General features: G+C 67.5%; 60 protein-coding genes and 1 tRNA gene (1 of these 61 only partly in view). 33 read left to right on the forward strand and 28 right to left on the reverse strand.

The window, feature by feature from the left end; genetic code table 11:
* The first annotated feature begins 302 nt into the window (after positions 1-302).
* Complete coding sequence (locus ASE75_RS03750; RefSeq protein WP_055929449.1) at positions 303-566, forward strand: hypothetical protein; 264 nt, start codon at positions 303-305, stop codon at positions 564-566.
* Between the two features lie 67 nt (positions 567-633).
* Here the strand turns inward: ASE75_RS03750 and ASE75_RS03755 are convergent.
* Both ASE75_RS03755 and folK read right to left on the reverse strand, forming a co-directional pair.
* Positions 634-709: transfer RNA gene (locus tag ASE75_RS03755), tRNA-Lys, on the reverse strand.
* Positions 710-731: 22 nt separating this feature from the next.
* The gene (gene folK / locus ASE75_RS03760; RefSeq protein WP_055929452.1) at positions 732-1,238 is read right to left on the reverse strand and encodes a 2-amino-4-hydroxy-6-hydroxymethyldihydropteridine diphosphokinase; all 507 of its coding nucleotides are present in this window, start codon (positions 1,236-1,238) and stop codon (positions 732-734) included.
* Positions 1,239-1,260: 22 nt separating this feature from the next.
* Here folK and ASE75_RS03765 point away from each other — a divergent pair, with 22 nt between their 5' ends.
* Positions 1,261-1,929: a uracil-DNA glycosylase gene (locus ASE75_RS03765; RefSeq protein WP_055928844.1), complete on the forward strand. Its 669-nt coding sequence runs from the start codon at positions 1,261-1,263 to the stop codon at positions 1,927-1,929.
* 110 nt (positions 1,930-2,039) lie between these two features.
* Here ASE75_RS03765 and aguB read toward each other — a convergent pair whose 3' ends face one another.
* The 4 genes from aguB to ASE75_RS03785 form a co-directional block, all read right to left on the reverse strand.
* A complete protein-coding gene (aguB, locus tag ASE75_RS03770) occupies positions 2,040-2,888 on the reverse strand; it encodes an N-carbamoylputrescine amidase (protein WP_055928847.1) in 849 nt (282 codons plus the stop codon).
* Positions 2,889-2,898: 10 nt separating this feature from the next.
* Positions 2,899-3,249: a DUF3147 family protein gene (locus ASE75_RS03775; RefSeq protein ID WP_055928850.1), complete on the reverse strand. Its 351-nt coding sequence runs from the start codon at positions 3,247-3,249 to the stop codon at positions 2,899-2,901.
* Positions 3,250-3,255: 6 nt separating this feature from the next.
* Positions 3,256-4,227 (reverse strand): agmatine deiminase family protein, encoded by a 972-nt coding sequence (locus ASE75_RS03780; RefSeq protein WP_055928853.1) that lies wholly within the window; start codon positions 4,225-4,227, stop codon positions 3,256-3,258.
* A 160-nt stretch (positions 4,228-4,387) separates the two neighbouring features.
* Positions 4,388-6,031, reverse strand: a complete 1,644-nt coding sequence (locus ASE75_RS03785) for a M28 family peptidase (protein WP_055928856.1) — start codon at positions 6,029-6,031, stop codon at positions 4,388-4,390.
* 113 nt (positions 6,032-6,144) lie between these two features.
* Here ASE75_RS03785 and ASE75_RS03790 point away from each other — a divergent pair, with 113 nt between their 5' ends.
* On the forward strand, positions 6,145-8,136 hold the full coding sequence (locus ASE75_RS03790; protein WP_082463773.1) for a S9 family peptidase: 1,992 nt from the start codon (positions 6,145-6,147) through the stop codon (positions 8,134-8,136).
* 164 nt (positions 8,137-8,300) lie between these two features.
* On the opposite strand, the gene rpsD is transcribed toward ASE75_RS03790, so the two are convergent.
* Complete coding sequence (rpsD, locus tag ASE75_RS03795; RefSeq protein ID WP_055928859.1) at positions 8,301-8,915, reverse strand: 30S ribosomal protein S4; 615 nt, start codon at positions 8,913-8,915, stop codon at positions 8,301-8,303.
* Between the two features lie 393 nt (positions 8,916-9,308).
* Between rpsD and ASE75_RS03800 the strand changes: the two genes are divergently transcribed.
* On the forward strand, positions 9,309-10,520 hold the full coding sequence (locus tag ASE75_RS03800) for a hypothetical protein (protein WP_162233706.1): 1,212 nt from the start codon (positions 9,309-9,311) through the stop codon (positions 10,518-10,520).
* On the opposite strand, the gene ASE75_RS03805 is transcribed toward ASE75_RS03800, so the two are convergent.
* Complete coding sequence (locus tag ASE75_RS03805; RefSeq protein WP_055928866.1) at positions 10,489-11,625, reverse strand: ROK family transcriptional regulator; 1,137 nt, start codon at positions 11,623-11,625, stop codon at positions 10,489-10,491. The genes ASE75_RS03800 and ASE75_RS03805 overlap by 32 nt on opposite strands.
* Positions 11,626-11,710: 85 nt before the next feature.
* Between ASE75_RS03805 and ASE75_RS03810 the strand changes: the two genes are divergently transcribed.
* Complete coding sequence (locus tag ASE75_RS03810; protein WP_055928869.1) at positions 11,711-14,254, forward strand: TonB-dependent receptor; 2,544 nt, start codon at positions 11,711-11,713, stop codon at positions 14,252-14,254.
* Between the two features lie 26 nt (positions 14,255-14,280).
* The gene (locus tag ASE75_RS03815) at positions 14,281-15,186 is read left to right on the forward strand and encodes a glycerophosphodiester phosphodiesterase family protein (protein WP_055928872.1); all 906 of its coding nucleotides are present in this window, start codon (positions 14,281-14,283) and stop codon (positions 15,184-15,186) included.
* A gap of 199 nt (positions 15,187-15,385) precedes the next feature.
* On the opposite strand, the gene ASE75_RS03820 is transcribed toward ASE75_RS03815, so the two are convergent.
* On the reverse strand, positions 15,386-15,661 hold the full coding sequence (locus tag ASE75_RS03820; protein WP_156340095.1) for a hypothetical protein: 276 nt from the start codon (positions 15,659-15,661) through the stop codon (positions 15,386-15,388).
* 125 nt (positions 15,662-15,786) lie between these two features.
* Here ASE75_RS03820 and ASE75_RS03825 point away from each other — a divergent pair, with 125 nt between their 5' ends.
* The gene (locus ASE75_RS03825; protein WP_055928878.1) at positions 15,787-16,092 is read left to right on the forward strand and encodes a chorismate mutase; all 306 of its coding nucleotides are present in this window, start codon (positions 15,787-15,789) and stop codon (positions 16,090-16,092) included.
* Here ASE75_RS03825 and ASE75_RS03830 read toward each other — a convergent pair.
* From ASE75_RS03830 to rpiB, 5 genes are all read right to left on the reverse strand, one after another.
* Positions 16,089-17,156 carry a TrmH family RNA methyltransferase gene (locus ASE75_RS03830; protein WP_082463774.1) on the reverse strand — a complete coding sequence of 356 codons (1,068 nt, stop codon included), beginning with the start codon at positions 17,154-17,156 and terminating at the stop codon, positions 16,089-16,091. The two genes, ASE75_RS03825 and ASE75_RS03830, sit on opposite strands and share 4 nt — an antisense overlap.
* A 225-nt stretch (positions 17,157-17,381) precedes the next feature.
* Complete coding sequence (gene nrdR, locus ASE75_RS03835) at positions 17,382-17,843, reverse strand: transcriptional regulator NrdR (RefSeq protein WP_055928880.1); 462 nt, start codon at positions 17,841-17,843, stop codon at positions 17,382-17,384.
* Positions 17,844-18,023 (reverse strand): hypothetical protein, encoded by a 180-nt coding sequence (locus ASE75_RS03840; RefSeq protein WP_055928886.1) that lies wholly within the window; start codon positions 18,021-18,023, stop codon positions 17,844-17,846.
* A gap of 4 nt (positions 18,024-18,027) precedes the next feature.
* The gene (gene glyA, locus ASE75_RS03845) at positions 18,028-19,338 is read right to left on the reverse strand and encodes a serine hydroxymethyltransferase (protein WP_055928889.1); all 1,311 of its coding nucleotides are present in this window, start codon (positions 19,336-19,338) and stop codon (positions 18,028-18,030) included.
* A gap of 14 nt (positions 19,339-19,352) precedes the next feature.
* Positions 19,353-19,778 carry a ribose 5-phosphate isomerase B gene (rpiB, locus tag ASE75_RS03850; protein WP_055928892.1) on the reverse strand — a complete coding sequence of 142 codons (426 nt, stop codon included), beginning with the start codon at positions 19,776-19,778 and terminating at the stop codon, positions 19,353-19,355.
* 163 nt (positions 19,779-19,941) lie between these two features.
* Between rpiB and ASE75_RS03855 the strand changes: the two genes are divergently transcribed.
* From ASE75_RS03855 to ASE75_RS03875, 5 genes are all read left to right on the forward strand, one after another.
* Complete coding sequence (locus ASE75_RS03855) at positions 19,942-20,418, forward strand: hypothetical protein (RefSeq protein WP_055928895.1); 477 nt, start codon at positions 19,942-19,944, stop codon at positions 20,416-20,418.
* Positions 20,419-20,440: 22 nt separating this feature from the next.
* A complete protein-coding gene (locus ASE75_RS03860) occupies positions 20,441-21,028 on the forward strand; it encodes a sigma-70 family RNA polymerase sigma factor (protein ID WP_055928898.1) in 588 nt (195 codons plus the stop codon).
* A complete protein-coding gene (locus tag ASE75_RS03865) occupies positions 21,018-21,764 on the forward strand; it encodes an anti-sigma factor (RefSeq protein WP_235512502.1) in 747 nt (248 codons plus the stop codon). Before ASE75_RS03860 ends, ASE75_RS03865 begins: the two co-directional genes overlap by 11 nt.
* 74 nt (positions 21,765-21,838) lie before the next feature.
* On the forward strand, positions 21,839-22,393 hold the full coding sequence (locus tag ASE75_RS03870; protein WP_055928904.1) for a fasciclin domain-containing protein: 555 nt from the start codon (positions 21,839-21,841) through the stop codon (positions 22,391-22,393).
* A gap of 249 nt (positions 22,394-22,642) precedes the next feature.
* The gene (locus ASE75_RS03875) at positions 22,643-23,113 is read left to right on the forward strand and encodes a DUF3429 domain-containing protein (RefSeq protein WP_055928907.1); all 471 of its coding nucleotides are present in this window, start codon (positions 22,643-22,645) and stop codon (positions 23,111-23,113) included.
* A gap of 34 nt (positions 23,114-23,147) precedes the next feature.
* Here the strand turns inward: ASE75_RS03875 and hemA are convergent, their stop codons facing one another.
* Entirely contained in the window at positions 23,148-24,392 is a 1,245-nt protein-coding gene (gene hemA, locus ASE75_RS03880) for a 5-aminolevulinate synthase (RefSeq protein WP_055928910.1), read from the reverse strand.
* A gap of 280 nt (positions 24,393-24,672) precedes the next feature.
* On the opposite strand from hemA, the gene ASE75_RS15725 reads away from it, so the two are divergent.
* Complete coding sequence (locus ASE75_RS15725; RefSeq protein ID WP_200922300.1) at positions 24,673-24,843, forward strand: hypothetical protein; 171 nt, start codon at positions 24,673-24,675, stop codon at positions 24,841-24,843.
* On the opposite strand, the gene murI is transcribed toward ASE75_RS15725, so the two are convergent.
* Positions 24,840-25,649, reverse strand: coding sequence for a glutamate racemase (gene murI, locus ASE75_RS03885; protein WP_055928913.1), 810 nt, complete (start codon positions 25,647-25,649; stop codon positions 24,840-24,842). The two genes, ASE75_RS15725 and murI, sit on opposite strands and share 4 nt — an antisense overlap.
* Positions 25,650-25,788: 139 nt before the next feature.
* Here murI and plsY point away from each other — a divergent pair, with 139 nt between their 5' ends.
* From plsY to topA, 3 genes are all read left to right on the forward strand, one after another.
* Positions 25,789-26,400, forward strand: a complete 612-nt coding sequence (gene plsY, locus ASE75_RS03890; protein WP_055928916.1) for a glycerol-3-phosphate 1-O-acyltransferase PlsY — start codon at positions 25,789-25,791, stop codon at positions 26,398-26,400.
* Positions 26,397-27,494 (forward strand): DNA-processing protein DprA, encoded by a 1,098-nt coding sequence (gene dprA, locus ASE75_RS03895; protein ID WP_055928919.1) that lies wholly within the window; start codon positions 26,397-26,399, stop codon positions 27,492-27,494. Before plsY ends, dprA begins: the two co-directional genes overlap by 4 nt.
* A gap of 87 nt (positions 27,495-27,581) precedes the next feature.
* Positions 27,582-30,197: a type I DNA topoisomerase gene (gene topA / locus ASE75_RS03900; protein WP_055928922.1), complete on the forward strand. Its 2,616-nt coding sequence runs from the start codon at positions 27,582-27,584 to the stop codon at positions 30,195-30,197.
* A gap of 132 nt (positions 30,198-30,329) precedes the next feature.
* Here the strand turns inward: topA and ASE75_RS03905 are convergent, their stop codons facing one another.
* Together ASE75_RS03905 and panC are read right to left on the reverse strand one after the other, a co-directional pair.
* Positions 30,330-30,626, reverse strand: a complete 297-nt coding sequence (locus ASE75_RS03905; protein WP_055928925.1) for an SEL1-like repeat protein — start codon at positions 30,624-30,626, stop codon at positions 30,330-30,332.
* Positions 30,627-30,701: 75 nt separating this feature from the next.
* Entirely contained in the window at positions 30,702-31,550 is an 849-nt protein-coding gene (gene panC, locus ASE75_RS03910; RefSeq protein ID WP_055928928.1) for a pantoate--beta-alanine ligase, read from the reverse strand.
* Positions 31,551-31,628: 78 nt separating this feature from the next.
* On the opposite strand from panC, the gene ASE75_RS03915 reads away from it, so the two are divergent.
* The 8 genes from ASE75_RS03915 to ASE75_RS03950 all read left to right on the forward strand — a co-directional run bounded on the left by ASE75_RS03915 (position 31,629) and on the right by ASE75_RS03950 (position 38,584).
* Positions 31,629-32,435, forward strand: a complete 807-nt coding sequence (locus ASE75_RS03915) for a division plane positioning ATPase MipZ (RefSeq protein ID WP_055928931.1) — start codon at positions 31,629-31,631, stop codon at positions 32,433-32,435.
* 13 nt (positions 32,436-32,448) lie between these two features.
* Positions 32,449-32,721 carry a J domain-containing protein gene (locus ASE75_RS03920; protein ID WP_055928934.1) on the forward strand — a complete coding sequence of 91 codons (273 nt, stop codon included), beginning with the start codon at positions 32,449-32,451 and terminating at the stop codon, positions 32,719-32,721.
* 46 nt (positions 32,722-32,767) lie between these two features.
* Entirely contained in the window at positions 32,768-34,153 is a 1,386-nt protein-coding gene (pgmG, locus tag ASE75_RS03925; protein WP_055928937.1) for a phosphoglucomutase/phosphomannomutase PgmG, read from the forward strand.
* Between the two features lie 28 nt (positions 34,154-34,181).
* Positions 34,182-34,688, forward strand: a complete 507-nt coding sequence (locus ASE75_RS03930) for a PH domain-containing protein (protein ID WP_082463775.1) — start codon at positions 34,182-34,184, stop codon at positions 34,686-34,688.
* Between the two features lie 100 nt (positions 34,689-34,788).
* Positions 34,789-35,550 (forward strand): exonuclease domain-containing protein, encoded by a 762-nt coding sequence (locus tag ASE75_RS03935; protein WP_055928940.1) that lies wholly within the window; start codon positions 34,789-34,791, stop codon positions 35,548-35,550.
* Positions 35,551-35,601: 51 nt separating this feature from the next.
* Positions 35,602-37,110, forward strand: coding sequence for a sensor histidine kinase (locus tag ASE75_RS03940; RefSeq protein ID WP_055928942.1), 1,509 nt, complete (start codon positions 35,602-35,604; stop codon positions 37,108-37,110).
* Complete coding sequence (locus ASE75_RS03945; RefSeq protein ID WP_055928947.1) at positions 37,107-37,556, forward strand: response regulator; 450 nt, start codon at positions 37,107-37,109, stop codon at positions 37,554-37,556. The genes ASE75_RS03940 and ASE75_RS03945 overlap by 4 nt, the downstream gene beginning before the upstream one ends.
* Positions 37,553-38,584, forward strand: a complete 1,032-nt coding sequence (locus tag ASE75_RS03950; protein WP_055928950.1) for a sensor histidine kinase — start codon at positions 37,553-37,555, stop codon at positions 38,582-38,584. Before ASE75_RS03945 ends, ASE75_RS03950 begins: the two co-directional genes overlap by 4 nt.
* Positions 38,585-38,663: 79 nt before the next feature.
* On the opposite strand, the gene ASE75_RS03955 is transcribed toward ASE75_RS03950, so the two are convergent.
* The 3 genes from ASE75_RS03955 to ASE75_RS03965 form a co-directional block, all read right to left on the reverse strand.
* Positions 38,664-39,395, reverse strand: a complete 732-nt coding sequence (locus ASE75_RS03955) for a class I SAM-dependent methyltransferase (RefSeq protein WP_055929463.1) — start codon at positions 39,393-39,395, stop codon at positions 38,664-38,666.
* An 89-nt stretch (positions 39,396-39,484) separates the two neighbouring features.
* On the reverse strand, positions 39,485-39,949 hold the full coding sequence (locus tag ASE75_RS03960) for a group I truncated hemoglobin (RefSeq protein ID WP_055928953.1): 465 nt from the start codon (positions 39,947-39,949) through the stop codon (positions 39,485-39,487).
* Positions 39,950-39,978: 29 nt separating this feature from the next.
* A complete protein-coding gene (locus ASE75_RS03965) occupies positions 39,979-40,887 on the reverse strand; it encodes a DUF3034 family protein (RefSeq protein ID WP_082463810.1) in 909 nt (302 codons plus the stop codon).
* Positions 40,888-40,964: 77 nt separating this feature from the next.
* Here ASE75_RS03965 and ASE75_RS03970 point away from each other — a divergent pair, with 77 nt between their 5' ends.
* Positions 40,965-41,588: a methylamine utilization protein gene (locus ASE75_RS03970; protein ID WP_235512503.1), complete on the forward strand. Its 624-nt coding sequence runs from the start codon at positions 40,965-40,967 to the stop codon at positions 41,586-41,588.
* Positions 41,585-43,945: a putative bifunctional diguanylate cyclase/phosphodiesterase gene (locus ASE75_RS03975; protein WP_082463776.1), complete on the forward strand. Its 2,361-nt coding sequence runs from the start codon at positions 41,585-41,587 to the stop codon at positions 43,943-43,945. The genes ASE75_RS03970 and ASE75_RS03975 overlap by 4 nt, the downstream gene beginning before the upstream one ends.
* Positions 43,946-43,965: 20 nt before the next feature.
* Here the strand turns inward: ASE75_RS03975 and ASE75_RS03980 are convergent, their stop codons facing one another.
* Positions 43,966-44,586: a glutathione S-transferase family protein gene (locus ASE75_RS03980; protein ID WP_055928959.1), complete on the reverse strand. Its 621-nt coding sequence runs from the start codon at positions 44,584-44,586 to the stop codon at positions 43,966-43,968.
* Positions 44,587-44,671: 85 nt separating this feature from the next.
* Here ASE75_RS03980 and ASE75_RS03985 point away from each other — a divergent pair, with 85 nt between their 5' ends.
* The 7 genes from ASE75_RS03985 to ASE75_RS04015 all read left to right on the forward strand — a co-directional run bounded on the left by ASE75_RS03985 (position 44,672) and on the right by ASE75_RS04015 (position 51,469).
* Positions 44,672-46,081 carry a dihydrolipoyl dehydrogenase gene (locus tag ASE75_RS03985; RefSeq protein WP_055928961.1) on the forward strand — a complete coding sequence of 470 codons (1,410 nt, stop codon included), beginning with the start codon at positions 44,672-44,674 and terminating at the stop codon, positions 46,079-46,081.
* 3 nt (positions 46,082-46,084) lie between these two features.
* Entirely contained in the window at positions 46,085-46,483 is a 399-nt protein-coding gene (locus ASE75_RS03990) for an HIRAN domain-containing protein (protein ID WP_156340097.1), read from the forward strand.
* 98 nt (positions 46,484-46,581) lie between these two features.
* Complete coding sequence (locus ASE75_RS03995; RefSeq protein WP_055928965.1) at positions 46,582-48,621, forward strand: carbon starvation CstA family protein; 2,040 nt, start codon at positions 46,582-46,584, stop codon at positions 48,619-48,621.
* A complete protein-coding gene (locus tag ASE75_RS04000; protein ID WP_055928967.1) occupies positions 48,618-48,800 on the forward strand; it encodes a YbdD/YjiX family protein in 183 nt (60 codons plus the stop codon). The genes ASE75_RS03995 and ASE75_RS04000 overlap by 4 nt, the downstream gene beginning before the upstream one ends.
* A gap of 13 nt (positions 48,801-48,813) precedes the next feature.
* A complete protein-coding gene (locus tag ASE75_RS04005) occupies positions 48,814-49,863 on the forward strand; it encodes a LacI family DNA-binding transcriptional regulator (RefSeq protein WP_055929475.1) in 1,050 nt (349 codons plus the stop codon).
* A 456-nt stretch (positions 49,864-50,319) separates the two neighbouring features.
* On the forward strand, positions 50,320-50,577 hold the full coding sequence (locus tag ASE75_RS04010) for a hypothetical protein (protein WP_055928971.1): 258 nt from the start codon (positions 50,320-50,322) through the stop codon (positions 50,575-50,577).
* Positions 50,570-51,469, forward strand: coding sequence for an ROK family protein (locus tag ASE75_RS04015; protein ID WP_082463777.1), 900 nt, complete (start codon positions 50,570-50,572; stop codon positions 51,467-51,469). Before ASE75_RS04010 ends, ASE75_RS04015 begins: the two co-directional genes overlap by 8 nt.
* Before the next feature lie 292 nt (positions 51,470-51,761).
* Here the strand turns inward: ASE75_RS04015 and ASE75_RS04020 are convergent, their stop codons facing one another.
* The 6 genes in view from ASE75_RS04020 to ispG are tightly spaced (at most 54 nt apart) and all read right to left on the reverse strand, a layout consistent with a single transcriptional unit that may run on beyond the window.
* Positions 51,762-52,385 carry a retropepsin-like aspartic protease family protein gene (locus tag ASE75_RS04020; RefSeq protein ID WP_055928978.1) on the reverse strand — a complete coding sequence of 208 codons (624 nt, stop codon included), beginning with the start codon at positions 52,383-52,385 and terminating at the stop codon, positions 51,762-51,764.
* Positions 52,386-52,439: 54 nt separating this feature from the next.
* Positions 52,440-52,922 (reverse strand): GNAT family N-acetyltransferase, encoded by a 483-nt coding sequence (locus tag ASE75_RS04025; protein WP_055928980.1) that lies wholly within the window; start codon positions 52,920-52,922, stop codon positions 52,440-52,442.
* A complete protein-coding gene (locus tag ASE75_RS04030; protein WP_055928983.1) occupies positions 52,919-53,815 on the reverse strand; it encodes a DMT family transporter in 897 nt (298 codons plus the stop codon). Before ASE75_RS04030 ends, ASE75_RS04025 begins: the two co-directional genes overlap by 4 nt.
* Entirely contained in the window at positions 53,812-54,192 is a 381-nt protein-coding gene (locus ASE75_RS04035; protein WP_055928986.1) for a type II toxin-antitoxin system VapC family toxin, read from the reverse strand. Before ASE75_RS04035 ends, ASE75_RS04030 begins: the two co-directional genes overlap by 4 nt.
* Complete coding sequence (locus tag ASE75_RS04040) at positions 54,189-54,473, reverse strand: AbrB/MazE/SpoVT family DNA-binding domain-containing protein (protein ID WP_055928989.1); 285 nt, start codon at positions 54,471-54,473, stop codon at positions 54,189-54,191. The genes ASE75_RS04035 and ASE75_RS04040 overlap by 4 nt, the downstream gene beginning before the upstream one ends.
* Positions 54,474-54,509: 36 nt before the next feature.
* A protein-coding gene (gene ispG / locus ASE75_RS04045) for a flavodoxin-dependent (E)-4-hydroxy-3-methylbut-2-enyl-diphosphate synthase (protein ID WP_055928991.1) crosses the window boundary here: on the reverse strand, positions 54,510-55,595 show its 3' portion. 39 nt of this gene lie beyond the right edge of the window; only the last 1,086 of its 1,125 coding nucleotides appear in the window; its start codon lies off the right edge, out of view; the stop codon is at positions 54,510-54,512.

Below are 55,595 nucleotides of genomic sequence, written 5' to 3' on the forward strand. Positions count from 1 at the left end.
GCATCTCAATTTCGATAACCACCCGACCAACCATCCGGTCAACCGCTGCGGTGAAACCCCTCTACGTCCAACCACCCCACACGTCAAACCCATTTTTCAGTTTTGTGGCAGCATGTCACCAAACCGTAGGATTTTCGCCATTTTCACCCGGTGAAAAAGTGCAGCGTCGGGACGCCTCACCCGCTGCGCCGACAGAGAATCAGGGCGATCAAACGCGAATCACATTGCTCGATCGCTTCGGAACGGGTGAAGGCCGCGCAATCTCGCTGGTACCCGACACGATGATGGCGCTATCGAACGCCATGCCGAAAGCACGGAAGCGTTACCTGACCGCCACGATGGCCGACGGGTATGTAAAGACGATCGGGCCGACCGCGGCACCATTCACCCACTATTGGCGCATCGTCGCGCAACGCGACGACGGCAAAGCCGAGGTGTTCTGGGGCCATGTCACCGCACTGAAGGACGCGATGCGCCTGAAAGCTGCCACGGCCGACGCCGCCAGGCAACGTGGCTGGCGCACGTTCGATTTCGAGATTGTCGCGTTAACCGAAACAGCCGCCTAGCCGACGTCGCCACCGGGCTTTCGCCCTTTCATGGCAAACCATTCTGCGGTCTTGCACAGATTTCCGGTGGTGGGTCCGCCGGGGCTCGAACCCGGGACCTCTCGATTAAAAGTCGCTTGCTCTACCAACTGAGCTACGGACCCCCGCCATCGGTGACACGCGCACCTAGGGATGCGGACGGCGTCGGTCAACCATATGCGCAAGGTGCATCACGCTGAGCCCGGTCAGCGGATCACGCCAGCGCGGGGCCACCGCCGCCAGCGGGCGCAGCACGAAGTCACGCGTGCGGAACAGCCGGTGCGGTACCGTCAGCCGCGAATCACTCCACATACCGCCGGACCACAGCACGATGTCGAGGTCGATCGGCCGCGCGCTCCACCGTTGCCCGCGCCGGCGACCAAAGGCGCGCTCGATCGCCTTCAGCCGGTCGAGCAGCGCGGGCGGCGCCTCCGCGCTCTCGATTAGCGCGACCGCATTTGCAAACCGGCGTGCCGACGGACCGACCGGCGCGGTCGTCAGGACCGGCGAACAGGCGATCACTCCCCCCAGGGTGGCGACCGCCGCCTGCAGCGTGGCGGCCGGCGATCCGTGGCGCGTACGGCGGTTCGATCCGAGGGCGATCGCATAGAGTGCGACAGGGATTGTGACAGGCGCGAAGGTTGTGGTCGGCATCATGTCAGCCTAACCGATTGTCATGAACTTCGCACCAAGCCCGCTGCCCGACAGCGAACCGCCGCACGACTGCCCCCGCTGCCCGCGCCTCGTTGCCTTCCGCGAGGAACTGCGCGCCGAGTTTCCGACCTGGTGGAACGCGCCGGTCAACGCGTTCGGGGATCCGCAGGCGTGGCTCGGGATCATCGGCCTTGCCCCCGGCAAACACGGCGCGAACCGCACGGGCCGTCCCTTCACCGGCGATTTCGCCGGCATCCTGCTGTTCGAGACGCTGGCCAAGTTCGGCCTGTCGACCGGCACCTTCAACGCCAAGCCCGACGACGGGCTGGCGCTGAACGGCGTGTGCATCATCAATGCGGTGAAATGCCTGCCACCGCAGAACAAGCCGACGCCGGAGGAAATCCGCACCTGCCGTCCGTTCCTCGAAGGTCAGGTCGCCGACCTGCCGAAAGCCCGGATCTTTGTCGCGCTGGGCCAGATCGCGCACCAGTCGGCGGTCAAGACGCTCGGTGGTCGCCTGCCCAAGGCCAAGTTCGGTCACCTCGCCGAACACACGATGCCCGATGGCCGTATCCTGATCGATAGCTATCACTGCTCGCGCTACAACACGAACACCGGGCGGCTGACCGCGCAGATGTTCGAGGATGTGTTCGCGCGGGCACTGGAATTGCGGGCATCGCTGCCCGCGTAAAGGTTGCGAAGGTTACACCGGCAAGGGGGGCACGGTTTTCCTATTTCCATTGTTTATCAATGATTTGCGTTTTTCGACAAGCCCCCGATCGGTTTCGCGTAGCAACCTCGTCAGATATCCTGCACCAGCCGCCCGTACAGATCGGGCCGGCGATCGCGGAAGAAGCCGAAGGCGGCGCGGTGGCGCTTGACGATGTCGAGGTCGAGCGTGGCGACGATCACGCCTTCGTCGTCACGCCCCAGTTCGGCAACGATGTCACCGCGCTCGTCGGCGATGAACGACGTGCCATAGAAGGTCTGGCCGTGTTCGACGCCGATCCGGTTGGCCGCGACGATCGGCACGACGTTCGACACCGCATGGCCGACCATCGCCCGCCGCCACAGCCGCGCGGTATCAAGCGACGTGTCGTGCGGCTCGCTGCCAATCGCGGTCGGATAGAACAGGATCTGCGCGCCCATCAGCATCATCGCGCGTGCGGTTTCCGGATACCACTGGTCCCAGCAGACACCGACACCCAGCTTGCCCGCCGGATGCGGCCACACCTTGAACCCGGTGTTGCCGGGGCGGAAATAGAATTTCTCCTCATAGCCCGGCCCGTCGGGAATGTGGCTCTTGCGATAGACGCCCTGCACCTCGCCGTCCGGGCCGATCATCGCCAGGCTGTTGTAGTGATGCGGGCCGTCCGCCTCGAAGAAGCTGGTCGGGATCGTCACCTTCAGCGCCTCGGCCAGCGCCTGCATCGCCAGCACCGCCTTATGCTCGCCGACCGGGGCGGCATTGGCGAACAGCGCCTCGTCCTCGACCCGGCAGAAATATTCGCCCTCGAACAGTTCGGGCGGCAGGATGACCTGCGCGCCGCGCGACGCCGCCTCGCGCACCAGCCGCGAGACGTTCTGGATATTCGCGTCGATATCGGGGCCAAACGCGAGCTGCAGCGCGGCAACGGTGATCTTGGTCATGACGTGGATCCTAGAGCGTGACGCCGAACCGCGCGGCGACGGTGGCGGTCACGAGATAGAGGGCGAACGTTAGGGCGCAACCCGCGATCAGCGCGATCCAGAAATGAACGCCGTGACGCAGCAGCGCGGGGATCAGCAGGAACATCGGCAAAGACGGCAGGACGTACCAGAAGGTCGCCTCGGCATGCGTCGCCAGCAAGGCACGGTCCTGCGTATCGCGCCACAGCCAGATCATGCCCAGCACGGACAGCAAAGGCAGCGACGCGATCACCGCGCCCGCCGCCGGGCTGCGTCGGGCGATCATTGCAATCGCCGCGACGATCAGCCCGGACAGGACAGCGCGAATAGCGAACGCGCCCAATTCCGTTCAGCCGGGGATCTGCTGGCTGATGCAGTGGAAACTGCCGCCGCCGGTCAGGATATGGTCGGCGCGCTGGCCCACCGCCACCCGGTCCGGGAACAGGGCCTGCACCGCCGCCACCGCCGCATCGTCATTGTCCGCGCCGTACAGCGGCACGATGACGGCGGCATTGCCGATGTAGAAGTTCATGTAGCTGGCCGGCACGATATCGTCGTCGCGCAGGACACGGCCGGGCGACGGGATGTGCACGACCTCCAGCCCGCCGGCGCGCGCAGCCTCGGTCGCGTGGACATAGACCTGCCAGTTGGGATCGTTTTCCGCCGGTTCCGGGATACAGACACGGCCCGGGCCCACGAAGCGCGCCAGATTGTCGACATGCCCGTCGGTATGGTCGTTCAGCAGCCCGTCGGTCAGCCAGACGATCCGGTCGATACCCAGGTCGTCGCGCAACCGCTGCTCGATATCGCCTTGCGTCAGATGCGGGTTGCGGTTGGCGTTCAGCAGGCACTGCCGCGTCGTCACCAGCGTGCCGGTGCCGTCACCGTCGATCGCCCCGCCCTCCAGCACCCAGTCGCAGGGGGTCGCGGCGATTCCGCGCGCCGCCGCCAGTCGCAGGCCGATGTCGTCGTCGCCGGGCAGGTCGTACTTGCCGCCCCATCCGTTGAACTGGAATGCGCGTGCGGTGCCGTCGGCCATGATGATCGGCGCGGTATCGCGCAGCCAGATGTCGCCGAACGGCTGCACGACGATCTCGGCGAAATCGCCCGCGAGTGCGGTCGCGGCCACGCCCGCCTCGCCATCGGCGGCGACCAGCAGGACACGCTCGCCCCGCCCCGCCGCATGAACCGCGCGCGCGAAGGCGACGACCTCGGCCCGCGCCGGCTCCAGATCCTCGACCCAGAGTTCGGGGTGGCTGGGAAAGCCGATCCATACGGCATCGTGATGCGCCCATTCGGCGGGGGGTAGGGTCTTCGTCATGGCCAGGGGCTTTAGCGGCATGGGCGGCTGGCTGGAAGGGGGCCATGGTGTGCCGCTTGCCTGATCTCCCTTTATCGCCGCGCTGCCCTCCGTTCGTCTCGGGTAGGAGGCGAGCCTCTCGACGACGCTCGAGAGAGGCTGGAGAGGGTGGGAAAGCCCTCTACTTCACCCCCGCCCGGCTCCGGTCGCGCACGCCGCGAAACTCGGCGGTCGGATACCAGTTGGGCCACGTCGTCCCGTTCGCCAGCGTCCGGCCCAGCCAGTAATACAGGTCCAGATCCTGCACCGCGCCCGACCAGTCCCAGGTCGCGTCATATTCGTCCTGCGGCTTGTGGTAGCGGTTGGCGATGTAGTCGAGCGTCGCGGCATGACCCGCCGCCCGGCCGCCCTTGACCAGATCCTCACCACTGCCGCCGGCCAGCATCGGCACACCCAGCCTGGCGAAGCTGAAATGGTCGGACCGGTAATAGCTGCCGCGTTCCGGATTGGCCTCCGGGCTGATCGTCCGGCCCTGCGCCGCGGCAAGCCCCTTGGCCATATCCTCGATCTGCGACTTGCCCGCCCCGGTCAGCACGAAATCGCGCGTGGCGCCGCGCACGTTCAGCACGTCCATGTTCACCCCGCCGACGGTGCGCGCCAGCGGGTAAACCGGATGTTCGGCATAATAGCGTGAGCCAAGCAGCCCCGATTCCTCCGCCGTCACCGCCAGAAACGCGATCGACCGCTTCGCCGGCCCGGCCTTCGCCTGCGCCTGGGCCAGCGCCACCAGTCCGGCGATCCCGCTCGCATTGTCCAGCGCGCCGTTGCAGATATCGTCGCCCTTTACCGCGTCGCACCGGCCCAGATGATCCCAGTGCGAGGTGTAGAGGACATAGTCGCTCGGCGCGCCTCCTTGCGCGGCGGGCGTTCCGGGCAGCACGCCGATGACGTTCTTCGACGCCTGACGCCGGATGGCGTTGGTGAAGCCGGTCGAAAACTTCACGTCCAGCGGCACCGCCTTGAAACCCTTGCGCGACGCTGCCGCCGACAGCGCGGCGAAATCCTTGCCCGCGCTCGCGAACAGCGTCTCGGCGCTCGCCTTCTGCATCCAGCCGATGACCTGGCTCTGGTCCAGATGATCGCCCTTCTCGTCCAGCTCCAGCTGCGGTCCGGTCCACGACGATTGCACGACCGACCAGCCATAGGCGGCCGGTTCGGTATCGTGGACGATGATCGCCGCGGCCGCCCCCTGCCGCGCTGCTTCCTCGTATTTGTACGGCCAGCGCCCGTACCACGTCATCGCCCGCCCCTCGAACGGTCCTGCGCGCGTCATCGTCTGCCAGTCGGCATCGTTGACCAGGATGACGACGGTCTTGCCCCTCACGTCGATGCCGGCATAGTCGTTCCAGCCCTTCTCAGGCGCGTTGATCCCGTATCCCACGAACACGACCGGGCTGTCCGTCACCTCAATGCGCGGCACGACGCGGTAGGTACCGGCCACCATGTCGGCCCGGTACGCCATCGTCACCGGCGTCGTGCCGCCGGTAAAGGTGAACGGACGGACATCCTGCGCGGTGATCTCGACCATCGGTACGTCCTGATACCAGCTGCCGTTGTTGCCGGGCTTCAGCCCCGCCTTCGCGAACTGATCGGCGATATAGGCAATGGTATTGTCCTCCGCCGGCGTCGTCGGCGCGCGCCCCTCATAGGCGTCGGACGAGAGCACCTGCGTCACCGTCTTCAGCGTCTCGACAGAAATCGGCGCGGTCTGCGCGGTGACGCTGCACGCCGACAGCAGAGCGATGGTGAACAGGATGTGGCGCAATGCGGGTCCCCTTGATCGTTGCGACACGTCTCGCATTCCCGCCACAGCGGCGCAAGCACGCCCTGGTTGCGTCCCTTTGATGGCGCGCTACACCAATAGGAAAGGGGAAAGATATGCGGTTCACAACGTTGGGTGTGCTGGCCGGGGCCATCGCCATGAGTGCGACCACGCCCGTTTTCGCTGCGCCCGAAACAGCGGAGCAGGCAGCCCACGCATTCGGCAAGCGGGAGGACGTGCTGAGCGCCAGCATAGCGCCCGACGGAAAGCGGATCGCCTTGATCCAGGCCCGCAGCCCGCGCGGCGCGGCACTGACGATCATTTCGCTGGACGGCGGCGCGCCGAAGACGATTCTCGCCAGCGAGGGCACCCTCGACCGTCTGGCCGGCTGCGACTGGTCGACGGCGGTACGGCTGGTCTGCACGGTCGAACTCCGCGCGGACGATTCGAGCCGCGCAATCGGATATTCCCGCGTGATCGCGCTCAATGCCGATGGCGGTGGCGTCACTCAACTCAGCTCGCGCACCAGTTCCAGCGCGCTCGCCATCGCACAGAACGGCGGCGAGATCATCGACTGGCTGCCCGACGCCGACGATGGATCTGTGCTGATGACCCGCGCCGTCGTTCCCGAATATTCCACCGGGACCATGCTGGCACAGCGCCGCGAAGGACTGGCGGTCGAGCGCGTGAATACCACGACCCTGAAGCGGTCCATCGTGGAGCCTCCGCGTGGCGGTGCGGTCGAATATATCACTGACGGGCGCGGCGTGGTCCGGATCGTTGGCGTACGGTCGCGCACCGAGAGCGGGTACGACAAGAACCGGATCGTCTATTCCTATCGCAAGCCGGACAGCCGCGACTGGCTGCCGCTTGCCACACTGACCATCGGCGCGGGCCTGAGCGAGGGATTCAATCCGCAGGCGGTCGATGCCGCGCAGAATGTGGTCTACGGTTTCGATGAACAGGATAGTCGTCGTGCACTGTTCAGGATCGCACTCGACGGCAGCCTGAAACGCGACCTTGTTTATGCCAACCCGCAAGTCGATGTCGATGGACTCATCCGGATCGGGCGCCAGCACCGCGTCGTGGGCGCAAGTTTCGTGACCGATCGCCGCCAGTCGGTGTTCTTCGATCCCGATCTGCAAAAGCTAGGCGCGTCTCTGGCCAGGACATTGCGGGGGACACCGCTTGTCACGTTCGTCGATGCAACCGCGGATGAATCCAAACTCGTGCTGTTCGCCGGGTCCGACACCGATCCGGGCAAATATTACCTGTTCGACAAGACGGCCCGCAAACTGGGTGAAATCGCGCCGGTCCGGTCGCTGCTGGCGGTCACCCCGCTGGCCGAGGTGCAGGCGGTCCGTTTCCCGGCAAGCGACGGTACGAGCATTCCCGGTTATCTGACGCTGCCGCCCGGCAGCTCCGGCAAGGGACTACCGGCGATCGTCATGCCGCACGGTGGGCCGGGGGCCCGCGACGAATGGGGCTTCGACTGGCTGGCGCAATATTTCGCCAACCGGGGCTACGCGGTCCTTCAACCCAATTTCCGTGGCTCGACCGGCTATGGCAACGCGTGGTTCCAGAAAAACGGATTCCAGTCGTGGCGCATCGCGGTCGGCGACGTGAACGCAGGCGGCCAGTGGCTGGTGTCCCAGGGTATTGCCGCGCCGTCGAAGCTGGCCATCGTCGGCTGGTCCTATGGCGGGTACGCGGCCCTGCAATCGGCGGTCCTAGACCCGACCCTTTTCAAGGCCATCATCGCCATCGCCCCGGTAACCGACCTCGAAACACTCCGTGGTGAAGCGCGCGATTATGCCAGCTACCCGATGGTCGACGCCTTCATCGGACGAGGGCCGCATGTCCGCGCCGGATCCCCCGCCCAGAACGCGGCGGCGATCACCGCACCGGTCCTGATGTTTCACGGCGATCGTGACCAGAATGTCGGGGTAGGCGAATCGCGGTTGATGGCGGATCGTCTGCGCGAGGCGGGCAAATCAGTGGAATATATCGAATATCGCCAGCTCGACCATCAACTGGCCGACGACACCGTCCGCGCGCAGATGCTGGCAAAGTCGGACGCGTTCCTGCGCAAGACCTTGGGGCTGTGACGAGGGCATGACATGAAAAAAGGGCGATCCCGGATGGGACCGCCCTTTTTTTTCATTCTGGCCGGGGGAGCGTCGCGGCGAAGCAGCGCCGTCGGTCGGGGCTTTCGGTCCCGCCGGCCGGTCGCAAAATGCTCGCGGCCACTGGGCCGCGAGCAATCTACGACTTAGCGCGAGTAGAACTCGACGACCAGGTTCGGTTCCATCTTCACCGGATAGGGAACTTCATCCAGCGTGGGCACGCGGGTGAAGGTAACCTTGTCGGTGCCGTCGGCGACGACATAGTCGGGGATCTCGCGCTCGGCCAGGCTCTGCGCCTCCATGACCAGCGCCATTTCCTTGGCCTTCGAGCCAAGCGAGATTTCCTGGCCGACGAAGCAGCGACGCGATGCGATGTTGCACTTCACGCCGTTGACGCGGACATGGCCGTGGCTGACGAGCTGGCGCGCGGCAAAGATCGTCGGCGCGAACTTGGCGCGGTAGACGATCATGTCCAGACGCTGCTCCAGCAGGCCGATCAGGTTCTGGCTGGTATCGCCCTTCATGCGCGCGGCTTCGTGGTAGCAGGCGCGGAACTGCTTCTCGGTCACGTCGCCATAATAGCCACGCAGCTTCTGCTTGGCGCGCAGCTGGATGCCGAAATCGCTGACCTTGCCCTTGCGGCGCTGGCCATGCTGGCCGGGGCCGTATTCACGCTTGTTGACCGGGCTCTTGGGACGACCCCAGATATTCTCGCCCAGACGACGATCAAGCTTGTACTTCGCGCTATGCCGCTTCGACATACAGTGTCCTTTGGTAAATGCTCATGACGAGCCGACGCCTTGCGGCACCGGCCATCCCGGTCATCGCTCTGCTGGTTTTCCGAATGACGAAAAGGCAGGGCCGCCGCTTCACCGGGGTGCGGGGCCATTCACGAAGGCGCGCGGTTAGCCGGTGGCCGCGCGCGAGTCAAGGCAGCGGACCGTGCCGGTTGCGCTCGACTCCCCCTGTTCGCCGAAGCCCGTGCCATTGGGTTGACCGCGCCCACGGTCGATCCACACCCATTCCGCAGGCGGGACGGATATCCGGTAGCCGACATGTTGGTGTGCGAACGAGACGTGCCGTCGTTCAGGATCAGGCATCTTCTTCGCGTCACATGCGGTCTATACGAGGCAGCGATGCACCACGCCGCACTCATGACCGGGCGACCGCGGACCCTGTCCGTCACGGGCTACGCGACGGCGCATTTCGGGAAGAGCCTGTGGTGGAACGGGTCGGAACTGCTGCTCGCCTTCTACCTGACCGAATATCTCGAATTACACGGGGTGGTGGCCGGCTGCGCGATTGCCTGCGGACTGATGGTCGGCGCGGTGATGGATGTCGTGGTGGCCAACCGCCGGCATTGGTTTGCCAGCGCGCGACGGGCCGGACGGATGCAGATCATCGGCGCGTTCGGTTCGTTGATGGCGCTCATGGTCCTGTTGGCCGCCGCCAGCATGATCGGAACACTGCGTCTGGCAACGGTGATCGTCGCGAACATCCTCTATCGTTTCGCCTATGTGTTCTACGATCTTCCCCAGAATTGCATGCTGGGCCTCATCGACTGGTCCCGCGACGAACAACGCAAGGCCGCGTCGGCGCGGACAGCGGCCGGTGCAGGCGCGCTGGTGACCATATCGCTGGCGGCAAGCGTGCCCACATACAGCGGGATACGGGCGATCGTCCTCGTCGCGGCCGGAACCTGTGTGGCGCTGGCCTCGGCAGCATGGCTGTGGCGCGCGACGCGCGGACTGCCTGAAAGCCGATATGCTGTGCCATCATCGGCGCAGGCGTCGATCGGACGTCCGCTGGCGATCATGGCGATCGTTTGCCTGACGGTGCCGGCGTTCTCGAAACTCGCGCCCTATATGGCGACTTATGCGCCTGGCGCCTCGCCCATGCCGCTCCTGCTCATATTGGGGATAGGCACGGCGATATCCCAACCGATCTGGCTGGCGATGATACGCCGTTCCGGCGAAACGATGGCGATGTGCGTCGCCGGAGGGTTGCTGATAATCGGTGCCCTGGCGGCCACTGGTGGTGCGATCGGGTCGGCCGCCGCCTGTATCGGCATGGCCAGCGGTGGATTGGGAACGTCGATCTGGGCGATGTTCGCGGCAGCGGTGGCGACCGGCAGCCCCCTGAACGCCGCGCCGGCCTTTGCCCGGCTGACCGCAACGGCGAAGGTCGCGCTTGCCGTCGCGGCGATCGGTCTTGGCGAGCTGTTGAGCGTCACCGAGTATCGCGACGACGGAAGCCGGCTGATCCCGGCCATGGCCCTGCTGACGCTTTCCGGCGGGATTGCGGTCATCGCGGTATCGTACGCCAGTCGTGTTTTCAGGCGAGGAACGCGCGCTGGATCGGCATGATCGCCGCGCCCAGCGCGACGGCATCGCCAGCGACCTGTGAGCGCATCACGACCGGGACCGGCGGGGCGGCACCGTGCCGGTTGGGCGCGCGCGGCAGCGTGATCCGTGCCACCAGCGCATCGGCGACGGCGGCGGGCAGGCGTCCGCCGATGACCACGGCCTGCGGGTCGATCGCATAGCCCAGGATCGCCGACAGCGTGGCGAACGCCGGCACCGCCTCGTCCAGCCAGCGCGCCACGCCCGGTGTCGTCAGGGCGATCTCCGGCAGCATGGCTTCCAGATCGGCGAACCCGGCACCGCCGTCGCGGACCAGCGCCAGCAGCCGATCCAGGTTGGGATAGCCGAGTGCGCCGACCGTCCAGATGCCGCCGAACTCGCCGGCATTGCCGCGTGCGCCGCGGAACAGCCGGCCGTCGCTGACGATTCCGCCGCCGAAACCGTTGGTAAGGTGGAGATAGGCGAAGTCGCGCACCGTCCGGCCGACCCCGAACAGGCTTTCGCCGACGGCCCCCGCCGCGCCGTCATTCTCGACGATCGTCGGCAGGCCCAGTGCATCCTGAAGGAACGGCGCGATCTCGATCATCGTCCAGTCCTCCAGCGCGGGCGGACCGACCATCTTGCCGCCATCGCCGGTGAAGAACGCGGAGATACCCACGCCCAGCCCGAGGATACGGTGCGGATCGACGCCTGATTCGGTGACCAGTTCGTCGCGGAAGTCACAAAGGGTTGCCGCGACCCTGTCGCGCGTCGCGTTCGGCATCGCCGCCCGCCGTTCGCCCAGCACACCGCCCGCGCAGTCGAGGAGCGTCAGCGACACGACATCGTTCAGTATCGCCGCGCCCAGCGACGACGCAAACGACGGATCGATCCGCGCGGTCGCACTCGGATGGCCGGGCCGGTCGACCCTGCGCGCCTCCAGCGTGACCAGCCCGGCCCCGACATAGCCTTGCAGCAGCCGCGCCACGGTCGGTTGCGCCAGACCCAGCCGACGGGTCAACGCCGCCTGGCTGATTCCGCCCTCGCGAAAGATCGTGTCGAGAAGCTGCCGCCCGCCGGCGCTGACCGGCACGGCAAGGGGATCGATGCGGGCAGGTGTTCCACTCATGTCCTACCCCTAATCGGGCTTTACGTCATAAACTAGTCATGTAACATGCATACTATACAAAAAGCATTCTAAGGGGAGCACTTCAATGACGTCCGGTATCCGCCTGTCCACGGCAATTCTCTTGTTGGGGAGCGCCAGCTCCGCCTACGCGCAGCAAGCCAGCGTACCGGTTCCCGTCACGCCTGCCCCGGCCGTCACCGATTCCACCGTCACCGATTCCACCGCCAGCGAGACTGTCGACGAGATCATCATCACCGGCACGCCGACGGGCCGCACCCGGCTCGACGCGCCGTTCGCGGTCAGCAGCTTTTCGGAGGCGACGATTGCCCGTGCCGCGCCGATCAGCACCGCCGATCTGCTGAAGACCGTTCCCGGTTTTTCCGCCGAGCCGTCGGGCGGGCAGGGTGGCGGCCAGAACCTGTATGTGCGCGGGCTTCCCGCCGGCGGCTGGTTCTACGTCCAGTTGCAGGAGGACGGCCTCACGCTGTTCGACGAGCCGCAGGAGAGCTTTTTCAATATCGACACGCTGTATTCGCTCGACCTGATGACCAGCCGGGTCGAGGTCGTGCGCGGCGGTACGTCGCCGATCTTTGCCAACAACGCGCCGGGCGGTACCGTCAACGCCATCACCCGGCGCGGCACGACGACGCCCGAAGGCCAGATCAAGGTGACCGGCGGCAATCACGCCTTCGCACGCATCGACGGCTATGCGGCCGGGCCGGTGAGCGACAAGGTGCTGTACAGCCTGGGCGGCTTCTATCGCCGCGACGACGGATATCGCGAGCCGGGGTTCACGGCGGACAAGGGCGGGCAGATCCGCGGCAGCCTGTCGTTCCTGCTCGATGACGTGCGGATCGACATCGACGGCAAATATCTGAACGACCGGACCGCCTTCTACAATCCGATCCCGCTCGCCAATCCCGCCAGTCCGTCTACCTCGCTGGCCGGGCTGATCGATCCGCTTGATGGCACCTTGTTGTCGCCTGCGTTCCGCAAGACGACGCAACGCACCTTCTTCGGCAGCCAGGCGATCAACAAGTCGGAGGATCTCGCCGATGGTATCCACACCAGGGTATTTGAAACCGGTGCGTTCGTGACGTGGGACGCCGGCCCCGGCCTGACCGTCACTAACAAGACGCGCTACACCGACGCCCGGGTCGGCTACAACGCCCTGTTTTCCGGTGCCGCGCCGGCGGTCGCGACCAGCTATCTGACGACGCAGCTGGCGCGTGCGAAAGCGGGCTTCGGCGCGAACGTGGCAAGCGTCGGCTTCACCAATGCGGCGACCGGCGCGGCATATGACCCATCGGCAACCGGCGGCCTGGTGCTTGAAAGCGGGTTGTGGACGACACGCACCCACCTGAAGACGATCGCCAATGATTTCCGCGTCAGCAAGGTCTTCGATGACAGCGACGGTCTGCTCGGCGGTACGCTTGGCCAGCACAGCCTGTCGTTCGGCGTCTACTTCAATCACTTCGATTTCGACCAGGACCGGCTGCAGAACACGATCCTGACCAACGTGAAGAACCAGCCCGATCTTCTGAACGTGGTTGCCTACACTGCAGCGGGTCAGGTTGTCGGATCGGTGACCGAGAATGGCTTCGTCCGGTACGGCAACGGCGTTACCCGCGGTCATGCCGAGGGGTTCTACCTGTCGCCGTACATCGCGGATTCGGTGAAGTTCGGGAAGTTCGGCGTGGATGCCGGGCTGCGTTACACCTATTATGACGCGAAGGGCGGCGTGTACGCCAACACGACGCGCAACCTGGGCAACGCGGCGACCCTGGCCGACGACAATGTCGGCGGCCTGACGGGCGCGTTCGCCGCCCGGCGCGACCGCCGTCGCGCACTGCAATGGACGGTCGGCGCGGAGTACAAGATCGACCCGCGGGTCCAGTTGTTCGCGCGCTACACGGCGTCTGAGCGGCTGCCGCGGCTCCAGAACGTCTACCAGACGCAGAACCTGCCGGTCACCTCGATCGCACAGGGCGAAGGCGGTATTCGGACCGCGTTCCGCACCCTGAGTTTCGGCGTGGTCGGTTTCTGGAGCAAGTTCGACGACCTGTCGACCAATGCGATCGTGCTCGATGCGGGCAGCAACGTGCAGGTGCTGTCGCTGATCGGAAAGACCGAAACCTATGGCATCGAGGCGGACATGAACTGGCGTCCGGTGTCTTTCTTCAGCCTTGCCGGCACCGCAACCGTGCAACAGCCCGAAACGAAAAGCCTCGTCAACGTCGCCACGGGCATCGCGTATGATGGGCTGGAGGGCAAACAGCTGTCGCGGATTCCGAAATACATCTTCACCGCAACGCCGACCGTCTATTTCGACGTCGCGCAGCGGCCGATCGAACTGTCGGCGCAGGTCTATCACCTCGGCCGGCGCTTTGTGGATTATACCAACGTCACCGCGCTGCCGGCGTTCACCACGCTCGACCTGAACCTGATGGCACAGATCACCGACCGCATCGGCTTTCAGGCGCATGTCAGCAACCTGACCAACACGGTCGGCCTGACCGAGGGCAATGCGCGCGTCGACACGCTGGGCGGACAGGGCACCAGCGAGGCGATCTATGCGCGGCCACTCTTCGGGCGGATTTACACCGCGTCACTGAGCTACAAGTGGTGAAGGCGGGCTGGTCCCTTGTAGCGGCAATGCTGGCCGCTGCCGTCGTTTTCGTCGCCAGCGCGCCGGCGCAGGCGCGAGACACCCCGCTCGGGCGTTTGCTGCATGACGATACGCAGACCGTACTGGTCGCGTCGCACCGCGCCTGCTGGAAGAAGGCGTCTGAAAATGCGCTCGACGGGATCCGCGCCTGTATCGCCGACGGGATCGACATCGTTGAGATCGACGTCCGCACCACCCGTGACGGCGTGCTGGTGCTGATGCACGACGAAACCGTTGATCGGACAACGAACGGTCATGGCGCGGTGGCCGACCTGACATCGACACAGGTCGCGCGGCTCCGGCTGCGCGACCGCGGCGGCGGGGCGGGCAGCGCGCTCACCCGGCGACGGGTGCCGACCTTCGCACAGGCGCTGGCCGAGATCCGCGGACGCGCGCTGATCAACATCGACGTCAAGGCGGCCGGACTGGATCGGATCATCACCGCCGTCGTCGCCGCCCGTGCCAACCGCGATGTCGTGCTCAATGTGCCGATCGACGTCGATCCGGCAGTCATCGTACGCGCCAGGACGCTTGGCATTGCGGTGCAGCCGGTCTATCTGGAACGCGGGTCCCGGGTTCCATCAGCGGTCGCGCTCCGTCGCGCGGCCGCGCTGCGCCCGACGGCGATCCAGCTGATCTTCGACACGCCCACCGTCATCGACACCGCCCGCGCAGAAACCGGCACGACCCATGCGCGTCTGTTCGTCAACACGATGGCGCGCGACATCGCGACGGGCACGCCGATGAACCTGTCCGGTCCCTATCTGGACACGCGCGCGATCACCGATCCGGACGCCGTCTGGGGGGTGCTGGTCGACAAGGGGGTCACGGTCATCCAGACCGATGAACCCTGGCGGCTGAAAGCATGGCTGAAGGCCAAGGGATTGCGGTAAGCCTGCCGGCACGCCGCCTTCCCGTGTCGTCGCCACACCGCCGTCCAACATATCGCCCGGCTTCGTCCGGTCGACGTGGCGACGACAGACCGATCGCCGCCTCGCCGGGATGCGGGGTCATTCACGCAGGCGCACGGTCAGCCGGTGGCCCCGCGCGAGTCTAAGCAGCGGACCGTGCCGGTTGCTCCCGAATGCGCCGCTATTCGCTAAAGCCGGTGCCGTCGGGACGCCGCACGGTGTTGGCGAACTGTTCGACCTCCTTGGCATTGCGCTGGCCGCTCTCACGGTCGATCTGCGTCCACTCCGCGCGCGTGTGGCAACGGCGGTGCGACAGGATCGAGCCTGTTTCCGTATTGGCCCGACAGATCTTCTTTTCCGCCGGCGGTTTGACCTGCGGTGTCCCCTGCGCGGATACGGCCGTCGTGGTCGCCATCGCGATCAGCGTCATGGTCGAGAGTGTCTTAAGGGTCGTCATGTTACATTCGCCCTTCATATCCGTATCTGGATCAAGGGGATAACGCACCTCGGCCCGGATGCAAGCCCGCCGTGAATCCGCACGCCCCGTGGACAAGCCCGGCCGGATGGCTATCACGCGGTCCCATGACCACGACCATTCTTGCCGGCCCCGCGTGCACGACCATGGCGCAGGTGCGCGCCGGTGTCGACGCGCTCGATCGCGATCTCGTCGCGCTGCTCGCCCGGCGCTTCGCCTATATGGACGCCGCCGCCCGGATCAAACCGATGCGCGGCGCGGTGCGCGACGAGGCGCGCAAGACACAGGTGATCGACCAGGCCGTCGCCGAAGCCACGCGGCTGGGGATCCCCGCCGACGCGGTCGCCGCCATGTGGGAAACGCTGGTCGAGGCGTCGATCACCTATGAGCTGGCCGCGTTCGACCAGCGTTAATCCGTCTTCACGACCTCGGGCACGATCCGCGGCTTCTTGCCCGACAGCGACGACAGCACACCGCGCAGCGTCCGCACCTCCTGCGCCGACCAGCCCGGCTTGGTCAGCAACGTGCGCAGCGTCCGCTTGCTGGTGGTGATCTTGTCCGGAGGAAAATAGAATCCCGTCCCCTCCAGCATGGCATCCAGCTGCCCGATCATGCCGTCCAGCTCCTCCTGCGAGGCGGGCGGCGGCAGGTCGACCTGCGGCGGCTGGGCCAGCCCCTGCCCCTTCGACCATTCATAGGCGACCAGAATGACCGCCTGCGCCAGGTTCAGGCTGCCGAACTCGGCATTGATCGGCACGGTGATGATCGTGCGCGCCAGCGCCACGTCATCGGTTTCCAGCCCTGACCGCTCCGGCCCGAACAGGATCGCGCTGCGGCCCGGGCCGGCATGGATCGCCGCCGCCGCCAGTTCGGGCGTCGCCACCGGTTTGGTCACGCCGCGCTTGCGCACGGTCGTCGCGTAGACGTGCGCGCAATCGGCGGTCGCGGCGGCGACGCTGTCATACACGGTCGCGCGTTCCAGCACGATATCCGCGCCACTTGCGGCCGGACCGGCGGAGGGGTTGGGCCAGCCATCGCGCGGCGTGACGAGGCGCATCTCGACCAGCCCGAAATTCAGCATCGCGCGGGCGGCCTTGCCGATATTCTCACCCAGTTGCGGGCGCACGAGGATGATGACGGGGGGTGGCGTGGGAGGAACGACCGTGGCGACGTTTTCCACGGATTTTGATGGCGTGTCGAACATCTTGCCAGACGGGCGACGTACCGCTTCCCGGTCTGACGCGACCAGCGCCTCCTTTTCTGCACGGGTCCAGCCCTTGATCTGCCTTTCGGCTTCCAGCGCTTCGAGCCGGGTCGGAAAATCCTGTGACCAGACAAGCGATACCGGGCGTCGGTCTTGGGTATAACCGGCAATCTCACCGCCTTGGTGCTGGCCTACACGGCGCTCGAGATCATCGGTATGATCCAGATAGTAGCTGCCGTCGGCACACCGGAGCATATAAGCGTAGAAACTCAAACTTTCGGCCCTTCGATATGACAAGGCGATGCAACGCCTTTGTCGGCACCGCTTACCTTCATCCGTTCGTGCTGAGTAGAGACTGAGTAGCGCCCCCCGGGCGCGTAGCGAAGGCTCGTATCGAAGCAGCGTTGTCGTGTTCCAACCTGTCCTTCGATACGCCGCTTCGACTTCGCTCAGCGGCTACTCAGGACGAACGGGGTGGTTATACCAAAAAATGGCCGCTCACCCCTTCGCCACTTCCTCCACGGTCCCGGCAAACGCCTCGAAATCGCGGGCCTCGCTGAAGTCCCGGTACACGCTGGCGAAGCGGATGTAGGCAACCGAATCGAGCACTTTCAGCCCGTCCATGACCATCTCGCCGATCCGCTTGGACGACACTTCGCTCTCGCCGGTCGTCTCAAGCTGACGCTGGATACCGCTGACCAGTTTTTCCAGTCGGATCGCCTCGACCGGGCGTTTGCGCGCGGCGATCGAGATGGAGCGGAGCAGCTTGTCGCGATCGAACGGTTCGCGCCGGCTCTCGCTCTTCAGCACGAACAGGTCGCGCAACTGGATTCGCTCGAACGTCGTGAAACGGGCGGCACAGCCCTCGCACTGCCGCCTGCGCCGGATCGCCACCCCGTCTTCCGTGGGGCGGCTGTCCTTCACCTGACTGTCTTCATGTCCGCAGAATGGGCAGCGCATTCAGACCTTCTTCTTGCCCTTGTAATAGGCATAGCCGGCCCCGGCGAGTGCGCCGAAGATCGGGCCGATCACGGGGACGGGAATTGCGACGACGGCGCCCAGCGCGCTCCACTTGGCCATGCTCTTGCCAAGATCCGGGGTGCTCTTGACGTCGTTCTGGATGTCTTCGATCTTCGACATGGGTTTATCCTTGATAGATCGGGAACCGCGCGCACAAGGCGCGCACGCGGGTCCGAACGTCCGCTTCGACCTGCGGATCCCCATGCTCGCCCTTTTTTGCTAGGCCATCGAGCACGTCGGCGACCATGTGGCCGATTTCGCGGAACTCGGCCGGACCGAAGCCACGCGTGGTGCCCGCGGGCGAGCCGACGCGGATGCCGCTGGTCTTGACCGGCGGCAGCGGATCGTTGGGAATGCCGTTCTTGTTGCAGGTGATGCCGGCGCGCTCCAGCGCCTCGTCCGCGTCACGACCCGAAATGCCGAGCGGGCGCAGGTCGACCAGCGCCAGATGCGTGTCGGTGCCGCCCGCGATCAGGTCCGCGCCGCGCTCCTTCAGCGTCGCGGCCAGCACCTTCGCGTTTTCGACGACGGCGGCGATGTAGCTCTTGAAATCGGGTTGCAGCGCCTCACCGAACGCGACCGCCTTGGCGGCGATGACGTGCATCAGCGGCCCGCCCTGAAGCCCGGGGAACACCGCCGAGTTGAACTTCTTGGCCAGCGCCTCGTCATTGGTCATAATCATCCCGCCACGGGGCCCGCGCAGCGTCTTGTGCGTGGTGGTCGTCACGACATGCGCGTGGCCGAACGGGGTCGGGTGCAGGCCGGCGGCGACGATGCCGGCGAAATGGGCCATGTCGACCATGAAATATGCGCCCACCTTGTCGGCGATCGCGCGGAACTTCGCGAAGTCGATCTGGCGTGGATAGGCGGAGCCGCCAGCGATGATGAGCTTGGGGCTGTGCTCGATGGCAAGGCGCTCGACCTGCTCATAGTCGATCAGATGTGTTTCGGCATCGACCCCGTACTGAACCGCGTTGAACCACTTGCCCGACATGGCCGCGCGCGCGCCGTGCGTCAGGTGACCACCGGCGTCGAGGCTCATGCCAAGGATCGTCTCGCCCGGCTTGACCAGCGCCAGCATCACCGCGCCGTTCGCCTGTGCGCCCGAATGCGGCTGTACGTTGGCAAAGCCGCAGCCGAAGATCTGCTTCGCGCGATCGATCGCCAGCTGCTCGACGGTGTCCGACGGCGCGCAGCCCTGATAATAGCGCTTGCCCGGATAGCCTTCGGCATATTTGTTGGTGAAGACCGACCCCTGCGCCTCCAGCACCGCCTGCGACACGATGTTCTCGCTCGCGATCAGTTCGATCTGGGTCTGTTCGCGCTCCAGTTCGGCGGCGACGCCGGCGAAGACCGCGGCATCGGCGTCGGCAAGGCCGCGCGTGAAGAAACCGTCGGGCTGGACGTCATGCAGGTCGCGGGGTTGGGTGCTCATGGCAGGATCCTTAACTAGGCAAGCTTGTCGACGCGGGCCTGATGGCGGCCGCCGTCGAAATCGGTGGAAAGGAAAGCGACAAGGCAGGCCTTGGCCATGTCGTCGCCGATCAGGCGCGCACCCATCGCGATCGCATTGGCGTCGTTGTGCTGGCGCGCCAGCGTCGCTGACAGCGGCTCCGACACCAGCGCACAGCGCAAGGCCGGGTTGCGGTTGACCGCGATCGCGATGCCGATGCCGGAGCCACACAACGCGACACCGCGCGTCGCATCGCCGGCGGCGACCGTGTCGGCCAGCTTGCGACCGTAATCGGGATAGTCGACGCGGGCGTCGTCATGCGGCCCCAGGTCGAGCACGTCGTGCCCCTCGTCGCGCAGCCACTGGACGAGACTGGCCTTCAGCCCATAGGCTGCGTGATCGGACGCGATGGCGATACGCATTTAGGCGCTCCTGCAACTGCGGTTCGGCCGGCTGTGCGCGCCCTTACGCCGACAGGCGCGCAATTGCCACACCTGTTCGTAAAGGACAGGCGCGACGGGGTGCGGGAACGCACGGGCCGTGCTGGCGGTTTGCATACCGGCTGACGACGAAAGGCTCTGCATAATGACGATGTCCCCGCTGCCCCTGCTGGCGATCGCGATCCTTGGCCTGGTCGCCTGCAAACCGGCCGACATTCCTGCCAATGACACGCCGGTGCCCGAGGGCGCGGTCGTGACCACCGCCAACGGCGCGGCACTGGACGGGGCCGAAGCGGTCCCGGCGGACGAGGGTGGCGACGACGACACCGACACGGCTGCTGCTATGCCGGACCTGACCGGACGATGGGTCGGGGTGGAGGGTATGGTGCTGGACGTCGCGAGCGGCGACCGGCCCGGTACGTATACGCTGACGATGCAGTACGACCTCGATCACAAGGGCACGTTCGCCGGCACCGCCAGCGGCGGCGGAATCGCCTTCACCCGCGATGGCCAGTCGCTGATGCTGCGCCCGACCGACGGGGCGGCGACCGGCCTGAAATATCTCGCCGGCAAGACGGACTGCCTGACCGTGAAACCCGGCGAAGGCTATTGCCGCGCCTGAAAGCCCCGCTAGAACGTGCGACGTGACCCGCACCATCGCTTCCCCATCCGCCAATGCCGATGCCGCCCGCGCACGGCTGGCCGAAGCCCTGTTGCGAACCGGCGAGGAGGATCGCGCGGCGTTCAAGGACGTCTATGCGCTGACCTCCGCGAAGCTATTTGGCATCTGTCTGCGTATCTGCGGGGAACGCCAGGCCGCGGAGGATGTGCTGCACGACGTCTACATCACGATCTGGAAGCGCGCGGGAGCGTGGGAACCGGGACGGGCCAGCCCGATCACATGGCTGGCGACGATCGCGCGCAACCGGGCGATCGACTGGCGGCGCGCGCAGGGTACGCGCCGCGCGGTCGGGCTGGACGAGGCCCCCGACATCGCCGATTCGACACCCGACGCGCTGACCGTGCTGGAAAGCGGGCAGGACGCCGACCGGCTGCACGCCTGCCTGGCGGAGCTTGAAGAACGGCAGATGACGTCGATCCGCACCGCGTTTTTCGACGGGGTGACCTATGCCGACATGGCGGAACGCGCCGGCGTGCCGCTGGGGACGATGAAAAGCTGGGTGCGGCGTGGTCTTGCCCGGTTGAAGGATTGCCTCGGCCGTGACGCCTGACCTGCCCCCCACCCCCGGGTCGCCCGAATCAACCGATCCCGACATGCAGGCCGCCGAACTGGCGCTTGGCCTGCTGGAAGGGTCGGAGAAGGCCGCCGCGCTACGCCGCGTGCTGGCCGATCCCGACTTCGCGCGCGACGTCGACCTGTGGCGCAGCTATTTCGCGCAGTTCAACGATCAGTGGCCGACCGTCGAGGCACCGGCGACGCTGGAGCCGCGCGTGATGGCGTCGATCGCGGCACCCGCCGCGAGCGCTGTCGCGACGAAGCCCGTGCGGCGCAGTTTCGGCTGGTCGGTCGCCGCGGTCACCAGCGCGATCGCCGCGTCGCTGGCGATGGTTCTTGTCCTGCGTCCGAATCCTGTTCCCGTCCGCGTGCCGGTCGTCGTCGCGCAGGCGCCGGCCGCAAAGCCGCTGCTGCTGGCCTCGCTGGCCGGTACGGCGACGCCCGCCATTCCCGCCGCGTTCGACAGCGCAACGGGCACGTTGCGGATCGCCGCCGTCCCCGAAACCGCCGCCGACCGCGTCGCGCAGCTCTGGATCATCGGTGGCGACGGCGTTCCCCATTCGCTGGGTCTGATGGATACCGCGCCGGCGACGATGACCTTGGCACCGGCGGATCGTGCCCGTCTTGCCCCCGGCGGCACCTTGGCCATTTCGGTCGAGCCGCTTGGCGGGTCGCCGACCGCGCTGCCGACCGGCCCGGTCGTGGCAACCGGCGTCCTCGCACGGGTCTGATGCATCCGGCGGGCACCCTTGTCCGTCTCTACGCCCGAAGCACCCTCCCCCGGGGTGTGACAGGAGACGTCCCCATGTCCAAGACCCTGCGTATCGCGTCGATCGCCGCCGCCCTCGTCATCAGCGGCAGCGCCGTCGTCAGCGCCCAGAGCAACCCGCGTGTCGGCGGCGCGGCCATGTATCCGACCAAGACCATCGTCGAGAACGCATCCAAGTCGAAGGATCACACCACGCTGGTCGCCGCCGTGAAGGCCGCCGGTCTGGTCGAGACGCTGTCGGGTCCGGGTCCGTTCACCGTCTTCGCGCCCACCAACGCCGCCTTCGCCAAGCTGCCCGCCGGCACGGTCGACACGCTGGTGAAGCCGGAGAACAAGGCGACGCTGACGTCGATCCTCACCTATCATGTCGTACCCGGCAAGATCACCGCGGCGCAGATCGCGGCCAAGGCCAAGGCGAATGGCGGCACCGCGACCTACACGACCGTCCAGGGCGGCACGCTGTCGTTCCACAAGGCCGGTTCGGGCTGGGCGATAATGGATGCCAAGGGCGGTATGGGCAAGATCACGATCCCCAACGTCAACCAGTCGAACGGCGTGATCCACGTCATCGACACGGTGATGATGCCCTGATGCCCCGGGACGGGACCGGCCATCGCCACGTTCCGCCCCGACCATCGCGAAGCATCGACAAAATGCGCTGCAACCCCGACCGGTTGTGGCGCATTGTCTTGATCCGTCAGCCGAAGCCGGTCCGCGTTCGCCGGGCTTTTACAGCCGGCATCGGTCGATCGTCCCTTGTCCCGGCAAATACCGGTCAGGCATGAGAACACGGCTATCCGGCCTTGAGGCCGGGCGGGCGCCGCTCTATCCGGGTCGTCGATGACACGCGCCCCTTCCTCCCCGCCAGCAGGCGGCATCCCGCCGATCGCCCGTCTGCTCGGCCTTTCGGGCCTCTTGCCGCAAGGGGCGGTGATCCTGCTGCTGCTGACCGGCGATGCGCAGGGACGGTTCTCCGCGCTGGCGCTCGGCTATGCCTATGCCGCCGTCATTCTGAGCTTTCTCGGCGGGCTGTGGTGGGGGCTGGCGGCACGCGCGGACCATCCGCCGCGCTGGATCTGGATCGCCGCGGTCACCCCGTCGCTGATCGCACTGGCGAGTGCCTGGCCCTGGGCTGTCGGCCTCGCCTGGCCGGGACCGTCGCTGGTGATGTTGGGCGTCGCCCTGATCGGCGCGCTTGCGGTCGACCGGGCGCTGGTGGCCGGCGGCTATGCCCCCGCCGGGTGGATGGGCCTGCGCGTGCCGCTATCGCTCGGGCTTGGCGGGCTGACCTTGCTGGCGGCGGCGCTGTAGAGGGTGTTCACCCCCTCCGCGCGTCGGGAGGCTCCTACGCCGCCTTGCGGAGTTCCAGCCGGCCCCAGATCTCGCACAGCGCCTCGGTCAGTTCGACCATCATCGCCGGACTGTGCGCCGGGCCGGGCGTGAAGCGCAGGCGCTCGGTGCCGCGCGGCACGGTAGGGTAGTTGATCGGCTGAACGTAGATCCCGTATTCCGCGAGCAGGATGTCGCTGATCTTCTTGGCCTTGACCGGATCGCCGACCATCAGCGGCACGATGTGCGTGTCGCCCAGCATGACGGGCAGGCCGGCATCGGCCATCATCGCCTTCAACCGGGCGGCGGCGGCCTGCTGCCCCTCGCGCTCGACGCTCGATGCCTTCAGGTGGCGAACGCTGGCCAGTACCCCGGCGACCAGCACCGGCGACAGGCTGGTGGTGAAGATGAAGCCCGGCGCATAGCTGCGGATGACGTCGATGATCGTCTGGTCCGCGGCGATATAGCCACCCATCACGCCGAACGCCTTGCCCAGCGTCCCCTCGATCACGGTCAGCCGGTCGGCCAGCCCGTCAAGTTCCGAAATGCCGCCGCCGCGCGGGCCGTACATGCCGACCGCATGGACCTCGTCCAGATAGGTCAGCGCGTTGTACCGGTCGGCCAGGTCGCAGATGCCGGCGATCGGCGCGACGTCGCCCTCCATCGAATACACGCTTTCGAACGCGATCAGCTTGGGCACCGACGGATCCTCGGCGGCCAGCAGTTCCTCCAGATGGGCGAGATCGTTGTGGCGGAACACACGCTTCTCACAGCCGGAACCGCGAATCCCCGCGATCATCGACGCATGGTTCAGTTCGTCGGAAAAGATCACGCAGCCCGGCAACACCTTGGCCAGCGTCGACAGCGTCGCCTCGTTCGAGACATAGCCGCTGGTGAACAGCAACGCGCCCTGCTTGCCATGCAGGTCGGCAAGCTCGTGTTCCAGATCGACGTGATAATGCGTGTTGCCGCCAATGTTGCGGGTGCCGCCGGAGCCTGCGCCGACGTCGTGCAGCGCCTCTTCCATCGCCGCGATCACCTTGGGGTGCTGGCCCATCGCGAGATAGTCGTTGGAGCACCACACGGTGATCGGCTTCGGTCCGTTATGGCCCGCGAAGCACCGCGCATTGGGATAGGATCCCTTGTTGCGCAGGATGTCGATGAAGACGCGATAACGCCCCTCGGCGTGCAGCCGGTCGATCGCCTGGGCGAAGACTCGGGTATAATCGACGCGGACGTCGCCGGTAGCGCTGATGCTCATGACCCGACCGTCTACGCCCCTCGCCGCTGCGTTTCCAGCGGATTTGAACACTGGGTGTGATCGACCCCGGCACTCAAGCTTGGCCAGGCCCGGCCAGGCCCGGCACGCTCCATGGCCGCACCGGGCACATTGCCGTGGATCAACTGCCGTGGATCAATAGGCGCTGGGGTCCGCGCGTGATACACCATGGTCATCGCGGCACATCCGGCCCGGCATGGTGTCGACGGACCCGCGACTGAGAGACGGCGTGCTCCCGTTACCGCAACTGGAGGATCCAACGATGCAGACCCACACCGATCCGCGTGCCAGCCAGACCTATCTGACCCGTCGCGAACAGCAGGAACGCGCGCTTGCCGCGCGCAGCGACGATGCGATGATCCGGCGCATCCATCTGGAGCTGGCCGATCGCTATGCCGCCATGGCCCGCGTGCCGCAGGCCATCGCCGCCTAAAGCGACTCCAGCCGCCCGAAGCCCCGCGCGGCAAGTGCCGGGGCCAGTGCAAGTTCCGGATCGCCCAACCGGGTAAAGACGGCGACATCGTCGTTTCCGGAGCGTTGACCACGGTCGGGCCAGACGCTGTCGCGCGTCAGCCATGCGATCCGTCGCGCGATGCCCGGCCCGCCATCGACGAACCGGACCGGATGCGGCGCGGCACGGGCCAGATGATCGGCGACGAGCGGGAAATGGGTGCAGGCGTTGACGATGACGTCGATGCGGTCGCCCCCCGGCTGATCGAACAGGCCGCCAAGCACCGCCGCGAACCGGTCCGGTGGCGTCGGCAAACCGCGCAGGTGCGCCTCGGCCAGCGCGACGAGTTCGGCCGATCCATGACGCAGCACCGTGCAATCGGCCGCGAACCGGGCGGTCAGGTCATCGACATAGGCCTGGCGGACCGTCGCCTCCGTCCCGAGCACGCCGATGGTGCGCGTCACGCTCAGTCCGGCCGCCGGCTTGATCGCCGGCACGGTCCCCACCACCGGCAAATCGAGCGCGGCGCGGATTGCCGGCAGCGCGATGGTCGACGCGGTGTTGCAGGCGATCACGATCAGCCGCGGGCGATAGCGTTCCGCCAGACGCCCCAGCAGAACCGGTACCCGCGCCGCGATCTCCGCCTCGCTGCGCGTACCGTACGGAAAACCGGCGGAATCGGCGGCATAGACGAACCGGGCGGTCGGCAGCAGCGCGCGTGTCGGCCCGACGATCGACAGGCCGCCCACGCCGGAATCGAAGAACAGGATCGGCCGGTCGTCGTGCATCGCAGCGCCATAGCGCGTGGCACCGACCCGGCAAAGGGGACGCGGCCAGGAAGACATGCCGGCGGCGGTCCGGTCGACATTGATCCATGACGTTTGCGCCTGCGCAACCTTGGGTTATAAAGGGAACACGGGGGGCCTTTTGCAGACTGAAATCATCTGGATCGCACCGACGCTGTCGTTGCTGCTCGGCTATGTGCTGGGGTCGATTCCGTTCGGGATCATCCTGACGCGCGTCGCCGGGGCCGGCGACCTGCGTCAGATCGGGTCGGGCAACATCGGCGCGACCAACGTGCTGCGCACCGGCCGCAAGGGGCTGGCGGCGGCGACCCTGTTGCTGGACATGCTGAAGGGCGTGGCGGCGGTGCTGATCGTCGCGCACGTCTGGCCGGGCAACGCGCCGCTGGCGGCCGCTGCCGCGTTCCTGGGGCATTGCTACCCGGTCTGGCTGGGCTTTCGCGGCGGCAAGGGGGTGGCGACGCTGATGGGTATCGTCGTCGCGCTGCACTGGCCGATCGGGGTGGTCTATGCCGTCGTCTGGCTCGGACTGCTGGCGTCGTTGCGGATTTCCTCGCTGGCCGGGATCACGGCGGCGATCAGCGCGCCGGTCGCGGCGGCGGTATTCGGCCGGTTCGACCTGGTCCTGCTGCTCCTTGCGCTGGCGCTGATCGTGTTGTGGAAACACGGTGACAATCTGGGCCGGCTGCTGGATGGGACCGAGCCGCGGATCGGGCGCAAAAAGGACCGGGCGTGATCGAGGCGGATCTCGCCCGGCTTCGCCTGATCCGAACGACCGGCATCGGCCCGGTCACCTATCGCCAGCTGATCGCGCGCTTCGGCGATGCCGCCAGCGCGATCGCCGCCCTGCCGATGCTGGCCCGGCGCGGCGGCGGCAACGCCCCCGCCCTGCCCGACCGCCACGTCATCGAACGCGAGATGGCGGCGACCGCGAAACTGGGCGCGCGGTATCTGTTCATCGGTGATCCCGACTATCCCCCGCTGCTGACCGAACTGGAAAACGCGCCGCCGGTCATGACCTGTCGCGGGGACATCGCGCTGGCGATGCGCCCCTGCGTGGCGATCGTCGGCGCGCGCAACGCGTCGGCCGCCGCAGTCCGGTTCGCGCGCGAACTGGGCCATGCGCTCGCGGAGAGCGGGACGACGGTGGTGTCGGGACTGGCGCGGGGCGTCGACACCGCCGCGCATGTCGGCGCGCTGGGCGCTGGAACCGGCCCTGGCGGCGGCACGATCGGCGTCATCGCCAGCGGCATCGACATCGTATTCCCACCGGAAAACCGCGAGCTTCAGGACCACGTCGCCAATGACGGCCTGCTGATCGCCGAACAGCCGCCGGGCACCGAACCGCGCGCACGCCTGTTCCCCTATCGCAACCGGATCATCGCCGGGCTGGCGCGCGGCACGGTGGTGGTGGAGGCGGTACCGAAATCCGGCTCGCTCATCACCGCACGACTGGCGGCGGAGGCCGGGCGCGAGGTCATGGCCGTGCCCGGCAGTCCGCTCGACCCGCGCGCGCAAGGGTGCAACCTGCTGATCCGCGAGGGCGCGACCCTGATCCAGACCGCCGACGACATCCTGGAACAGATCCGGCCGATCGACCCACGGAGCGTTCGGGCACCGTCCGGCAGCTATGCCGGCCCCCCGCCCGAGGACGCGAGCGAGCGCGATCGAACGCGGGTCGCCGCGCTGCTCGGCCCCGTCCCGGTCAGCGTCGACGAACTGGTGCGCCAATCGGGATCCGCGCCGGCGATCGTCCAGACCGTGCTGCTGGAACTGGAACTCGCCGGCCGGCTGGAGCGTCACGCCGGGGGGCGGGTCAGCCTGTCCTGAACCCGTCGCCCCTACCGCCACCGGCTTGACGCGGCTAAAGGCGACCCGTCATCCTCGCGCGTACACGTAAGGACGCTTTAGAACACCATGCAGCTTGTCATCGTCGAATCGCCCGCCAAGGCGAAGACCATCGAGAAATATCTTGGCTCGGATTACCGGGTTCTCGCCAGCTATGGGCATGTCCGCGACCTGCCGCCGCGCGACGGCTCCGTCGATCCCGATGACGGTTTTGCGATGTCGTGGGAAAACTACGCCGACAAGACCAAGCAGCTGAAGGCCATCGCCGACCTGTCGAAGACCGCCGACCGCCTGATCCTCGCGACCGATCCGGATCGCGAGGGCGAGGCGATCAGCTGGCATGTGCAGGAGGTGCTGCGGGGCCGCAAGGCGCTGCCCAAGGACGTGCAGCGGGTGACGTTCAACGCGATCACCAAGGCGGCGGTGACGACCGCGATGGCGAACCCGCGCGAGCTGGATACCGACCTGATCGACGCGTATCGGGCGCGCCGGGCGCTGGATTATCTGGTCGGTTTCACCCTGTCGCCGGTGCTGTGGCGCAAGCTGCCCGGCGCCAAGTCGGCAGGGCGCGTCCAGTCGGTCGTGCTTCGGATAATCGTCGACCGCGAGCGCGAGATCGAATCGTTTACCGCGCAGGAATACTGGTCGGTGACGGCCGGCATGGAGCATGACGGCACGCCCTTCACCGCGCGGATGGTGCAGTGGGACGGCAAGAAGCTCGACCGGCTGTCGATCGGCAACGAGGGCGATGCGCTGGCCGCCAAGAAGGCGGTCGAGGATGGCCGCTTCAGCGTCCAGAGCGTCGAAACGAAGCCTGCCACCCGCAACCCGCCGCCGCCTTTCACGACCTCGACGTTACAGCAGGAAGCCTCGCGGAAACTGGGCTTTTCCGCCGATCACACGATGCGGATCGCGCAGAGCCTGTATGAGGACGGCGCGATCACCTATATGCGGACCGACGGCGTGCAGATGGACGGCAGCGCGATTTCCGCCGCGCGCCTCGCCGTCGCCAACCGCTACGACGCGTCCTATGTCCCCGACAAGCCGCGCCAGTACCAGACCAAGGCCAAGAACGCGCAGGAAGCGCATGAGGCGATCCGTCCGACCGATTTCGCCAAGGACAAGTCGGGCAGCGGTGATCACGCCCGGCTGTACGACCTGATCTGGAAGCGCGCGCTGGCCAGCCAGATGGCGTCGGCGCGGCTGGAGCGGACCGCGGTCGAGCTGGCCGACGGCACCGGGCGCAACGTGCTGCGCGCGACGGGCCAGGTCGTTCTGTTCCCCGGCTATCTCGCGCTGTACGAGGAAGGCACCGACGATACGGCGGACGAGGATGCCCGCCGCCTGCCGCGCATGCGCGAGGGCGACGCACCGGCCAAGAAATCGGTCAACGCCGAGCAGCATTTCACCCAGCCGCCACCGCGCTTTTCCGATGCGACCATCGTGAAGCGGATGGAGGAACTGGGGATCGGTCGTCCGTCGACCTATGGCTCAATCGTCAAGACGCTAAAGGATCGCGGCTATGTGAAGCTGGAGAAGAACCGCTTCCATGCCGAGGAATCAGGCCGGCTGGTGACTGCGTTCCTCGAACGGTTTTTCCAGAAATACGTCGAGTACGACTATACCGCCGAGCTGGAGGAGGAACTGGACGATGTGTCGGGCGGCCGGGCCGAATGGCAGGCCGTACTCGAAGCGTTCTGGCGCGATTTCAAGCCGCGCACGTCCGAGGTGATGGAGCAGAAGCCGTCCGAGGTGACCGCCGAACTCGACATCTTCCTTGGCGGCTATCTGTTCCCCGACAAGGCGGACGGCGGCGATCCGCGCCTCTGCCCGAACTGCGGCGAAGGACGCCTCGCGCTGCGCGGCGGCAAGTTCGGCGCGTTTATCGCCTGCTCCAATTACCCCGAGTGCAAATATACCCGCCGCTTCGCGCAGCCGGGTGGCGATGGCACCGAGGATACCGGGCCGGAGACGATGGGCAAGGACCCGGAAACCGGCCTGCCGATCGAGCGCAAGTCGGGGCGGTTCGGACCTTACATCCAGCTGGGCGAGGGCAAGGAGGCCAAGCGCGCGTCGATCCCCAGGGATATCGGTGAACTCGACCTGGAATGGGCGCTGAAGCTGCTCAGCCTGCCGCGTACGGTCGGGACGCATCCCGAAACCGGCGAGCCGATCATCGCCGCGATCGGCCAATATGGGCCGTATCTGAAGCACGCCGGCAAATATGCCCGGCTGCAATCGACGGCGGACGTGTTCGAGACGGGGATGAACGCGGCGGTGGTCAAGCTGGCCGAGGCGGCGGCGGGCGGCGGGCGACCGGCGCGCGGCGCTGCGCGCGAGCCGCTGAAGGTGCTGGGCAAGCATCCGCGCACCGAGCTTGAGATCAAGCTGATGGAGGGGCGCTACGGTGCGTACGTCACCGATGGCGAGACCAATGCAACGATCCCCAAGTCGATCGCGCAGGACGCGCTGACGCTGGAGGAAGCCGCCCAGTTGATCGACGACCGCGCGGCCGCGGCACCGCCCAAGAAGAAAAAGGCCGCGCCCAAGAAAGCGGCGGCGAAGAAGGCACCGGCAAAGGCTGAGGGCAAGACGGCGGACGCGAAGACGCCGGCCAAGAAGCCAGCGGTCAAAAAGCCGGCGGCAAAGAAGGCCGTAGCCAAGGTTGGGAAGGCGGCGGAGTAAGCCGCCGGCCGATCGTTCTCCTGCGGATGCAGGAGCCCGGGGTCAAACGGGCAATCGCTCGTGGCTCCGGGTTTCTGCGTCCGCAGGAACCCGGATGTTCCTTGAGCGTGCCGTCACACCACAAGCGCCGCTTTAAGCCGCCCGGCGTTGCGTCAGCGCCAGCCAGGCCCGCGCCTGACGCTGCGCCTCGGCAACCTGACGCGCGGTCATGTCCTCGGCGATTTCGGCGCGACATTCCTGCGCCGCCTCGGACCCGCTGACCGCGGCAAGGTTGAACCATTTGTGCGCCTCGATCATGTCGACGCCCACCCCCGCCGTCCCGGTCGAATAGGCGATGCCGAGTTCGTACAGGGCGGTCGCATCACCCCGCGCGGCGTCGCGCAGTCGGCTTTCGATCAGGAATTGCGCACTTCTCAGGCTGCTGCCCATTGTCGCCCCCGTTGTCGCATCATTGCGATTCGGAGGGATAGCGCGAGGCCTGTCACCAAATGGTTAATGGTGCCGTTAACCCTGCCCGGGGCCGGCAACCGCGATATTGTCGATCAGCCGCGTCGCTCCCATCCGCGCCGCCGCCAGCAGACGACGGGGGCGATCGGGCGACGCAGGCCCCAATGTCTCGGCGTCGACCAGCTCGACATAATCGACCGCGAAGCCCGCCGCGTTCAACGCGACGATTGCGTCGTTCACCACGCTGGCCGCATCCTCGCCGCGCGCGATCGCCCGCGCCGCGACGCCCAGCGCGCGCGGCAACGCGACCGCCTGACGCCGCTGGTCGTCGTCGAGATAGATGTTGCGCGACGACAGGGCGAGGCCATCATCGTCGCGCTGCGTCGGCACGCCGACGATCTCGACACCCATGTCCAGATCCGCAACCATGCGCCGGATGACGGCGATCTGCTGGAAATCCTTTTCACCGAAATAGGCGATGTCGGGCGCAACCTGCCCAAACAGCTTGGCGACGACGGTGGCGACCCCGTCGAAATGGCCGGGCCGCGAAGCCCCGTCCAGCCCGTCGCTCACCCCCGACACCGATACCGTTGTCGCAAAGCCATCGGGATACATCTCCTCGACCGCAGGCGCCCAGAGCAGGTCGCAGCCGGCATCGGTCAGCATCCGCGCATCGGTCGCCTCTCGCCGGGGATAGCGCGCCAGGTCCTCGTTCGGGCCGAACTGTTTCGGGTTGACGAAGATCGACGCGACGACGCGCGTGCCCTGGCGCTTGGCGGCCTCGATCAGCGCGATATGCCCGGCGTGCAGCGCGCCCATGGTGGGCACGAGCGCGATCCGGCTACCCTCTGCGCGCCAGGCGGCGACCTGTTCGCGCAAGGCATCCCGTCGACGGATGGTGAGCACGCGATTTTCCCCCTTATTCCCCGAGGCCGGGGCTTCTATGGAGGGTAACGTTCTTCGGCAACACAGGAAGCGACAAAATTGACCAAGGGTCCGGGCGAACCCCATGTGATTGTCTTCGCCAATGAAAAAGGCGGAACGGGCAAGTCGACGACGGCGGTGCATGTCGCCATCGCGCTGGCGGCCAAGGGTGCGCGCGTCGCGGTGCTCGATCTCGATCATCGTCAGCGCACCGTGGGGCGCTATCTCGACAATCGCAGCGAGACGATCAAGCGGACCGGCGCGTCCCTGCCGATGCCGGCGCACGCCACCCATGACGGCGAAACCGAATCGGTGTTCGAGGATCTGTGGGGGTCGCTCAGCGCGAACGCGGACTATCTGATCGTCGATACGCCCGGCCGCGACGATTATTTCGCGCGCACCGCCGCCACGCTGGCCGACACGCTGGTCACGCCGATGAACGACAGCTTCGTCGATTTCGACCTGATCGGCCAGGTCGATCCCGAAACGTACAAGGTCACCCGCCCAAGCTTCTATTCGGAACTGGTGTGGGACATGCGCAAGACGCGCGCGCGCGCCGACGGGGCGACGATCGACTGGGTCGTGCTGCGCAACCGGTTGCAGCATATCGAGGCGCGCAACATGCGCCGCGTGTCGGATGCGCTGGGGCAACTGGCCAAGCGGGTCGGTTTCCGGATCATCCCCGGCCTTGGCGAACGCGTAATCTACCGCGAACTGTTTCCCGCCGGCCTGACCATGATCGACTCGGGCCAGTTCGGGGCGATGGGGCTGGGCCATGTCGCCGCGCGGCAGGAACTGCGCGAGATGATGGCAGGCCTCTCGCTGCCCGAACATACGCCCGAGCAGCCCGGGATGGCGGCCGCATGACGACGGTGGGCGCATGAAATGGATCATCGCTGCGGCGATCATCTACATCGTCTGGCGCTATCTGCGACCGACGCCCAGGCGGGTGCCCGCGCGCCCCTATGCGCAGGTCGCCGACGAGGCGGAGGCGCGCGCGATCCTTGGCGTTGGCATGGATGCCGATGCGCTGGAAATCCGCGCCGCGCACCGCCGGCTGGTGGCCGCCGTCCACCCCGATCGCGGCGGATCGTCCGACGAGGCGCGACGGGTCAACGCGGCGCGCGACCTGTTGCTGCCCCGCAACGGCTGATCCGCCGGCGATGTCGGACGATCACGACGTTTCAGGAAACCGTTTCATGCGCCATGTCTTCGATCCGTCCGTCCTGCGCGAATATGACATTCGCGGCACCGTCGGCCGGACGCTGGGCACCGCCGACGCCACCGCGATCGGTCGCAGCTTCGCCACCCGCCTGCGCCGGGCCGGCGGTCGGCGGGTCGTGGTCGGCTATGACGGCCGGACGTCGTCGCCCGCGCTGGAGGCGGCACTGGTCGCCGGGCTGACCGCCAGCGGCGTCGACGTCGTCCGCATCGGCATGGGGCCATCGCCGATGCTATATCATGCCGAAGCGACACTGGAGGTCGACGGCGGCATCCAGATTACCGGCAGTCACAATCCGGCCGACGACAACGGCTTCAAGATGATTATCGGCCACGCGTCGTTCTTCGGTGCGGATATCCACGATCTGGCGCGGCTGGCGGCGGCCGGCGATTGGGAAGAGGGAAGCGGCGACGTCACGCAGGCCGATGTGATGGACCTGTATGTCGGGCGGCTGATGGCCGGCTATGGCGGCGGCGCGTACCGGATCGGCTGGGACGCGGGCAACGGCGCGTCCGGCCCGGTCATCGAGACGCTGGTGCAAATGCTGCCGGGGGACCATCACCTGCTGTTCACCGAGGTCGACGGCCGGTTCCCCAATCATCATCCCGACCCTACGCAGGAACCCAATCTTGCCGATCTCAAGCGGCTTGTCATCGAAAAGTCGCTCGACTTCGGCTTCGCGTTCGATGGCGACGGCGACCGGATCGGCGCGGTCGACGGGTCCGGCCGGGTCGTCTGGGGTGACCAGCTGCTCGCGATCCTGGCCGAACCGGTACTGCGCGAACTGCCCGGCGCGACGATCATCGGCGACGTGAAGTCGAGCCAGGGCCTGTTCGACCGGGTCCGCGACCTTGGCGGGGTGCCGCTGATGTGGAAGACCGGGCACAGCCTGATGAAGACCAAGATGCAGGAAACCGGTGCACCGCTGGGCGGTGAGATCAGCGGGCACATGTTCTTCGGCCATGAATATTACGGCTTCGACGACGCGCATTACGCCGCCGTCCGGCTGATCCGTGCGATCCACCTGTCGGGCCAGTCGCTGGCGGCCCTGCATGATGCGCTGCCCGCCTGGATCAACACGCCGGAAATCCAGATCCGGGTCGGGTCGCAGGACAAATTCGCGGTGATGGCCGGCATCCTCGACCGGCTGGCCGCGTCGGATGCGGTCGTCGACCGGACCGACGGCGCGCGTGTCACCACCGAGGACGGCTGGTGGCTGTTGCGCGCGTCGAACACGCAGGACGTGCTGACCGCGCGAGCCGAGGCGAGGGATGCCGCCGGGCTGGCCCGCCTGCTGGATGCGGTCGATGCGCATCTGGTCGCGGTCGGGTTGGAACCCGCCCGCCGGCCGGCGCATGGTTGATCAACAGCGGAACGGAAGGACAGCGCCCATGCGACGACGGTTCGACTGGCGGTCAGGCGATGACGCGGCGGACGCCCCCCGGTCGGGCGGGGAGCGCACACTCGACACGTTCCGGGGGTCGACTGCACGGTGGCTGGTCGGCAGCCTTGCCGGCTGGGGCACGTTGCTGCTGTGTCTGGTCGGCGTCGGGCTGGTCATCGTCGCCGCGCGCTGGCTGCAGAATTTGGGGGCGTCGTTCGTCGTGACCGACCAGAGGCTGATCGTCCGGCGCGGCGTGTTCCTGAAGACCATCGACGAGATCGAACTGTACCGAATCAAGGACGTGCGGATCGGCTATTCGCTGCTGAACCAGCTGGCCGGGATCGGCACGCTGACGCTGACCTCCAGCGACCCGACCACCGTCGGGGCCGCGTTCACGATTCGTGACGTGCCCGATGCGATCGCCCGGCGCGAGGAACTGCGCGATCTGGTCGAGGCCGCACGGCGGCGGCGCGGGGTGCGCGAGATGGATTTCGATTCCGGCGGGCTGGCGTAGGCATTCTCAGCGCCCGATTCGTCCGCCCCGCCCCCAGACACACAATATCCCCGCACTTTTCCCGCTGGCACTCTGCCCGCCCCTCCCCCAGATAGGGTCCATGCCTCCCCCCGCCCCGCAGATCGTCCGCGTCATCGACCTTGAAACGACCGGTTCAGCCCCGCCCGCGCACGGCGTGTGCGAGATCGGCTGGCAGGATGTGGCGCTGGGCGCCGATGGCCGCTGGGAAATCTATGGCGAGGGCGGGAGCATGCTCATCAACCCCGGCCGCGCGATCCCGCCGGTGACGCAGGCGATCCACCATATCCGCGACGAGGATGTCGCCGATGCGCCGTGGTGGCACGATGCCGCCCGCGCCAAGCTCGACCCCTGGCCGCGCCGGCTGGCGCTGGCCGCGCACCGCGCCGATTTCGAGCAGCAGTTCTGCACGCCGGCGCTGACCCGGTCGGCCGACTGGATCTGCACCTGGAAATGCGCGCTGCGGGTGTGGCCGGACAGCCCGAGTTTCTCGAATCAGGTGCTCCGCTACTGGCGCAAGCCCGAGGGGATCGACCATGAACGCGGCCTGCCCGCTCACCGCGCCTTCCCCGACGCCTATGTCACCGCGTTCCACCTGCGCGACCTGCTGAACGCGGCCAGCCTGGCGCAGCTGATCGAATGGTCGCGGACACCCGGCCTGATCCCGCGCGTCCGCTACGGTCCTGATCGCGGCAAGGAGTGGTGCGAGATCGACCATGAATCGCTGATGGGTTTCCTGACCGATCGCGATCCCGACATTCGTTTCACCGCCAATGCCGAGATGGATCGGCGCAGCGGCGGCGGTCATGTCGGCCGCGCCAGCGCGCAGGATCGGCTGCTCTAGGGCAGCGTACGATCACTGGCATAAATCGTCATCGTGCCGTAACGACCGCCCATGCCCAAACGCCTTGCGACCCTGCCTCTTTCCGACAGCCTGTTCGGCCGGTTTCTGGTCGCCTGCATGACGCTCGGCTTCATCGCGCTGATCGCGACCGCCGCCGTCGCGTGGTGGGTCAGCGAGCGCAACGAACGCTATGTGGCGGCGGTCAACCACACCTACCGCGTTGAAAACATGATCGGCGACGTCCACCGGCTGGTCGAGCAGACCGAGACCGCGCGACGTGGCTTCATGCTCAATCCCGATCCGGCGTTCATGACCAGCTTTGCCGAGGCGCGATCGAGGCTGGCCCCGACGCTGAACACGCTGGCGCGGCTGACCGGGGACAATGCGGTGCAGCGCCGGGCGCTGGCCACGATCCGCGCCGATCTGGCGCAACTGGCCCGCCAGCACGAGGCCAGCAACGCCCTGGTCCGGCGCGGCGACACGGCGGCGGCGGTCGCGCTGTTCCGGGTCGACACCGGGGTCCGGGTGATCCGTGACCTGCGCCGTGTATTTCGCGGCATGCTGGTCGAGGAGCGCCGGCTGCTGACGCTGCGCGATGCCGAGCAGCGGACCGGGCAGCGGGCCTTCTACGTCGTGCTTGTCGTGGCGGTCACCCTGCTGATCCTGCTGGCGCTCGCCTCGCTGCTCACGGTGCTGCGCTACACCCGCGACCTGACGCAGTCGCGCGAAACGCTGCGCGCGCTGAACGACACGCTGGAACTGCAGGTCACGACCCGTACCGCCGACCTGAGCCGCGCGAACGAGGAAATTCAGCGTTTCGCCTATATCGTCAGCCACGACCTGCGATCGCCGCTGGTCAACGTGATGGGCTTCACCGCCGAGTTGTCGGCCGCGACCGATGCGATGGCCGGGCTGATCGACCGGGCGGAGGCGACCGCGCCGGACATCGTGACCGAGGATGCCCGGCTGGCGGTGCGCGAGGACCTGCCCGAGGCGATCGGCTTCATCCGCGCCTCGACCCAGAAGATGGACCGGCTCATCAACGCCATCCTGAAACTGTCGCGCGAGGGGCGGCGGACGATCGCGCCCGAACCGCTCGACGTCGCCGCCCTGGTCGACGGCATCGCCGACACGATGCACCACCGAATCGTCGAACGCGACGTGACGCTGACCGTGGCGCGGCCGATTCCCGCCATCGTCAGCGACCGGCTGGCGATCGAACAGATCCTGTCGAACCTGATCGAGAATGCGGTCAAGTATCTGAAACCCGGCGTGCCCGGCGAGATCACCGTGTCGGGCACGGCGGAGGGCGGCCGGGTGATCCTGTCGGTTGCGGACAATGGCCGCGGCATCGACCCGCGCGACCACGCCCGCGTGTTCGACCTGTTCCGGCGATCGGGCGCGCAGGACCAGCCCGGCGAGGGCATCGGTCTGGCGCATGTCCGCGCGCTGGCCTATCGCCTCGGCGGAACGATCGACGTCGCCAGCACCCTTGGCGAAGGGGCGACATTCCGGCTCAACCTGCCAAAAACCCTGACCCTGCGGGAAAACGCATCATGAACGATTACAAATCCGTCAGCATTGTCATGATCGAGGACGACGAGGGTCACGCCCGCCTGATCGAGAAGAACATCCGCCGTGCCGGCATCTCGAACGAGATCACCCATTTCCTCGATGGCACCACCGCGCTCGATTACCTGTTCAACGCGGCCGATGGTCCGGCGAAGAACGGTCCCGCGCTCGTCCTGCTCGACCTGAACCTGCCCGACATGAGCGGAACCGACATCCTGGTGAAGATCAAGGCCGAGGACAGCCCGCTGAAGCGAACGCCCGTCGTTGTGCTGACCACGACCGACGACAAGGTCGAGATCCAGCGCTGCTACGATCTGGGCTGCAACGTCTACATCACCAAGCCCGTGAACTACGAGAGCTTCGCGGTCGCGATCCGTCAGCTTGGGCTGTTCCTGTCGGTCATCCAGGTCCCCGACCTTGAGGATAACGGATGAGCGGACCCGCCGTCCTCTATATCGACGACGACGACGGCCTCAGGCGGCTGGTGGCGCGGGCGCTTGCCCGGCGCGGCTATACCGTGACGATGGCCGCGCGCGGCGACGAGGGCGTGGCGCTGGCCCGCGAGCAGTTCTTCGATCTGGTCGCGGTCGACCATTACATGCCCGGCCTGAACGGGCTGGAGACGATGGCCGCGCTGCACGCGCTGCCCGTGCCGCCACCGGTGGTGTACGTCACCGGGTCCGAGGAAACGCAGGTCGCGGTCTCCGCGCTGAAGGCCGGGGCGGCCGACTATGTGGTGAAGACGATCGGCGACGATTTCTTCGACCTGCTGGCCGCAACCTTCGCGCAGGTGTGCGAGAAGGCCGAGCTGGAGCGCGGCAAGGCGGCGGCCGAGGCGGAATTGCGCGCCAGCAACGCCCGGCTGGAGGCGTTGCTGGGCGAGGTGAACCACCGCGTCGCCAATTCGCTGCAACTGGTCACCGCGATGGTCCGGCTGCAATCCGCGGCACTCGACGACGGCCCCGCCCGGGCCGCCCTGGAGGATACACAGCGCCGGATCGCGGCGATCGCGCAGGTCCACCGCCGGCTGTACACCAGCAACGACGTCGAAAGCGTCGATATGCAGGAATATCTGGGCGCGCTGGTCGAGGAGCTGGCCGAAACCTGGTCGACCGACGCGGCGCCGCGCGCACTGACGCTGGCCGCCGAACCGATCCGCCTGCCGACCGATCGTGCGGTGTCGCTGGGCGTGATCGTCACCGAACTGGTCACCAACGCCTGCAAATACGCCTATCCGGGTGGGGCGGGCGAGGTGCGGGTCGGCCTGCACCGGATCGACGACGACTTCTTCCTGCTGGCGGTCGAGGACGACGGCTGCGGCATCGCCGACGGGACCGTGCCCAAGGGTACGGGCCTTGGCACCAAGCTGGTCCGGGCGATGGCGCAGAGCCTGCAGACGGCGATCGAATATGAACCCCGCACGACCGGCGTGCGCGCGACCCTGCGCGCGGCGGTGCGATAGCGGGCCTTGCCAGACCCACTCCTGTTTCCCCGCGCGGGCGGGGGAACAGGGGCCTTGTATCCAGACCGGATGCGCGCCCTTACGGCTTGCGGAACTTGTAGACGAACTGATCGGTCTTGCCGCGGATTGCCGGGTCGAAGACGTTCTTGCTGTGGTCGTCGGCCGGATTGCGCAGCACGCGCGATTCGCCGACGAAGGTGAAGCCGGCCGACGTCACCTGGCGCTTGACCGCCGCCGGGTCAATCCGGTGCGTGGTTTCGGTGCCGGTCATCTCGCTGCCCGGCTTGTCGGCATGGTCGATGATGACATAGGTGCCGCCATGCCTGAGCATGCGGAACACCGCCGCGTCGAACGCGCGCAACGCCGGTTCGCCCGCACCCTTGTTGGGGATGTCGTGATAGTTCTGCACGGTCCAGACCAGATCGACCGGGACCGGCGCGGTCGGCAGGTTGGTCGCCTGAACCTCCGCCGTCACATTGGCGAGGCCGCGGCCTTTGAGCGCTGGCAGCGATTTCTCGGCATAGCGCGCGCCCGCCACCGGCCACAGCGCGAAGACGCGCCCCTTTGGTCCGACGACGCCGGAAAAGATCCGGGTCCAGTAGCCCGAACCCGGCAGGTAATCGACGACGGTCTGTCCGGGCTTCAGGCCGGAAAAGGCGACCACGGCCGCCGCCTGTCGCCGGGCGTCGTCGCCCTGCTGATCGGCGCGGACCGGATCGGCGAGCGCGCGCGCGACCGGCGAGGGTATCGTCTGCGCCGGGGTGGCCGCGGCCACCACCGCGCAGGCCGCAACGGCGATCAGGGCCTTCATCATGTCCGTCTCCCATCACCGCGTGGTCGCGGCACCATGGCGGGCATGATGGCCGAGGCGGCGGCGGCGCGTCGAGCGGAAAATGCGCGTCAGCGTTCGACGATGTCGCGCTTCATCGGCGCGAGCTTCGCCAGCAGCCGGTTCTGGGCCATGAACGGGACGCCTTCCTGTCGCATCGCCGCCTGCAGGTTTTCGACCAGCGCGCCCATGTCCGCCTGCTGGATGCCCAGATCGCGGTGCGAGTCCTTCATCGTCCGGCCGGTATAGGCGCAGCCGCCGTTCAGGATGTAGCAGAACTGCTCCTTCAGCGTCCGTCGCAGCCGCGCCATGTCCTGACCGCGAAAGATGTCGCCGATGCGCCGGTCGGCGATCGAGCGGACGACAAGGTCGTCGACGATCCGGTCGACGCCGTCGCGCCCGTGGAACGCGCGCCACAAGCCGTCGCCGCCGACCGGCGTCGCGCCGGCATTGGCATCGGACACGGTATAGGGATCCACCGGCTCCTCCGGCACGACGACCGTCTGGGTGGCCAGCAACAGGGCGATCAACAGCATCTCGTCATCCTTGTATCAGCGCCGGGATATCAGAACGCGCCCTGCAGCGACAGGAACAGCCCGCGCTGGCCCGGCACCGTGGCGATGTCGCCCATATCGGCATAGGCCGCCGACAGCGTCACGTTGCGCTGCATCGCCCAGGCGGCGAACAGGTCGTAGCTGTCGTCCTCGTTGGCGAAGCGCAGATTGTTCGGCTTGGTCCGGTATTCGCCGCCGACCAGCAGGCGCGACGTCAGCAGCATCCCCGCCGACCCCTCGAACTGCGCGGTGCGCCCGGCGGTCCGGTCCCCGCCGAAGCCGAGCAGACCCAGCTGGTTGGCCTTGGTCAACCGGACCGTCGCGTCGACCACCAGGCTTTGCGCCAGAAGCACCTTGGTCGCCGACACATAGAAATCCGTCCCGCGCGTCTCGCGCGCGCCGACCGCGCGGACGACGGCGGCCTTGTCGGCGATCTTGTGCTGCACGCCGATCGCGATCTGCGGCAGGGACGCCGCCCCCCACACCGCATCCCCCGCGATTCGTAGTTTCGCGCCAAGGATATCCTGCGCGAAGGTGAAGCCGCGACCCAGCCCCAGCGCGGCCCCCGCCCGCCGCGTGTCGAAACTCTGGTGCGCGTAGGACAGCTCGACCCGGTCGAACAGGCCGATCGCCGCGCCATAGCTTTTCAGGTCGAAATCGGGCAGCGCCACCAGTGTCGCATGCGCGCTGCCGCCGATGCCGGCGTCGGTTTCGTTGCCGGCGATCATCGCCCATGTCGCGATACCGCCGCCGGCCGCGCCCTCGACATTGGTGATCCCGTCGGTCAGGACCAGCTTGCCCCCGGCGCGATGATCCCCGGCGATCGCCGGACTGGCGGCCAGGCCACCACCTGCCAGCGCAAGCGTGGCAAGAACGACGAAGACGGACGGATAACGTCGGATGCGGTCGGGCTTCTGCATGGCCGACCCAATGGATCCATAGTGGTTCATATACCGTAAACCGGGCTTTCACCCACCTGAAACGATTGTCGCGATAGATGCAGGTTATGACGATCCGTTTTTCCGCCGCCCTGATTCCCCCTGCAATGCTGGCCGCGTCCGCACTGGCCGTGCCGTCGACGGTATTGGCCGCCAGCGTGACCATCGACGTCCGCGGCCCCGACGGCCGGCCGCTGCCCGGCGCGGTGGTCAGCGTGGAATCCCCGCGCGGCGGCACCCCCGTCGTGCGCGGGCCGTATGTGGTCGAACAGCGCGACATCACCTTCCAGCCCGACGTGCTGATCGTGCCCGTGGGGGCCAGCGTCGTGTTTCCCAATCGCGACAAGGTCCGCCACCACGTCTATTCCTTCTCCAAGGCCAGGAAGTTCGACCTGAAGCTGTACGGACGCGAGGATGCGCGCAGCATCGTGTTCGACAAGGCGGGCGTCGTCACGCTGGGCTGCAACATCCACGACCGGATGAACGGTGCGATCTACGTTACCGCGTCCCCCTTCACGGTGCGGACCGACGCCGCCGGCCGCGCCGCCCTGTCCGGTGTTCCAACCGGACCAGTGACCATTCGCGTATGGCACCCGTCGATCCGCGCGGCCGGCAACGTGCTGAGCCAGACCGCGTCGGTCGCCGCCACCGGCCTGTCCACCACCTACGCGATCCGCCGATGACGATCCCGTGGCGCTGGCGGTTCAGGAGCCTCAGGGCGCGGCTGGCGGTGCTGTACGCGCTGCTGTTCGCGGCCGCGCTGGTCGTCGTCGCCATCGTCGCGCAGACCATGATCTGGAACCACGCGCGCGAATCGGTCGCCGCCGAATTGACCGCGAGCGGATCGGTGTACGACCGGCTCTGGGCCTTGCGCGCCAAGTCGCTGACCGGGTCGGCCGATGTGCTGGCACGGGATTTCGGGTTCCGCGCGGCGGTGGCCAGCGGCGACCGTCCGACGATCGAATCCGCGCTGGTCAACCTGCAGGCGCGCGCCGGCGTGGCCCATGCGGTCGTCGTCAACCTGGACGGAACGGTCATCGGCGCGGCGGCGGACCTGAGCGCGACGGTTGCCCGCCTGCCCTTCACCCTGGCCGACGGTCGGCGCGACGCGGTGGTGGCCTCCGGCGGATCGGTCTTTCGCCTGGTCCTGTCGCCGATCCTGGCCCCGACCGAAATCGGCTGGGTCGTGTTCGCGGTGCCGCTGGATGCCGGCGAGATGCGCGCGCTGGAGAAACTGTCGGCGATCCCGCTGATCGCGACGATGCTGCGCCGTGATTCCGCCGGTCACTGGATCGCCGCCGACGGGTCCGTGGGTGCCAATGCGCAGACCGATGCGCTGGTCGCCGAAACGCGCGCGGCCCGCCTGCTGTCGCTGCCGCAAGGGCGTGCCTATGCGCTGGCCAAGCGGCTGCCCGGTCCGTCGGGCCAGCCACAGGCGGCGCTGCTGATCCGCTATCCGCTGGATGCGGCGCTTGCCCCCTATCTGCCGCTGCAGGTGGGCATGATGGTCGCCGGGCTGCTCGGGCTGGTGCTGGTGATCGCCGGCAGTCAGCGGCTGGCGCGCGGGATTGCCGGGCCGATCGCCGCACTGGACCGGGCGGCGCGCGCCCTGGAGGACGGCGGGCGGACCGAAGTGGCGGTCGAGGGCCGCGACGAAATCGGCCGGCTTGCCGAGAGTTTCAACAAGATGTCGGCCGGCATCGTCGAGCGCGAACACCGGATCACGCATCTGGCGCTGCACGACGCGCTGACCGGCCTGCCCAACCGCAGCTTCTTCCGCCAGTCGCTCGACCAGGCGCTGACCCGCAGCGTGCGGTCGGGCGAAAGCGTGGCGGTGCTGTCGCTCGACCTCGACGGGTTCAAGGGGGTGAACGACACGCTGGGCCATCCGGTCGGTGACGCCCTGCTGCGGATGGTCGGCACGATGCTGGCCGAACGCGTGACCGACGGCCTGCTGGCCCGGCTGGGCGGCGACGAATTCGCGATCATCCTGAACGGGGCGATCGACCCGGCCCGCCCGCGCGAGCTGGCGCAGGCGATCATCGACATGTTGCGCGCGCCGCTGGTCGTCGACGATCATCCGGTCATGATCGCGACCAGCATCGGCATCGCGATCGGCCCGGCCGATGGCGCGGATGCCGACCATCTGCTGAAGCATGCCGACCTGGCGCTGTACCGCGCCAAGCAGGACGGGCGCGGCATCTATCGCTTTTTCGAACCCGCGCTGGACGCCGCCGCCCGCGCGCGCCGGCAACTGGAGCTGGACCTGCGCCGGGGCCTGCACGACGGCGAGTTCGCACTGCACTTCCAGCCGATCTTCGACCTGAAGGCCCAGCGGATCGGCGGGTTCGAGGCCCTGCTGCGCTGGAACCACCCGACACGCGGGTTCGTGTCGCCGGTCGAGTTCATCCCCGTGGCCGAGGAAACCGGCCTCATCATCGGCCTTGGCGAATGGGTGATCCACGAGGCCTGTCGACAGGCGGTACACTGGCCCGACCACGTCCGGGTCGCGGTCAACGTGTCCCCGATCCAGTTCCGCAACGACGGATTCAAATCAATCGTGCTGCAGGCCCTCACCCGCAGCGGGCTGGTGCCGCAGCGGCTGGAGGTCGAGATCACCGAATCGGTGTTCCTGGATGGCGAAGGTCCGGTCGTGTCGCTGCTGCACAGCCTGCGCGCGATGGGCATCCGCATCGCGCTGGACGATTTCGGCACCGGCTATTCCTCGCTCAGCTATTTGCGGAGCTTTCCCTTCGACAAGCTGAAGATCGACCGGTCGTTCGTCATCAGCGTGGCGCAGGACCCAAGCGCCGCGGCGATCGTCCGCGCGATCCTCGACCTCGCATCGGCGCTCGGCATGGATACCACGGCCGAGGGGGTCGAGGACGAGGATCAGCTGGCGCGACTGCACGGACAGGGCTGCGGCAGTATCCAGGGCTATCTGTTCAGCCGCCCGGTCGCCGCCGCCGGGATCGCCGGCCTGCTGGCCTCGGACCTTACGGGGATCGAGGAGCGCGCGGACCACGCCCGCGCCGCCTGACCCCCGATTCGCGCCACGGCTCAGCGCGGCGGCACCATCGGACCGCCCTTCTCGATCGCGCGTTGCAGGCCGGGACAGGCCTTCAGCCGGTCGAGATAGGCGACGATGCCCGGATGCCCGTCCAGCAACCCGGCCTGATGCGCCATGTCGAGCATATAGGTCATCTGCATGTCCGCCAGCGTGATTCGGTCGCCCATCAGATAGGGGCCGGCGATCCCCGACAGGAGATAATCGAGCGTGCGCGCGACCCGGTCCTTTGCGAACCCGTCGACCTTGTCGGGCAGGCCGCCGAGCATTCCGCCGATCAGCGCCATCATGATCGGAAAGCCGGCGGTGCTTTCGACATAGTCCAGCCATTCCTCGTGCAGCGCATGCGCGGTGGTCCCGGCGGGTGGCGTGAAGCGGCCCTGCCCGTGGCGGTCGTGCAGGTAGCGCAGGATGGTGGCGGATTCGGCCAGCACCAGATCGCCGTCGACGATCGCCGGCGACTTGCCGAGCGGGTGGGCGGATTTCAGCGTCTCGGGCGCCGAGAACTCCGGCGTGCGGGGATAGCGAACCAGATCATAGGGGAGATTCAGTTCTTCGAGCAGCCAGATGATCCGTGTGCCGCGGGAATAGTCGAGATGATGCAGGGTCAGCATTGATGGTTCATCCTATGGTCGCGCAAACGGTGGAACGGACGCACCCGGCGAAAGGTTCAGTGGCGCAACATCTGGAGAATACCCCATGCAGACGCTGGAATGTGACGTGGCGGTCATCGGTGCCGGGACCGCCGGGCTGGCGGCCGAGCGTGCGGCACGGCGGGCGGGGGCGACGACCCTGCTGATCGACGACCGGTTCGCGGGCACCACCTGCGCCAGCGTCGGCTGCATGCCGTCGAAGCTGCTGATCGCGGCCGGCAAGGCGGCGCATGCGGTGCGCAATGCCGGGATCTTCGGCGTCACCGTGCCTACACCGACAATCGACGGCGCGGCGGTGATGGCGCGCGTCCGGCATGAGCGCGACCGGTTCGTGGCCGGGACCAAGGCGTCGATCGCCCGCCTGCCGGACGGGATCGCGGTGCAGGCCACCGCCCGCTTCGTCGATGCGACGACGCTGGCACTGGACGATGGCCGGCATGTCCGCGCGGAATCGTTCGTCATCGCCACCGGATCGCGGCCGATGATGCCGCCGATGTTTGCAGCCCTCGGCGACCGGGCGCTGACTAACGAGACGATCTTCGAGTTGTCGACGCTGCCGGCCTCGATGGCGGTGATCGGTGCGGGTGCGATCGGGCTGGAACTGGCGCAGGCACTGGCCCGGCTGGGTGTCGCAGTGACTGTGTTCGACACAGGCGCGCGGATCGGCGGCGTGAAGGATGCGGTGGTCGAACCGGTCCTGCGCGATCTGCTGGCGCGCGAACTGGACTTCGTGCTTGGCGTCACGGTGGAGGCCCGCCGCGATGGCGACGGCGTGGCGGTATCGTGGACCGGCGATTCGTCAGGGAAAGCCTGGTACGACCACGTACTGGTCGCAGTCGGGCGTCCTCCGGCGCTCGACCGGCTGAACCTCGATGCCACCGGACTGGTGCGCGACGATCACGGCACACCAGTGTTCGATCCCGCCACGATGCAGTGCGGCGCGTCGGCGATCTTCATCGCCGGCGATGCCGACGCCAGTCGGACGGTGCTGCACGAGGCATCGGACGAGGGCGCGATCGCCGGGCGCAACGCGGCGCGCTTTCCCGATGTCGAGCCGGCCGAGCGGGCGGTGCCGTTCACGATCACCTTCACCGACCCGCCAATCGCGACGATCGGCCAGCCGGCCGGCGACGACAGCGTAATCGGCGAGGCGTCCTACGCGGATCAGGGCCGGGCCAAGGTCGAGGCGCGCAATGTCGGCCTCGCCCGGATCTATGCCGATCCAAAGGACGGGCGGCTGACCGGCGCGGTGATGGCGGCTCCCGGCATGGACCATGTCGGCCACCTGATCGCCTGGGCCATCGCGCGCGGCGAAACCGCGACCGCGCTGCTCGACCTGCCCCTCTATCACCCGACGCTGGAAGAGGGGTTGAAACCGGCATTGCGGGCCATCTGCCACGCGGTGCATGCACCGACCGGCAGCGATGCCGACCGGGGCATACCACCGGGCGCCTGACGCATGGGCCGCCAGATGAGCCTGTACGTCGTCGGCGCGGATTATCCGAACCGCAAAGGCGGCGGTAATCGCCGGTTCGAAATCATGCTGTGCACGCCCGGCGAGCCGGTCGCGCTGGTATCCGAACCACGCAATCCGGTTGATCCGAACGCGGTGATGGTCATAAGCGCGCGGGATATTCAGATCGGTTATCTGACCGCCGAGCGCGCACCGTGGATCGGGGCAATGCTGCGGGCCGGTCGCGCTATCGACGCGGTCTTTCAGGGGCCGACGAGCGCGGGCGCGGCGATCCGGGTTGCGTTTGACGGCGACCGGCCCGTCCTGCCGCTGGTCAGCCATCCGCGCCCGCACCCCGATGCCGACAGCGGGTTCTGGCCCGACCCGACCCCACCGGATGATTGAACCGCCGGCATGATCGGTGATACGACAACGGGTTCCCGAAACGGTCGCACGCCTGCTAGGATAGCCGCCATTCGGTGGGGGACAGCAGCGTGACGGTCATGGGCAAGGCGGTGTGGGCGGTGATCGCCATCGTCGGAGCGGTTGCACTGGGCGTCGTCGCCACCGTGCGTGGCGAGAATGTAAACGCGCTCTGGATCCTGACCGGCGCGGTCTGCGTCTATCTGATCGCCTATCGCTTCTATGCCAAGTTCATCGCCACCGTCGTACTCGGCCTCGACCCGGCGCGGCCCACCCCGGCGGTGACGCGCGGCGACGGGCTGGATTATGTGCCGACCGACCGCCGCGTCCTGTTCGGCCACCATTTCGCCGCCATCGCCGGCGCGGGGCCGCTGGTCGGGCCGGTGCTGGCGGCGCAGATGGGGTATCTGCCGGGCACGCTGTGGATCCTGGTCGGCGTCGTGCTGGCCGGCGCGGTGCAGGATTTTCTGGTCCTGTTCCTGTCGATGCGGCGCGACGGCAAGTCGCTGGGCGAGCTGATCCGGCTGGAAATGGGCGTGGTGCCCGGCACGATCGCGCTGTTCGGCGCGTTCATGATCATGGTCATCATCCTGGCGGTGCTGGCGCTGATCGTCGTGCGCGCGCTGGCCGAAAGTCCGTGGGGGTTGTTCACCGTCGCCGCGACCATTCCGCTCGCCGTCCTGATGGGCATCTATACCCGCTGGATCCGCCCGGGCCGGATCGGCGAGGTGTCGATCCTGGGTCTGGTCGGGCTGGTCGCCGCGATCGTCTATGGTCAGGCGGTCGCCGCGTCGCCGGTCTGGGGTCCGATCTTCACGCTGACGCCGATCCAGCTGTGCTGGACGCTGATCGGGTACGGCGCGGTCGCCGCCACGCTGCCGGTCTGGCTGCTGCTCGCGCCGCGCGATTACCTGTCGACCTTCCTCAAGATCGGCGCGATCTGCGCGCTGGCGATCGGCATCGTCATCATGGCCCCGCCCCTGCGGATGCCGGCGCTGACGCCGTTCGTCGACGGGTCCGGCCCGGCGTGGTCCGGCGCGCTGTTCCCGTTCCTGTTCATCACCATCGCCTGCGGCGCGGTATCGGGCTTCCACGCGCTGATCGCCAGCGGCACGACGCCGAAGCTGATCGCGAGCGAGGGCGATGCCAAGTTCATCGGATACGGCGCGATGCTGATGGAAAGTTTCGTCGCGATCATGGCGCTGATCGGTGCGTCGATCCTCGACCCCGGCGTGTATTTCACGATGAACAGCCCGGCGGCGATCGTCGGCACCGACGCCGGGTCCGCCGCCGCCGCCGTGACCGCCATGGGCTTTCCGATCAGCGCCGAGACGATCACCCGCACCGCGCAGGAGGTCGGCGAGAAGACGATCATCAGCCGGGCGGGCGGCGCGCCGACGCTGGCCGTGGCGATGGCCGAAATCTTCAGCCACGTCGTCGGCGGCAACGCGATGAAGGCGTTCTGGTATCACTTCGCGATTCTTTTCGAGGCGCTGTTCATCCTGACCGCGGTCGATGCGGGCACGCGGGCCGGACGGTTCATGTTGCAGGATCTGCTGGGCCTCGCCTTCCCGCGGTTCCGGGGCACCTCGTCGGTCGTGCCGGGGCTGGTCGCGACCGCGCTGTGCGTGGGCGCGTGGGGCTTTTTCCTGTATCAGGGCGTGACCGATCCGCTGGGGGGCGTGAACACGCTGTGGCCGCTGTTCGGTATCTCGAACCAGATGCTTGCCGCCGTCGCGCTGATGCTGGGCACGGTCGTCCTCTTCAAGATGAAGCGCGACCGGTACGCCTGGGTCACCGCCGTTCCCGCCGGCTGGCTGATCCTGTGTACAGGGGCGGCCAGCCTGCTGAAGCTGTTCTCCGCCGATCCGCGAGTCGGCTTCCTGGCGCATGCGTCGAAGTTCGGCGATGCGGCGGCGCGCGGCGAGGTGCTCGCGCCTGCCAAGTCGATGGCGGACATGGGCCGGATCGTGATGAACGACCGAATCGACGCCGGCCTGTGCGCGCTGTTCCTGGCCGTCGTGCTGTCGATCCTGGTCTATGCGATCCGCAGCATCCGCGCGGCGCGGGCGGTCGATCATCCGACGATGGTCGAGACGACGGGACTTGCGACCGCATGACCCTGTTCGCGACGCTGGCGCAGACGGCGCGGCTGATGGTCGGCCTGCCGTCCTACGACGCCTATCTGGCGCATATGGCCGCGCATCACCCGGACCGCGCGGCGATGACCCGCACCGCCTTTTTCCGCGACCGGCAGGAGGCGCGCTATGGCGGCAAGAATGGCGGCCGGTGTTGCTGACCAGGGTGGTGGCATGACCGGTCCCGGCTCCGATCCCGGGGTGCCGACGACGATCGGCAGCCTCGCCGATCTGGCGCGCGCGGCCGGTACGTCGGTGTCGACCGCGTCGCGCGCGCTGTCGGGCCATGCGTCGGTCAACGAACAGACCCGCGCGCGCATCCGGTCGCTGGCCGACGCGCACGGGTTCCAGCCCAACCAGCTTGCGCGCAACCTGCGGCTGCAACGCACCCAATCGATCGGCCTCGTCCTGCCGCTGGGGCATGAGGCGGGACAGCATCTGTCCGACCCGTTCTTCCTGTCGCTGCTGGGTCATCTGGCCGACGGGCTGACCGCGCGCGGGTACGACCTGATGCTGTCGCGGGTCATCCCCACCGACAGCGACTGGCTCGACCGGCTGGTCGACAGCGGACGGATCGACGGGCTGATCCTGATCGGCCAGTCGGACCAGGGCGCGGTGATCGACCGGGTCGCCGCGCGCTATGCGCCGATCGTGGTGTGGGGCGCGGATCTGCCCGGCCAGCGATACCTGACGGTCGGATCGGACAACCGGCTGGGCGGCGCGCGCGCGGCGCAGCACCTGATCGCGATTGGCCGGCGGCGGCTGCTGTATCTGGGCAACGCCAGCGCGCCGGAATTCGCCGAACGTCTCGCCGGGTTCGAGACGGTGGTCGGCGCGGCGCTGGCGGCGGGCGGATCGGGCGTAACCGGCACGACGCTGGACCTGCACATGACGCCGGACGCGGCCTATGCGGCGATCGCGGCGTATCTGGCGGACCATCCCGCCCCCGACGCGATCTTCGCCGCGTCCGACGTGGTGGCGATGAGCGCGCTTCGGGCGCTGCGCGAACGCGGGCTTCGCGTGCCGCAGGATGTCGCCGTCGTCGGCTATGACGACGTGACGCTGGCCGCGCACACCACGCCCGGGCTGACCACCATCCGCCAGGATCTGGTGACGGGCGCGGCGGCGCTGATCGACATCCTGTTCCGGCGGATCGCGGGCGAGCCGGCAGAGTCGCGGCGGCTGGACCCGCAATTGATCGTGCGCGGGTCGAGCGTGGGATAATGATCCGTTTCCCCGCGATGGGGAGGGCGGAGCGGAATGACGGCCTGCGGTATGTGACGCCAAGGCCTGCCGCCTGCCCGGGTGCGCGTGATTCGCGTGGTGGAAGGTTACAAAGGTTACACCCGCAATGGGGGGTAAGCCCTGTCCGCGCGGTGCGCGCGGGGCGGCAGAGGGTTCCGTCGATTGGTGCGGACACGACCGAAGCAAATCGCGCCGATGTAGGACAGCCTTTTTTTGGAAAGGTCCGCCGCCAACCGACCCTCCCCCTTCACATCCGATCCTCGGGATCCCGCTCGCCCTGCCCCTGTCGGCGGCTGTGACGTCGCGGTCTGGTTGCTGGCTGTCGACGGGCTAACAGTATCGCAAACGATTGTGTAAATGCTTGCAAAGGATTGCGGGCCTGCTACCCAGTACTCCTTACCACGACGCGGCGGACCGGCGAGGGGACGAGGGATCATGACGCGCATCACGCGCCTGCTTATCGGCACGTCGCTGGCCTGCCTGCCGCAACTCGCCGCCGCACAGGCCAAGACCGGCGTTGCGCGCAGCCCCGGGCGGCCGGTCGTATCGGGCGGATCCCCGATCCCGCCCCTGCGGGCCGACGGGCTGCCGGTGCCGTACAGGGACGACGGGAACGCCCGGTCCAATTCTGCCGTCGTGCCCGCGCCCGCCAACGGCGCGAGCAGGGTCTTTTGGGGGATGCGCGATGACTGAGCCGTTGCTTGCCGGACTGGAACTGGGCGGAACCAAATGTTTCGCCCTGCTCGGGCGCGGGCAGACCATCCTTGAGCGGGTGGCGATCCCGACCACGACCCCGGCCGACACGATGGACCGGCTGGAGACGCAATTGCGTGACTGGTGGGACCGGGAGGCGTTTGCCGCGATCGGCATCGGCAGCTTCGGTCCGATCGGCCTTGATCCCGCGCGCGATGATTACGGCTTCATCACCAACACGCCCAAGGCCGGCTGGGCCGGGACCGACGTCGCCGGGCGGTTCGGCCGTGCGTTCGCGGTGCCGACAGGCTTCGACACCGATGTGACCGCCGCCGCGCTGGCCGAGCATCGCTGGGGCGCGGCGCGCGGCATGACGTCCAGCATCTACCTGACGATCGGCACCGGCATCGGCGGCGGCGCGGTCGTCAACGGACGCCCCTTGCGCGGGTTTCTCCACCCCGAAATGGGCCATGTCCGCGTCCGGCGCGAGGACGGCGACGGCTTTGCCGGCACCTGCCCGTTCCACGGCGACTGCCTGGAGGGGCTGGCGTCCGGTCCCGCCATCGCCGCGCGGGCCGGACGCCCGGCGCAGGACATTCCGGCAGGCGATCCATTGTGGCAGCCGGTCGCGGGCGCGATCGCCGAACTGCTCGCCACGCTGATCCTGACCCTGTCGCCACAGCGGATCGCGATCGGCGGCGGCGTCGGGTGCGGCCAGCCGCACCTGTTCCCGCTGATCCGCGCGCAGGTCGCGGCGCTGCTGGCGGGCTATGTCGCCGGGGTGGACGCGGCGACGCTCGACACGCTGATCGCGCCGGCGTGCTTCGGCGAACAGGCTGGGCCGCTGGGGACGTTCGCGCTGGCGCTCGCGGCGATGGAGGATACGGGGTGATCGCGGGTAGCGCCCAGTTGCGGTCGCTCCGGAAGGTGATACGAACACCAAATGCTCGCTGTTCTGGTATTGGTTGTCGTAATCATAACATTTGCAATTTGGCGAGGACACATCGGCATTCATGGCTCGGTAGTCTATCGCGCTGAAAATCCGCTGCTTTTTTGGGCACAAGTAGTAATTCTAGGGGTGGGAGCAATGATTTTGGGAATCGCGATCGCTCGCGGCGACTTGTGATCGCTATCGACAGCCGGCTGCGGAAAGCAGCCGGGCAACTAACCGCCAAACGCACCTCTCACGCCCCCGTCACCGCCTGCGGGTGGTGCGGAACCAAGATCATCGTGCGGCCCTCGACCCGCCAGGAGGCGAGGCGGGAGAGCAGGTTCATGCCGATGACGTCGACATTGCCGAAATTGGGCGACACGACGACCGCGACGTCGCGCGCGACGATATTGCCGATGGTCAGTTCGGGCACGGTCGCGGTGCGCGCGCGGACGGTGCCGTTGGCGGTGCTGAGCAGGACCGGGACCAGCGGCGTTTCCACCGCCAGCCCGACGGCGGCGGCGGTATCGGCGGACATCGCGGTCACGGTCGCACCGCTGTCGACCAGCATCCGCCGCTCCACCCCGTTGATCGTCACCCGCGCCCAGAAATGACCGTCATCGGCCATGCGCAACCGCGTTTCCTTGCCGACCACCGTCTGTCCGTCGCTACGCAGCAACCCGGCAACCTTGCCCAGATAGGGATCGAGTTGCGCGCGCTGCGTGAACAGCGTCACCACCAGACCGATCAGCACGATCCAACTGGCGATCGATACCAACGTACCGATGACCGGGATCCTTCGCGCGATCGCCAGTGCGATCAGTGCGAGCGGAATGAGGATGTAGAGCGGCGGCAGGCCGGCAAGGTCGGGGATCATGGCTCGCACCCTGCCACACCCCGCCTGTATGAAGGCTGACCGTAAGCCACGGATTTAGCGGGAATCGGCGGCAAAGGCGGCCAGCGCGTCGCCGCTCAGCCGCTGGATGGTCCAGTCGTCCATGCCCACCGCGCCGACCGATCGGTAGAAGGCGATAGCATCGGCATTCCAGTCCAGCACCGACCATTCGAACCGGGCGCAGCCGCGTGCGACGGCCAGCGCGGCCAGATGCCGCAACAGCGCCTTGCCGATGCCGCGCCCGCGTGCGGCCGGGGTGACGTACAGATCCTCCAGATACAGGCCGCGCCGTCCCTCCCAGGTCGAGAAATTGTGGAAGAACAGCGCAAAGCCCAGCGATGCGCCATCGGTTTCGGCGATGACCGCCTCTGCCGCCGGATGCGGGCCGAACAATGCGTCCGTCAGCATTGCCTCGGTCGCGAGCACCGCGTCCGGCGCGCGCTCGAACGTGGCAAGTTCGCGGACGAAGCGCAGGATGGTCGGCATGTCGGCCGGGGTGGCGGGACGGATGACGGTCATTGCGAGGCCTCGGTCTGGGGGGCGGAAACGGGCTTGCGGATGGCGACGAGGCAGCCGGCGACGATCAGCAGCGCGCCGGCGACGGTCATCGCCGAGACGCGCTCGCCGAACACCAGCCAGCCGAGCGCCGCCGCCCACAGGAACGCGGTATATTCGACCGGGGCCAGCACCTGCGCCTCCGCCCGGCCATAGGCCCAGGCGAGCAGCAGCGACGAGATGGTGCCCAGCACGGCGGCGGCGAGGATCGCCGGTGTCTGCGGCCATTCGGGCGCGCTCGCGAACACCGGCGCACCGATCGCAAGCAGGACCGCGATGACCAGCATCGTGAACAGCGTGACTTCCAGTGGGTCGGCGACCTGCGCCTGCGCGCGCAACAGGACCAGGCTGACGGCGTAGAGCACCGATGCGACGACGATCGCGGCGGTGCCGAGCAGATGGTCGCCGGACGCGGTGCCGCCGCGCTCCCCCGCCGCGATGACGATGACGCCAAGCGTGGCGACCAGCGAGCCGATGATCGCCACGCGCCGGATCCGCTCGCCCAGCGTCACCGCGGCCAAGAACAGCGCGATCAACGGCGCGAGGAAGGTCAGCGCGACGCTTTGCGCCATCGGCACGCGGGCCAAGCCCCAGAAGAATAGCAGCACCGACAGCCCACCGGTCGTGCCGCGCGCGACATGCAGCCGCAGCGCGTGGCGCGACGGCCAGCGCCGACGGCGCGCGAGGAATATCGACCCGGCAATGACCGCGCCCGCCACCGACCGCCACAGCACCGCGCTGTACGCGCCGCTCTGGATCGACAGCCCCTTCATGATCGCGTCCATGCCCGAATAGATCGCGATGGCGATGGAGGCGACCGCGAAGGCGGTGGCCGGTGCCGTCGTCGCGCGGGTCATCGGATGAGGGTGATCGTGAGGTCGAGGCCAAGTTCAGCCCAAAGGCTGTCCGCCGTGAAGACCGTCCCCTTGCGGTCGACGCCCAGCGCAAGGCAGGCGCGGTCCGCCAGCGAGACATTGCGTCCCTTGACCCGTGGCCACAGGTCGGCGGCGATCACCGCCTGCGCATCCGAAAAGGGAACGACGACAATTTCCAACTGGTCCAGCATCGCCATGGCCGCATCGACATCGGTCACCGCGTCGAACAGCTTGCTGCGCACCTCGACCAGATTGACCGCCGACAGCAGGGCACCGCGCGCATGGCCGATCGCGAGATCCGCCCCCGGCTCGTCCTTCAGGATCGCCAGCACGGTCGACGCATCGAAAACGACGGTCAAGACCGCGCGCCGGTCGGAGTGGTTTGGGCAGTTTCGCGGGCAACCTCGGCACGTCGATCCGCGATCAGGGACTCGACCAGATCCCCGACGCCGGGCTTCAGCATCGCGCGGAACCGTGCCTGCGTTTCGCGAACGACCTGCAGATAGGTCTTGAGCACCAGACCGCCGCCGGGATTGCGCTCGATCACCAGCGAATCGCCCTCCTCGATGCCGATTTCGCGGCGTAGTTCGGCGGGAATCACGATCTTGCCGCCCGCGATCACCTTGGCTTGATAGGTCATGAGGCACCTCCCAGTACCCATGACCTATCACAAGACCTACGCCGCCGCCATCGCCCGGGCCGTGTCCGCTGCCTCGATCTCGGCGGCCTTCGCCTCGACCAGCCTGACGATGTGGTCGACCATGCCCTCGTCCTGGACGTGATGGTCGGTGACGCCGGAGAGGTAGACCATGTGCTTGCCGTTGCCGCCGCCGGTCAGGCCGATATCGGTTTCGCGCGCCTCGCCGGGGCCGTTGACGACGCAGCCCAGCACCGACAGCGACATCGGCGTGCGGATATGCTGCAACCGCTCCTCCAGCGCCTGCACGGTGCGGATCACGTCGAACCCCTGCCGCGCGCAGGACGGGCAGGACACGACGCGCACACCGCGATTGCGGATGCCGAGCGCCTTCAGGATCTCGAAGCCGACGCGGACCTCCTCCTCCGGTTCGGCCGACAGCGAGACGCGGATGGTGTCGCCGATGCCGTACCACAGCAGGCTGCCCATCCCGATCGCCGACTTGACGGTGCCGCCGACGAAGCCGCCCGCCTCGGTAATGCCAAGGTGCAAGGGGCAGTCGACCTGTTCGGCGAGCTGCTGGTACGCCGCGACCGCGAGGAACAGGTCGGACGCCTTCACCGCGACCTTGAACTCGTGGAAGTCGTGGTCCTGCAACAGCTTGATATGGTCCATCGCCGATTCGACCAGCGCATCGGGGCATGGCTCGCCATATTTTTCGAGCAGATGCCGTTCCAGCGACCCGCCATTCACGCCGATGCGGATCGCGCAGCCATTGGCCTTGGCCGCCCTGACGACCTCGCCCACGCGCTCGTTCGATCCGATATTGCCCGGGTTGATCCGCAGGCAGGCAGCCCCCGCGTCGGCAGCCTCCAGCGCACGTTTGTAGTGGAAATGGATGTCGGCGACGATCGGCACGCGCGCGGCGCGGACGATCTTGCCAAGCTGCGCGGTCGATTCGACGTCGGGGCAGCTGACGCGGATGATGTCGACGCCCGCATCCTCGCAGCGGCGGATCTGGTCGATCGTCGCCACCGCGTCGGCGGTGGGGGTGTTGGTCATCGTCTGCACGGTGACGGGCGCGTCGCCGCCGACGGGGACATTGCCGACCATGATCTGGCGGCT

It is taken from the genome of Sphingomonas sp. Leaf17, from assembly GCF_001421505.1.
Classification (GTDB): Bacteria; Pseudomonadota; Alphaproteobacteria; order Sphingomonadales; family Sphingomonadaceae; genus Sphingomonas.

Coding starts and splice junctions, on each gene's coding strand:
- ASE75_RS03750 (WP_055929449.1), top strand. CDS start 303: ATGCCGAAAGCACGGAAGCGTTACCTGACCGCCACGATGGCCGACGGG.
- folK (WP_055929452.1), bottom strand. CDS start 1,238: ATGCCGACCACAACCTTCGCGCCTGTCACAATCCCTGTCGCACTCTAT.
- ASE75_RS03765 (WP_055928844.1), top strand. CDS start 1,261: ATGAACTTCGCACCAAGCCCGCTGCCCGACAGCGAACCGCCGCACGAC.
- aguB (WP_055928847.1), bottom strand. CDS start 2,888: ATGACCAAGATCACCGTTGCCGCGCTGCAGCTCGCGTTTGGCCCCGAT.
- ASE75_RS03780 (WP_055928853.1), bottom strand. CDS start 4,227: ATGACGAAGACCCTACCCCCCGCCGAATGGGCGCATCACGATGCCGTA.
- ASE75_RS03790 (WP_082463773.1), top strand. CDS start 6,145: ATGCGGTTCACAACGTTGGGTGTGCTGGCCGGGGCCATCGCCATGAGT.
- rpsD (WP_055928859.1), bottom strand. CDS start 8,915: ATGTCGAAGCGGCATAGCGCGAAGTACAAGCTTGATCGTCGTCTGGGC.
- ASE75_RS03800 (WP_162233706.1), top strand. CDS start 9,309: ATGACCGGGCGACCGCGGACCCTGTCCGTCACGGGCTACGCGACGGCG.
- ASE75_RS03805 (WP_055928866.1), bottom strand. CDS start 11,625: ATGAGTGGAACACCTGCCCGCATCGATCCCCTTGCCGTGCCGGTCAGC.
- ASE75_RS03810 (WP_055928869.1), top strand. CDS start 11,711: ATGACGTCCGGTATCCGCCTGTCCACGGCAATTCTCTTGTTGGGGAGC.
- ASE75_RS03815 (WP_055928872.1), top strand. CDS start 14,281: ATGCTGGCCGCTGCCGTCGTTTTCGTCGCCAGCGCGCCGGCGCAGGCG.
- ASE75_RS03820 (WP_156340095.1), bottom strand. CDS start 15,661: ATGACGACCCTTAAGACACTCTCGACCATGACGCTGATCGCGATGGCG.
- ASE75_RS03825 (WP_055928878.1), top strand. CDS start 15,787: ATGACCACGACCATTCTTGCCGGCCCCGCGTGCACGACCATGGCGCAG.
- nrdR (WP_055928880.1), bottom strand. CDS start 17,843: ATGCGCTGCCCATTCTGCGGACATGAAGACAGTCAGGTGAAGGACAGC.
- ASE75_RS03840 (WP_055928886.1), bottom strand. CDS start 18,023: ATGTCGAAGATCGAAGACATCCAGAACGACGTCAAGAGCACCCCGGAT.
- glyA (WP_055928889.1), bottom strand. CDS start 19,338: ATGAGCACCCAACCCCGCGACCTGCATGACGTCCAGCCCGACGGTTTC.
- rpiB (WP_055928892.1), bottom strand. CDS start 19,778: ATGCGTATCGCCATCGCGTCCGATCACGCAGCCTATGGGCTGAAGGCC.
- ASE75_RS03855 (WP_055928895.1), top strand. CDS start 19,942: ATGACGATGTCCCCGCTGCCCCTGCTGGCGATCGCGATCCTTGGCCTG.
- ASE75_RS03870 (WP_055928904.1), top strand. CDS start 21,839: ATGTCCAAGACCCTGCGTATCGCGTCGATCGCCGCCGCCCTCGTCATC.
- ASE75_RS03875 (WP_055928907.1), top strand. CDS start 22,643: ATGACACGCGCCCCTTCCTCCCCGCCAGCAGGCGGCATCCCGCCGATC.
- hemA (WP_055928910.1), bottom strand. CDS start 24,392: ATGAGCATCAGCGCTACCGGCGACGTCCGCGTCGATTATACCCGAGTC.
- ASE75_RS15725 (WP_200922300.1), top strand. CDS start 24,673: ATGCAGACCCACACCGATCCGCGTGCCAGCCAGACCTATCTGACCCGT.
- murI (WP_055928913.1), bottom strand. CDS start 25,649: ATGCACGACGACCGGCCGATCCTGTTCTTCGATTCCGGCGTGGGCGGC.
- topA (WP_055928922.1), top strand. CDS start 27,582: ATGCAGCTTGTCATCGTCGAATCGCCCGCCAAGGCGAAGACCATCGAG.
- ASE75_RS03905 (WP_055928925.1), bottom strand. CDS start 30,626: ATGGGCAGCAGCCTGAGAAGTGCGCAATTCCTGATCGAAAGCCGACTG.
- ASE75_RS03920 (WP_055928934.1), top strand. CDS start 32,449: ATGAAATGGATCATCGCTGCGGCGATCATCTACATCGTCTGGCGCTAT.
- pgmG (WP_055928937.1), top strand. CDS start 32,768: ATGCGCCATGTCTTCGATCCGTCCGTCCTGCGCGAATATGACATTCGC.
- ASE75_RS03930 (WP_082463775.1), top strand. CDS start 34,182: ATGCGACGACGGTTCGACTGGCGGTCAGGCGATGACGCGGCGGACGCC.
- ASE75_RS03935 (WP_055928940.1), top strand. CDS start 34,789: ATGCCTCCCCCCGCCCCGCAGATCGTCCGCGTCATCGACCTTGAAACG.
- ASE75_RS03940 (WP_055928942.1), top strand. CDS start 35,602: ATGCCCAAACGCCTTGCGACCCTGCCTCTTTCCGACAGCCTGTTCGGC.
- ASE75_RS03945 (WP_055928947.1), top strand. CDS start 37,107: ATGAACGATTACAAATCCGTCAGCATTGTCATGATCGAGGACGACGAG.
- ASE75_RS03950 (WP_055928950.1), top strand. CDS start 37,553: ATGAGCGGACCCGCCGTCCTCTATATCGACGACGACGACGGCCTCAGG.
- ASE75_RS03955 (WP_055929463.1), bottom strand. CDS start 39,395: ATGAAGGCCCTGATCGCCGTTGCGGCCTGCGCGGTGGTGGCCGCGGCC.
- ASE75_RS03960 (WP_055928953.1), bottom strand. CDS start 39,949: ATGCTGTTGATCGCCCTGTTGCTGGCCACCCAGACGGTCGTCGTGCCG.
- ASE75_RS03965 (WP_082463810.1), bottom strand. CDS start 40,887: ATGCAGAAGCCCGACCGCATCCGACGTTATCCGTCCGTCTTCGTCGTT.
- ASE75_RS03970 (WP_235512503.1), top strand. CDS start 40,965: ATGCAGGTTATGACGATCCGTTTTTCCGCCGCCCTGATTCCCCCTGCA.
- ASE75_RS03975 (WP_082463776.1), top strand. CDS start 41,585: ATGACGATCCCGTGGCGCTGGCGGTTCAGGAGCCTCAGGGCGCGGCTG.
- ASE75_RS03980 (WP_055928959.1), bottom strand. CDS start 44,586: ATGCTGACCCTGCATCATCTCGACTATTCCCGCGGCACACGGATCATC.
- ASE75_RS03985 (WP_055928961.1), top strand. CDS start 44,672: ATGCAGACGCTGGAATGTGACGTGGCGGTCATCGGTGCCGGGACCGCC.
- ASE75_RS03990 (WP_156340097.1), top strand. CDS start 46,085: ATGGGCCGCCAGATGAGCCTGTACGTCGTCGGCGCGGATTATCCGAAC.
- ASE75_RS03995 (WP_055928965.1), top strand. CDS start 46,582: ATGGGCAAGGCGGTGTGGGCGGTGATCGCCATCGTCGGAGCGGTTGCA.
- ASE75_RS04000 (WP_055928967.1), top strand. CDS start 48,618: ATGACCCTGTTCGCGACGCTGGCGCAGACGGCGCGGCTGATGGTCGGC.
- ASE75_RS04005 (WP_055929475.1), top strand. CDS start 48,814: ATGACCGGTCCCGGCTCCGATCCCGGGGTGCCGACGACGATCGGCAGC.
- ASE75_RS04010 (WP_055928971.1), top strand. CDS start 50,320: ATGACGCGCATCACGCGCCTGCTTATCGGCACGTCGCTGGCCTGCCTG.
- ASE75_RS04015 (WP_082463777.1), top strand. CDS start 50,570: ATGACTGAGCCGTTGCTTGCCGGACTGGAACTGGGCGGAACCAAATGT.
- ASE75_RS04020 (WP_055928978.1), bottom strand. CDS start 52,385: ATGATCCCCGACCTTGCCGGCCTGCCGCCGCTCTACATCCTCATTCCG.
- ASE75_RS04025 (WP_055928980.1), bottom strand. CDS start 52,922: ATGACCGTCATCCGTCCCGCCACCCCGGCCGACATGCCGACCATCCTG.
- ASE75_RS04030 (WP_055928983.1), bottom strand. CDS start 53,815: ATGACCCGCGCGACGACGGCACCGGCCACCGCCTTCGCGGTCGCCTCC.
- ASE75_RS04040 (WP_055928989.1), bottom strand. CDS start 54,473: ATGACCTATCAAGCCAAGGTGATCGCGGGCGGCAAGATCGTGATTCCC.